This window comes from Chlorogloeopsis sp. ULAP02 (assembly GCF_038404745.2).
Taxonomy (GTDB): domain Bacteria; phylum Cyanobacteriota; class Cyanobacteriia; order Cyanobacteriales; family Nostocaceae; genus Chlorogloeopsis.
Genome location: NZ_JAYKTT020000030.1, coordinates 115,344 through 173,014 on the forward strand (window position 1 = coordinate 115,344; position 57,671 = coordinate 173,014).

The following is a 57,671-nucleotide window of genomic DNA, read 5'->3' on the forward strand; positions in this document are numbered from 1 at the left end:
AATTGCTATAGCTTTATCATAGCTAGCAATTGCTTTTTCATAATCGCCTAAGTAGTAAAATGCCTTGCCGCGATGGCCCCAAACTTCAATTTCTTTATCATTGATTTTTAGTGCTTGATCATAGCTAACAATCGCCTCTTCATAACGACCTAGTTCGCTTAACGATAGCCCCCGATGATACCAAGCCCAGTAGTCACTAGGATTGAATACAATAACTTTGTCATAATTCCTAATAGCCTCTTCATAGCGTCCTAATTTCCGTAACGCTTCACCTTTTTTGTACCAAGCCCAGTAATGATCAGGATTAAGGATAATAACTTTGTCATAACTGGCAATTGCTTCTTCATATCTTCGTAAATTAAACAGCGCATCTCCTTGGTTGTACCAAGCTTCATGGTAATCAGGCTTAATTTTAACTGCTTCATTATAGGAGGCGATCGCTTCTTCGTAATCTTGTGCAGCCAAATGCAAATTTCCCAGTTCAACTAGTAAGACTGCTTTACGGCTGCGTGTTTGATGATCTTCGACAATTAGTTCTTGAATTTCTAGTATTTTTCTAGTTCTCTCTTCTGGAGTTAGGGCAAGATATTTTTCGTAGTCTGCTTCCAGAAGGATACGCGATGACTCTTGCTTTAGAGTTTCTAAATCTATAGGAAATTCAAACACTCCAGAACGCCAGTCAAAAAAATCTGGAGCACGTTGAATAAAATACTTAATTGCAAATTGAGGCAGTAGAAAAACAAAGCAAATATTAAAGTTATCTCTAAATCTTTCCCGCTGTTGGTTGAGGTTAATTAAAACAGGCGGTACACCCTTCCAACTATAAGAATAAATATCTTTACTATTCCAATCTGCAAATCTCTTACACTCTTCGTATTCATAAAAATAATGCTCTAGACCAGTGATAAATAAAATATTGATTTGCTCTTTGTTCTCTAAATTATTAATTAGTTCGTATAAATTATTAACAGGTCTCTCTAATCGCAAAACAGCAATATTTTTATAGGGAACATCTTCCTTAACTTTGGCAATCAACTTTTCACCACCAGCCGGAGAACAGCGGACGAACAGTAAGCCAAAGCCTTCTGTCAGCTTAATGATGCGGATAAAAGCTTGATATTCTTCATCTATTTCCAGTGGTAAATCTCGATCCCAATCAGTTAGTTCCAGGTTCATAAGGGCTACATTTGTTGCATACCTTTTCTACAAATACCTGGCGACTAGAAGTCGCGGCTACACAAACAAAGCCTGCCTCCGCAGGCTAATTGTAAACTAGTCCGCGTAGGCGGACTTAGTTCTTGTAGCCCCAGACTTCCAGTCTGAGGGTGCGCCAGGTTCATGATGGGTAAAGTTGAAGGCATCCTGAAATTCTTGAATTCCTTTAATTAAGGGATGAATATCGTACCAAACTTGGCTTTCTCCTTCCGGATTTAAATAACGATATTCCAAAATACAGCGATTAAATAATAAGCCCCGATACAGTTGATCGTTTTCTTTTTGTTTAGAATAATAAACTTTTGCTAGTGCTTGCCATTCATTGGCAAAAACGGTATTTCGATAAGTATTTCGCAACTCGCTCACTGAGCGTTGCAAGGCTCTGGTAGGAATGGGTAGGGTGTCAGTGTATTTAATTGCTTCCTTCATTAATAATAATAAATTCCGCACATGACCCCCACTCATCAAACACAATCTCTCTAACGCCTCACGCGTCTCAAACATATCTACTATAGATTGATTAGAGTCTATTAAATTTAGGCGTTTTTGCAGCAGTTCTGTAAATTTATTAATTCCATGTTGGTAGAGTTGGTTCTGCGGAGTTTGCACCATAATCATTGGCAATACCTGAGCATTTCCATAGTTGTTTGCTACATCTATCGCCCGATTAGAATACAGCAAGGAAATTGGCACTGTGTAAACTAGATGGCAATCTAAAGCTTTGAGTTGTTCGCTGCGATCAAGAAAAATTTGGTCGTGATTGGTGCGCCCATCTTCCTGAGTTACAGGTACAATTCGATCCAGATTGTCAGCAATGAAAACCAGTTGAGAATATCCATTAGGCAAGTGCTTTTTGGCATCATTAATAAACTGATTTAACGCCTCAATCAAAGTGATTGTGTGGGGGTTAACTCTTTCACGAATTTTTTGGCGTTGACCGGGTTCGGTTCTCAAATTTGCTGTGATTTTGGCGAATTGGGAAATTTGCGCCTCTACGCTTAAGCCTTCTAGAGATACCTCAGTCAGTGCCAAATCTTTTAACTCTTGCCAGCGGTCTTTTAACCAGTTCAACAAACTGCTAGGAGAAGCACTATCTTTTAATGCTTCTAGTAAATGTCGGGTACAAGCTAGGAGAATATCTGTATATTGAGCATCTTCTGGTTCAATATCTTCCTCATCTGCGGCAAAATAAACAACAAAGCAGCCTTGCTCATTTAAATGTTTCTGTAGACGCAGCAGTTCTGTTGATTTTCCTGCACCGCGATGACCTGCATAAAGTTGACAAGTCATCCTGTCAGAAAACAAAATCTCTCTACCTATTTCTACCAGGATGTCACCGTCTCCCCGCACTTCCCGACAGTCAACATAAGCTGGATCTCCTGCGGGTAAGGGTCGAAATGGGTCAAAAACATTATATAAGCGTCTTAAAAGCGCAAATTATTGCGTCATAATTCAAAATTCCGCAAATATAGCGCTATAGTAACCCAGCTCCTCAACTCCAGCATCTCTGCTTATAAAGCATCTTCTAATATTAATTGACGGAGTTCAAAGACTCGCCGATGAGGTTCAAATACTAGCCGACGAGGTTCAAAGACTCGCTGATGAGTTTCAAAGACTCGCTGACGAGTGTCAAAGACTCACTGACGAGATCCAAACACTCGCTGACGAGATCCAAACACTCGCCGATGAGGTTCAAACACTCACTGATGAGTTTCAAACATTCACTGATGAGGTTCAAACACTCGCTGACGAGATCCAAACACTCGCCGATGAGGTTCAAATACTCGCTGACGAGTTTCAAACACTCGCTGACGAGTTTCAGAGACTCGCTGATGAGGTTCAAAGGTTTATAACCCTCTCCCCATCACCCTATCCCCCTATCTCCCTATTTGGTAAATGGGAAAATTGAAAGCCTAACAGCTTACTACTCCCCTCTCCTTGGTAAGGAGAGGGGCTGGGGATGAGGTTTTCGCCACCGCATCACTGCTATTTGTAACTCTTCCGACAACCAACTATCAAATTGCGGATACACTGGCAGCCTTGGCACTAACTCCCACCCCACAGGCTGTAAAATTTCTCTCAATTCCAGCTCCTGAAGATGAGGATAATCGGGATTCACTTCATCTTTTGGCCCGATTCCGCCTAAGTCTGTTGCCCCTGCTTCTACACAAGCAATTAACCAGCACTCATCTTTGACTAAGTTTGGCGGTATTTGAATAGTAATATCTGGCGGTAAAATTTGACGTGCCTTAAAAATTATTTCTGGCAGTTGATGGGGATCGAAGGGTGGCGCTTCAAATCTTTGCTGACTTCCAGGGCTATGGGGTTGGAGGATAACTTCTTGGATGTGATGGTAACGGTGATGGAGATTGGCGATCGCTACTAATGTCTCCCACCAATCAGCTTCAGTTTCTCCAATTCCCAACAATAAACCAGTTGTAAACGGGATCTGTAATTCTCCCGCCCATTCTAATTGTTGCAGCCTGAGTTCTGGTTTTTTACTCGGTGCGTATTTATGCACGGTTTTCAGTAGTTCTGGGGTTAACTGTTCTAACATCAACCCCATCGAAACGTTAACATTTTTGAGCTTTTGCATTTCCGCAAAACTCAACGGCCCCGCATTTGTATGCGGTAAAAAACCAAGTGATAGTGCTAATTGACACAGTTCGTAAATCCGCTTCAACCACGCTTGGCGCTGCGATGAATGGGGATGTACTTCACCACTAAGTATTAAAATTTCACAGATATTTTGATGTTGAAGTGGTTTCAGAATACTTTCTGCTGCTGCTATTGTCATCCAAGGACTTTGACCCGGTTCCCTGCGAAAGTTACAATAGGTACAGCGGTTAAAGCATTCGTAAGTAGGAACGATTGTGTAAGCAGGACTATAAGTAACTAGGCGGGAATGGGAATTTGGCATGGAACTAGTACTGCTAACCAACGGAAAGCGCTCAATAATAATTATTTCTGACTTGTTTGTAGCGAGTAATCAGATAAAATCTTTTTGATTTTCAAATCGCTAATTTTTGCGATCGCCTCTACTAATTCTTTCTGTTCTCCCTGCAATTCTAACTTTGCTAAAGCTTGAGCAAAATTATCACCAGTCCGTAGATTTTGATTGAGTTGATTAATTTGGGAAGAATCTAAAACTTTCATAATTTCCCTGTTTCTGCGCTGACGTACAGCCTGTAGCCGTTGGCGCATTTGGGGAGTCAGCTCCATCTGTGGGGATGAGTTGGCTATCTGGGCAACAATAACAGTTGAATTAGTATTAAATTTCGCTATTTCTGCCCAAGCAATTTCTGGCAAGAAAAAGAAATGGACAAGAATAATAGCTACAGACAGTAGTTTTGTAAGTTTGATAGCCATATTTATCTCAAGAAGAAGGCAGAGGGCAGGAGGAAGAAATAGGGACTAGGAAAGAAGCACCAGGGACAGAGGGGAAGAATTCTTCTCCTTGTCTCCGTGTTTCCTTGTCCCCCAATCCTCTTTCTTTGTTTCCTCTTCACCCGTTCCCTTTTAATCCGACCTTTGAATTTTATTAATTTCTCTTTGCAGTTCTTCAATTTTTTTCCGTAAATTTTCTACTTCTTGATTTTGATTAGTTTGTGCTGTCACATCTACTGCTCCGGATGCAGGCGATCGCTGATAATTTCCTCTCTTGATTTGTTGATATTCTTCTGATTCTGCCCACTGTTGTAGATAATGTAATCGTTCCACAGCAAAGGGATGACTGAGCATCATTCCTTGAGCACCGTTGTAAATTAAAAATTTATATATTTGATTGAGTCCATCTTCATCTAAAGTCTGATAATTTTCTGATTGACGGATAAACTCTTGTAAGCTGCATTCATTAGCATATTTTATACTGCCACCTGAAATTTTCATCATCGAGGACATGACAGTATTTAAGTCATCGATTACTAACATAGCAGCGCGATCTGCTGTTAGCTCTGCTTTACGTCGCCATTCAAAAAAAGCATAAATCAAAGCACTACTGACGAAATTACCGATCCCAAAGGTTAATTCACCTAAGGCAGAAGCAGCGCTCATCGCCCACATGGCCATTTGAATTAAAATAGTATGACCACATTTAATATGCCCCAGTTCATGGGCTAACACCGCCCTAATTTCGGCTTCGTCAAGTAAGTCTAAAATCCCTGTATTTATGACTATATAAGGATGCTCTTGCCCCAACGCATAACTATTTGCAAGGGGATTTTGCGATACAAACAGTGTTGGTTCTGGGTAAATATCCAAATCCCGCACGCATTCCCGAAACATCTGGTAAATAGTGGAATATTGACGAGGCCCGACTTGAATGGTGTTGCCCATAAGATAAACTAACTGGGGTCGTTCGTAAACAAATTCCACAAATTTACGGGCAATTAAATCAAAACCGGGGAAACTGCGTAGGGCTTGTTCGGCTTGCCGATCTAAAGGATGCCTGAAAGCTTCGCTGGAAATTCCTGTATAGGTTGGCATAATTCAGGATAATTGGTGATCGCTCATTAGTTATGGGTCATTGGTAACAACAAATTGCTAATGACTAATGACTAATGACAACATACATAATGGTAATGGGGCTGTTACAGGTAAAATCACTTTGTATGGGATGAAAAGCGTGTGATTGAGGCAGAAGTTCATTTATCATTACATAACTTCCTGCGATCGCAGGCGGGTTTCCCTTCGTGGCCCCATCATTTGACGATGGCACGGTTGGTAGCACGCGCCTTGCGCTTGGAACGTAGCGCCCTAATTCAAGTTGGCGCAGTGTGTGGCTATCAAGGACGTTATCGTACAAGCTTCGTAGCTTCGGCATTGATGTGGCCTGGCCCTGTGATTATAGTTGCCCCGGAAGACGTGCAGCAACGCCTGACAAAAGTAGAAATTCCCCGCCTTCAACAGTGGCTACAAGTCAGTAAGGCAATTAGAACAGGTGACGCTTGGCCTGGTGGTGAGTTCCAAGGACTGTTGTTGCTTTCTCCTCAAGCTTGGTTAAAAGCACAACTGGCAGAAAAAGAAGAATTTCCTAGTGGCATTCCTACAATTATTGATGGTGTAGACGATTTAGAAGATTGGGTGCGCGATCAACTCACCGTGACTTTGGAAAGCAGCGATTGGGATCAACTCATGCTGGCTTGCCCTAATCAAGCTGAGGCAATTCGTTCTGCACGGGTACAACTGACACATGAATTATTCCAACATCCTGCTAATCCCTACGAGTGTTATTTGATTTCTCAACAAGAAGTAGAAATTCTTAGCCACCTTTATTCAGTGTTGGAAATAACAGACTTACCGGATGCTTGGCAAAAGTTTTGGCAGCAATTTCAAAAAGTAAATGCAAAGCTTGCTTCTTCCTCTCCCCTGTTGTGGGCGACAATTGCTCGCCGACAAGGTTTATTTTCTTTGCATTGTGTTCCTATTGAAATCGCGGAAATACTTTCACCGATTTGGCAACGACAACCAGTAGTGTTGATTGGTAATACTTTAGAACCGGAGACAGAAGCTCCGATTTTCCGTCAGCGCTTTGGATTAGGCGAGTTGACTTGTCTAAAGTTCTCGGATAGCCAAACAGAAGCAATTCAACTGTATGTACCATACCAATTACCTTTGCCTAATACGCCGGAATTTCAAGCTGCTTTTATTCACAAAGTCCGTACCCTCGTTTGTTTAAGTGCCACATCGCCAGGCTTGACAGTTGTACTGGTGGGAGATGTGCCACTCAAAGCTCAGGTAGGGACAATTTTGGCTTCGGAGTTTGGTTCGCGGGTGCAAGTGGAAAAAACTTGTTTAGATGAAAATGGCATTTTAGTGACTGGTTGGGAATTTTGGCGAGAGCATCAAGCATATTTGCCTGCACCCCAATTGATCGTCATTGCTACCTTACCCTTGCCATCCCTAGAAAATCCTCTCGTAGCTGGTAGAGTAGCTTACTACAAGCGATCGCATCAAGACTGGTTCCGTTTATATTTGCTGCCAACAGCCCTGAACGAATTGCAACGAGCGATCGCTCCAGCTAGAGAAAACCAAGGAATTGTGGCTTTACTTGATAGCCGTGTAGTTAACCGTAGTTATGGCGCTCAAGTTTTAGCTGCCCTTAGCCCCCTAGCACGCATTAACTACCTTGATCCCAGCCTATTTTCCCAATCTAGTCAGGATAATTCTCCATAGTTAACTAGATGTTTCACTTGCCCGTCTCGGTCGGGCAGGCATCTTGTCCAACTCATGAAAAAATATAAATGTGATCGTATTAAAGCTAAATAGAGCGTCAATAATTTTAACTATGTAAGCGTTATTATCAGCCTTAGAAATGATTTGATGTTTGAATATAGGTTAAGCAAATGGGTGAAGCAAAGCGTCGTAAAACCACACTGGGAGAAAATTACGGGAAGGATCAAGATCCTCGGATTATGCCTTGGGTTCCAATTACTAAATCCCAAGCAGAACTATTTATGAAATGGACAACTCGCGGTGCCTGGATTGGTATTGGTGGTTTAGTTGTAGCTTGGGTAACAATCCGTTTTATTGGCCCTGCTTTTGGTTGGTGGCAAGTAATCTGAATTAAGAGATTTCAAGATTTTGTAAAAAAGACAGCTCGTTTACCCAAGCTGTCTTTTGCGTTTGATTTTATATCCTTGCGGAATATTTATATTAATTATCAAGCACTCAGCAATATTACTGTTATTGAATAAATTTATACTAGCAATATATCTATTTTTATTTGAATTTACTTTATTTAATAAGTAATTTACAACTCTTCTTCTTATCAAAGAATAGTATAATTAGTTACACTTTTATAATGGTTTAAACAAAAATACTGCCTAAATGGCAACACCCTTAAAGAAGGTTTAGTTATTGTCAGGGATAAGTCAAACGATTTGGGTTTTACATTTGAGATTGTAGATTAAGTAAAATCACTGTACAGCTAACCACTGTAAAATTGTTACTAGATTACTGCAAATCTCAGATTGCCAAGGTTATCTACCAAACTCTATCCAGGATACAATGGGTATCTGAACCACAAATTGAGTAATTTCTAATCGCGCAATCATATAAAGCACATATTAACTACGGATGCAAATCACTCATAAAATGAAGCGAAATAGTGTAAAACTAGACTATCATCCGAGTTTTGGCTGTAAATTGCCAATGAAGACGCGATATGTGATTTTTCTGTTGTTGACTTGTGCTAATTATGAGTTACTCTTATAGCGGGTTGTTTTATGCAACCATCTACCCTGATAGAAGTGTATAAAGATAATATTAGGCTTGGTAGTTCTGTCTAATATTTTGTTTTTGCAAATTGAATATTTTGATACGGCACCTCTAGCCGCAATAAACTACCTTAAGCTAGGTAGCTATTTATCAACTTTATCTATGCCTGGGAATTGTAATGAATAGTTTACAATACCAGTTAATGAGAAAATCTAAAGAAAATATAAAAGGGATCACGTGACCGTGGTGGTAGGAGGAAACTAGTGTTTCTAAGATTAGCGCAACAACATCGACAATTCGTCCAAGACTTAGTAATGAACCTGCAAGCCTTGGCTATTGTACTTGAGCGGCGTGGTTATCCTGCGTCTTGCTATACCTGTGGCGACCAAATGAATAGTGCTTCGTTTATGGTGAGTTTGGGAGAAAATCACCTGATTAGGTTTTTGGTTTCTGATTACGGAATTACCTGGACAGAAATGCGAGACGATCGCGAATTAATGAAATTAGAGGGTGCAGAAGCAGTAAATCAGCTACAAGAACTAGCAAATATTGTCAAGTACCCAACTCAACCTCCGCTCGCTAACAAAACCCTCGCCAAGCGCTGCTAATTAAACTGCGAACTTTGAGGATGGCGCGAAAAAGTGATAGTTGAGGTGGAAGATCGGAAATTGGAATTGTCTTTACAGTCTATAGCCGACTCCATAATTTAAGTCTGTTGACTATTTGACTGTGTAGTTCATCCTACTCTCCAATCAATAACCAGTATCCTTTATGTTGTTGAAATAGCAGTAAGGTGGCTTTCGTCAACTACTAAGATTAATTTCAGAGTATTTCTATTTTTTGTTTTGTTAAGCTTTGGCATAATCGCTATTGCTTGGCTAGGAAAAGTCACAATCCATTTCCAATTAAAATAAAGGGCGCCCAGTAGTAGGGATGGCTAAGATTAGCCTCGATTGCTGATGCTAATTTATTATTTCTACTTTGTTGAGGATTAGCAGATAGCTTTGCAGTGATCAAAGCAATTTGTGCTTGTCGTAAAGCTTCGACTTTTGTTAATTTTCCTGAAGGTAAGAGTGTATAAAATACACTCATCAAAGCTTGGGTACCACCATCATCGACAGTCCATAAGGAAGCAATTGCCGACTTCGCACCAGTTTTTTGAATCTGGTAACCAAAGCCCAAAATTTCTTCTCCGTTACCCAACTTGCCTCCTAAGCCAGTTTCGCAAGCACTTAATACTACCAAATCTACGCGGGGTAAAGACCAAGTTGCGACATCTCTAAGGGTGGCGCGATCGCCATTCCCAAATAAAATAAAGGAATCTTCTGGCTTACCAGCAATAAAAGCTGCATGAGTTGCCAGATGAACAATTGTGTAATCATCCATCTGAGGCACTGTCGTATCAAGGCTAAAGGCATCATCTAAAATTTTCTTGGTATCGGGTACCGTCGCTGCTAAACTTTCCACTTCTCTGGCAGCAAAGGGTAATCCGGAAAAGGTAAGTTGTCGGTTCGCCACTTTCACTTGGTAACTGCCTTTGGTGAATGCAGCTGCTAAAACGCGTATTGCTGTTGGCGGTGGGCTGTTAAAGTTAGTTAAACTAGCTGCGGTAATATGATTGATACTAAAGCGCTGGATGAGCCATTGCTTGCCATCATATAAAGCGGCTAAAGGGATATAGCGCAGCTGTCCATCTGGTGCGTAGACAATTGTTTTGACATTTGCCTGTTTGAAGTCGTTTTCAATTGGTTTGATCAGCCAGTCATATAGCTGACGTGCAGGTGTTTTGGCATCCAAACTGGGATTTTCTAAACCTTTACGAAAAGCTAGTATAGTCTGGTTGAGCTTGTCTTGCCCAACAGCAACGCTACGGCGGATTGGTGGGGAGTCAGGAGTTACCAATACCAGTTCCAAGCTATCTTTTAAAACTAGAGGATAAACAAGTACAGATTTTTCCGGTAATTGCGATAAATTATCCCGAACTTGATTGAGGCTCTCTAAGTCCAAATTTTGCCGCCTTGCTGTGCGATTAATTTGTTCTACTTGGGCTTTCACATCTGGACTGTTGATGAAGTTGTTAAATTCCTCTAAGATTTGCTGCTGATTTTCTACCAATTGTTGAATTTGCTGTTTTTGTTGGGGCGATCGCTGCTCTGGAGGAATTTCTCGTAGCTTTGTCAGTTCTTTGCCCAGTACGATAGCGCTATCTAGAGTTTTATCTAACTTTTGTTTTATAGGTTTTTCTGCTGCTGCCAACTCAATGCCTTTGGCAGTGCGTTGATTGCCTTGGACATTATTAAGATATTCCTCTAGTTCTTCAACTTTGATTAAATCCATGATCCGTTGCCCTTCCTCGATGCGATCGCCTTTGATTAACTTTTCACCCAAAGCGCGGTATGTCTGAGCAACTGTTAAAGTATAGGCATCTAATTTTCGTCCAGAAAAAGCTGCTGGATTGAGGCGGACTTTTTCACGATTGTTGACGCAGTGCTTGTAAAAGAAAATTGCTAATTCTGGTTGATTTTGGGTTGAGAGTAGGTACCCTAAATTACTATAAGTTTTGCCAAAAGCAATGTGAGCCAGCCCAGGAGTTTTTTCATTCAGGCTCAGTTCTTTGTTTATAACTAACGCTTGCAGATAGGATTTGAATGCTTGCGAATTCTGACCTTGTTGTTGATAGACTCTGCCAATATTGTTAAATGTTGCGGCTTCCAGAGGCAAATCGCCAATTTTTCTGCTTATAGATAAGGCAGTTTGTAATTTCTGTTGCGCCTGTTGAAATTTACTTTGTCGAGATAGGGCGATCGCCTCTTGATGCAGTCGCACTACATTTTGAACAGATATTGAATCTTTTGTATTTACCGCATTTTGGTTTTGAATATTTGTATTTTTAGCAACAGAAGGTAACGTTGAAACTACCACCTCTGCTCCTAATAAAATCAGTATGGTGGCAGTAACAATATTGCAATAAAATTTTCGAGGGTACATACAAAACCCCCTATATGGTTTGCTGACGGCTAGAGAAACTAGTTGCACAAGGCGACTATTTTTTATGCTATTTCAGTTGTGGAACATCTTTAATAGTTGCTACGAAGATTTAAGATGTCTGAAGAAAAACAAAACAATAACCAATTACCCACAAGTGCTATTGCTAATCCATCTAGTCGTACACCTGAGTACTGGTTTGAATATCCAGTCAGAGTACAACCTCACCATACCGACTATTTAGGCGTAGTTTGGCACGGCACTTATATAGCTTGGATGGAGGAAGCGCGAGTAGAATGCTTGCGCTCGATAGGTATTGAATACGCTGATTTAGTGGTTTTAGGTTGCGATCTACCTGTTGTGGAACTCTCGCTACGCTATCATCGTTCTATTCAATTAGGTATGGTGGCGGTAGTAAAAACACGCATGGCAGAAGTGACAGGCGTCCGTATCAATTGGGATTATGTGATTGAATCGCCCAATCGTCAGGAATTGTATGTTACTGGTACAGTTGCATTGGTGGCATTAGATCGTGAAAGAGGAAAAGTTATGCGTCAGTTACCTGCAAGTGTCAAGGATGCATTGGCAAAAATTTCGACATCCTTAAATAAGTAACAAAGAAATTAAGTATCAGAAAATAAGTGGTCGTGCAAAATAAAAAGGAACTCTTAACTCTTAATTTTTCATTACCATATTCTGCATGGTAATGAAAACTGGAGGCTCTGCCTCAATGAATGCTTTCCCAGGCTCCAACCTGGGAAAGAGAAAAAACAGGTGATAGGAAAATAATGTGTGTAATTAATTCTGTCTGAGTACTTAAAAAGTATATTCTGGATTTTGATTTAGAAAAACACTTTGCGGACAGACACTGAACAATAAGATCCCCGACTTTTTAGAGAAGTCGGGGATCTGTGTCTTTTAATTTTTCACACATCAAAGAGGACTACTATTATTATCGCGCTAAGGTTTGAGTCAACTTCACTATCTGATTCCAAATATCTTGAGGGCCAATGCCATAACCAACCTGTAACAAAACAATAACAGCAGCAATTATCAATGCATTTTTTACAGTTGTTTTGATGACTTTAATTAAGATTGTAAATACAATCCAAGCTATAATTAGTGCAACTAGCATAGTTATCAGTTCCTAAAGAATCGCCCTGATTTCAGAACTATTTCTGGGAAAAAGGCGAATTTATTTTTGTTAAGATTTTTTACTATTGATACTTTTTAATTAAGATATTTAAGCTCGCCGACACTAATCAATATTTTTGACTTGCAGTTACCGATTTGTAGTTAATGCAAAAAGACAATAACTTGCCACATCAACACTTTTGTTGTGATGTTTACTTATCCACTATTACTGAGAATATTGCTCTGAATATTTGGTGTAATTTTTAGCTATTAATAAATGGAAGATAGCACAATTGTATATATTTTGAGTAGATTTTTTAAGAGTTATTTTAAATAATTCTTATCATAATTTGTTTTTCTATATGTAAAAATTATAATTAGTCAGTAATAATTTTTTGTTTAAAACCCTGATTTAACCCAGAAATCACTGAAAATTTCGATCAGTGACTACTAAAATCAGCGTGTTATACCGTATAAATTTAGTGTGAGGTGTGGTGTGATTTATAGGAGTTTAGTTCTAACGCTGTTCTCTGTTTTTGCACCATTATCGGTTGTTTTCTCCGCATCAGCGCAACAGTCGCGTACTAATAACTCATGGCTTGAGCGTCCGCTAGTGAACTGGAACCGACAGGGAACTGATTTTCCACAACTGCCAAGTCCATCCAAAACGGCAGGTGAACCAGCGTCAGTCAGTCGGTGTCGAGAGCAGGTGCGTCAACCAACGAGTGCGGCAGAAAAAGCTGTCGTCAAAAAGGGCTGGACTTTATACGGTTCGGCGCATAGCTTTGGAACAACAACGGTTTTTACAGCAATGGCGGGCGTCGATGGAATGTGCCGACCTTTGGGATATCAAGCTTTTGTGTATTCTGAAGGTAGATATGCCGGAACACTTTCGCCTGTGCCAATGGACTCGCGTACAGACTCTTCGCTAACTAACATTCGCCTGCTCAATGCAAGGCGTATTGCTGGGGAGTTCGCACGCTATAGTGAGTCTGATCCGCTCTGCTGTCCGTCAAAAATAAGCACCGTGCAGTACAGTGTCAGAAATGACGAAGTTCCAGATCTTACACCTGTCAATGTGAATACCTTAGCAACGTGTCAAACGAAAGAGACAGTGGAAGGTGGCAATAATAACAATGCAACTTCGCTTTTTGGTAAGCGATGGATTTTAACCGAAATTGGAGAACAAAAATTGAGCGCTAACAAGCTCTACATCGAATTTGACAATAAGCAAAGCAGAGTCGCTGGCGACACCGGATGCAATCGCTTTTTCGGTGGATTTGAAATCAATGGTACATCGCTGAAGTTTTCACCTTTAGCCAGCACAAAGCGGGCGTGTCTGACGCCAGAGGCAAATCGCCTGGAAACAAATTTTTTGCGATCGCTACAAGAAACTACACGCTTCGATGTTCAGGGAAAAACATTACGCCTTTATGCAGGTGAACGTCAGGTGATTGTTTTTACGAGCCAGTGAAGCATGGAAATGTTTGATTGGATAGTATGTCGTGATCGCAATATGGATGCAGATTACACTACACATATCGGGAAAAAGGCAGCGTTCAGTGGAGATCTGAACGCCGATCTATTTAAGCTTTTTATCGTAAAGAAATGATCCGCGAGCGAGAACCTATATTTTCAGAGGCTAGCAAGACTTCTTGTCTAGCCCATCGATCAGCACTCAAAATGTCATCTAAAGAAGGATTGGAACGGTTATCGGACGAAAAGCGATCACACACCCATTCGATACACCGGGCAATATCTAAATAACCAATTTTTTCATCTAAAAACAAAGCTACGGCTTGTTCATTGGCAGCATTTAAGACAGCGGGCATGGAACCGCCAGATCTACCAGCTGCATAAGCCAACTGCATACAAGGATACTTTTGGTGATCTGGTTCTCGGAATGTAAGATTGGCAACTTTGACTAAATCTAGTCGTTCCCAATCAGTGTAGATGCGATCAGGCCAAGACAGAGCATACAGTAATGGTAAGCGCATATCAGGCCAGCCCAATTGAGCTAATACCGATGTATCTTGTAGTTCAATTAGGGAATGAATGATGCTCTGAGGATGAATAACAATTTCAATATTGTCGTAATCCAACCCAAACAGAAAATGAGCTTCTATTACTTCCAGTCCCTTGTTCATCAAAGTAGCAGAGTCTACAGTAATTTTCCGTCCCATCGACCAATTTGGATGTTTGAGAGCGTCGGCTACAGTTACCTCTGCTAGTTTTTCTGTTGCCCAATCCCGGAAAGCACCTCCTGAGGCAGTGAGTAAAATTTTTCGCAATCCACCATTTGGTACGCCTTGCAAACACTGGAAAATCGCAGAATGTTCGGAGTCAGCTGGTAGCAACTTTATTCCATGCTTCTCTATCAAGGGTAGAACAACAGGGCCTCCAGCAATTAGAGTTTCTTTATTAGCTAGGGCAATATCTTTACCGGCTTCGATAGCAGCGATCGTGGGTAATAAACCTGCGCAGCCAACAATACCCGTAACTACAGTTTGAGCATCACCGTACCGAGCAACTTCTATGACTCCTGCTTCGCCAGCGAGTAATATAGGTTGGGGATCGACGTCGGCAATCAATTCGCGCAGTACTGGCAATTTCTCTTCTAAGCAAATTGCTGCTATAGTCGGTCGAAATTGCCGAATTTGCGAAGCCAACAATTCTACATTGTTTCCAGTCGCTAATCCCACTATCCGGAACTGATCTGGGTACTGAGCAACTATATCTAAAGTTTGAGTACCGATTGATCCAGTAGAACCAAGAAGAGTAATCGCTTTCACATTCACAATTATTTAAGGATTGACAGACAACTCCACTATAAATTGCTTAGGACTCCCAAATAACAGCAATTCAATTACATTCTTATAAGTGATTATCTACGCAATTATCAATCTAACAACAACTAATCTTTCTCAAACCACCAGTTTATGGTTCCAAAACAGTTAGTTTTCAAAAAAGATTTGTTGAAAGAGGATTCAGTATTTCCAGGCGTAATGTGGCTTGCCAGCAGAATGGTAATTTGGAGTGCCATGTTATTGATTGCTACTCTTTTGGCTGCACCACCAGGAGGCAAGGCTGCTACATTTGGCTGGGAAGTATTTGATGCTTGGGATAGCATACACTACCGCAGTATTGCTACTTCTGGGTATGAATACATCGCTGACGGCAAAGGACATAATATTGCTTTTTTTCCTCTGTTTCCCTTAATTGTTAGGGGTGTTATGAGCCTTGGCTTCCCGTTTGAGGTGGCAGGAATACTGGTAAATAACATAGCATTTCTTGCAGCTCTTTATTGCGTATATTTTTGGGTAAAAGAATCTTACAGCATACAATCTGCACGTTGGGTAACAGCAGTTTTAGCTTGGTGTCCACCATCATTATTTACAGCTGTTATTTATACCGAGGGTCTGTACCTGCTTTTGAGTACAATGGCTTTGCGTACATTTGAAGAACATCAGTATAGCTGGGCTGCCCTTTGTGGTGCGATGGCAACAGCAACACGCCCAACAGGAATAGTACTGATTCCAACGTTTTTGATTACTGCCTGGAAAGAGAGGCGATCGCCTATTGCCTATTCGTCTGCTTTAGCGACTTCAACGGGGCTGCTGCTATTTAGCGTATATTGCGCCCTAGAATTTGACGATCCTTTCGCATTTATTCATGCACAACGGGGATGGCGAGAAACTTTGGGATTTGATTGGCTGGGTTGGTTGAAAATGCTCATGCAAATTACAGTTGGCACAACCAATTGGAATTACGGTTATCTTAAAAATCCTCTGCATCCTTTATTATTTGCCATTATTGTCGCCTTGGGGTATTTGCTATGGCTCTACCGTCAACGATTGGGTGCTGTGAAAGTAGATTATGGCTTTGCAATTTTATTTTTATTTTTATGGATACTGGCGGGCGATCCTTTAATTAATACTGTTTCGGTTTTAGGTGGTGCTTACTTGTTATGGCACTTACGCAAACAATTGAGTTTGGTAACAGTGATTTATGGTTTTTGCGGCTTGGGGTTAATTCTTGCTTCTGGTGGAACTTGGTCACTAAATCGTATTGCCTACGGAATTGTATCATTGAGCATCGCTTTAGGTATATTGTTATCTCGCCAGCCTCGTTGGGGATATTTAACTATGTTCTTCTTCGCAATTTTACTTGCCAGTTTTTCTGTCAGATTTGCTCAAGAACTCTGGGTAGGGTAGGCAAGTTAAAACTAGGGAACAGGAAACAGTATAGAGAATGTGTAAGTAATTTTCTTTACTCATATCTTTGGATCTGTACTCTTGTTAGCCAAGAAATTTATTTCTTGGCTAAAAGCTAAAGTCTGATAAAGCAGACTAGGTAAGATTTTCAGTCAGTTTTAACTGACTTGAGCTATGCAGCCTAGAATTTCAGTTCTAGGCGTTTTAGGGACGAGGTACTTAAAAATTAAAACTCAAAAGAAGATTGTTGCTTGTAACCGAGGGTGAAAAAACAACTAGTTAAGCTTGGCAATATGGGCTGGATGATTAGCTTGAGTGCCTTACTTCTATTAGGATGCAGCAGTTTGCGGCACGAACTGTTTCAATCATCTGCTTGGGATCTAGGAATTTTCGATCAGGCGATCTACTTAATTAGCCAAGGAAAGTCTCCAGTTTCTTCGTTGTTAGGGTTTCATATTCTTGGAGATCATGCTGCAATTGTTCTGTATCCACTGGCTTTGCTTTATAAAATTTACCCTACAGTCTATTGGTTATTGACTGTACAGGCTATTGCTTTAACATTAGGTGCGCTGTTTATATATAATCTTTCCCGTCAGGCTGGATTAAGCACGCGGCAAGCAACAACAATCGCAGCAGCTTACTTGTTATATCCATTGATATTTAACATTAATCTGTATGATTTTCACCCAGAAGTCATAGCTCTACCTGCACTGTTAGGAGCAATTTTAGCTGCTCGTCTGAAAAAATTTAGCTGGTTTTGTTTCAGTATTATTTTGGTGTTGGGATGCAAAGCGGTGTTATCGCTGACGGTGGCAGCAATGGGATTATGGCTACTGATATTTGAGAAAAGGCGATTATTTGGTGCGATCGCTCTTTTGAGTGGGATCGCTTGGTTTTTAATCGCAACTAAAGTAATCATCCCATTTTTTGGTGGCGAAGCCGCTTCAGTAGCACGTCATTTATCACGCTACAGCCATTTCGGCAACTCTTTCATTGACATCGCTCAAAATCTACTCTTCCAACCCAATTTGGTACTGGGAAAAATCTTTTCCCTCGCGACTCTAGAATATTTGGCTTTGCTGATTGCGCCAGTCTTGTGGGGAATCTCACCTAGATGTCTTTTGCCTTTAGTAGGCGCTATTCCCACATTGACTTTAAATATTCTCGCTAATGCCACTCAGCAGAGAAATTTAGTCCATCAATATTCTCTGCCAATCCTACCTTTTCTCTTCGTTGCTGTAATTCAAGCCTTTGCTAATCAGTATGCTTGGATACAAAAATCACGGACAATTCTCCTTTATTGTTTAGTAGCTTTTTTAGCTTTGGCTAAATACGGCTACTTCTGGACAATTTATCTGGATTCTTTGGATACTTGGCAAGCTACACGGGAAGCGATCGCTCTGGTTCAAACTAAAGGAGGTGTTTATACAACTGCTGAAATCGCACCTCATTTAACTCATCGCCCATTACTCAAATTTACAGATGCCAATTCACCACCAGCAGATTTAACAAAATTTGAATACATCCTCTTAAACGTTCGTCATCCAGGCTGGCTGAGTAATCGAGATTTTGCAACCAATTTAGTTAATCAACTTCAAAACACAGAATTATTTCAACTCAGCTACCAGCATGATGACGTTTATTTATTTGTCAAAAACTCTTCTGGTGAAAAGAGTAAAAAATTACTTTAAAACTCTCTACCTCTCCCTATTTTTCCTGAAAACAGAAGATGCGAAGATATGGAGGTACTCATAATGATTGTTACAGCTAAGGGTGATAAAACAATTTTTTAAGCTTGGCATTGTCGGTTGGATGATTGCCATTAGTGCCTTATTGTTGTTTGTGTGCAGCAGTACGCGCCATATATTATTTCAGTCGGGAGCTCTCGATCTAGGGATCTACGATCAGGTAGTCTATTTAATCAGCCAAGGAAAGCCACATATCTCTTCTTTTTTAGGCTTTCACCATCTAGGCAACCATGCAGCCTGGGCAGTCTATCCTCTAGCTCTACTCTATAAGATTTACCCAAGTGCTTACTGGTTATTAGCTGTACAAGCTATTTCTCTCGCATTGGGTGCTTTACCTACCTATTATCTTGCCCTACAAGCAGGATTAAAGGAAAGCCAAGCAATCGCAATGGCAGGTGTTTACCTGTTATATCCGTTAGTTTTCAACGTCAATTTGTTTGAGTTTCACCCAGAAGTGATGGCAATCCCTGTTTTTTTGGGGGTAGTTTTGGCAGCACGGCTAAATAAAGTAGTTTGGTTTTGTGTAGGCATTATCTTCATTTTGGGTTGTAAAGCTGTGTTATCACTAACTGTGGCGGCAATGGGTTTGTGGCTGTTAGTGTTTGAAAAAAAGCGTTTTTATGGAATATTTGCCATCATTGCTGGAATCAGCTGGTTTTTGCTAGCAAGCCAAGTTATTATTCCCTTTTTCAGTAATAATGAGGCAGCAGCCGTAGCACGTTACAGCTATTTGGGCGATTCTGTTTTAGAGATTGCTATAAATCTAATTATTAAACCAGAGCTAATTTTAGGGAGGGTATTTTCAGTTAAAACACTTGAATATCTGGCGCTTTTAGTTACACCACTAATTTGGGGACTGACACCGCAACATCTAACTCCGTTAGTGGGTGCGATGCCGGCACTGGTATTAAATATTCTTTCTGACAAGCCAGAACAACGCGATTTAATTCACCAGTATTCTCTGCCAATACTGCCTTTTTTAATTATCGCTGTAATTGCTAGTCTAGCTGATGGTAAGGCATGGTTGCGTACTAAACGGGCAATAATTTTATGGGCGCTGATAGGTTTTATTGTCCTAGCAAAGTATGGCTATTTTTGGTCGCGATATTTAAGAAGTGTTGATAACTGGCAAGCAACACGGCAAGCGATCGCCCTAGTTCAATCCTCAGGTGCGGTTTTAACTACCCATAGCATTGCCCCTCATTTAAGTCACCGTCAGACAATCCATTTTGTGGATGATATTAGTGGTTTACCTGAGGACATTAATCAATACGACTATATATTGCTCAATGTACGTCACCCAGATGGCACTCGTAATCCGGCGTTTGCCGCTAATTTCGTCAATCAGCTTCAAAATAATCAATTATTTCAACTACGCTACCAACACGAGCAAGTGTATTTATTTATAAAAAACCCTTTAATCAACTATATTTATTCTGTAATAAATTCTTTTACTTCTGGTTAACTAAAAAACTGAAAACTTACTATCTACAATCTGCATAAGTACCACTATGACCAGATTGAAAAACTTCATCCATCAACTTATTATTATACTTCTCTTTGTTGGCTTTGTTCTCGCTATTAGATTTCAACCGATTTCGCAAACTTTTGAATTTGATTATGATGAGGGTTTTAATTTAATTAAAGCCCTTCTCTACTCACAGGGCTTTTCTCTCTATACGCAAATTTGGAACGATCAACCGCCTCTTTTTACTGTTTTATTATCATATTGGCTAAACTTATTTGGCTACTCAATCTTTGCTGCTCGTTTATTAATACTTTTATTCTCAGCACTATTAATATATTGCTTTTATAAGCTCATCAGTAGTGAAGTAGGAAAATTACCAGCATTAATAGCCACAATCTTATTATTTACGTCCTGGCTATATATTCGCCTTAGTATTTCTGTAATGATTGGGCTTCCTTCATTATCGTTGGCTATGTTGTCTATTTATTTATTACATCTTTACAGACAAAATCATCGCAAATTTTATATTATTTTATCTGGAATTACTTTTGCACTCTCTTTGCAAACTAAGTTATTTACTATTTTGCTTCTACCTTTAATGTTTTTTTATATTGTTGATTTTAATATTAAAACTGTTGTAAATAACAAATTATCAAAAACAATACTAATTAATGCAGCTTTATGGTTAATACCCTTGGGATTAATTTATATTTTAATCGGCGTATTTTTTCAACAATTTTGGAATCACGATCAACTAATTACTACTCATCTCAATCAACCTCAAAATTTAAAACTAGAGAATTTTAATAATCGAGAATATCTTCTTTATATTATTAGTCAAGACTATGATTATATATTTTTAGCGTTTATTGGAATTGGGGTAATTTTTTTAAGAAAATATATAAATGGAATATTTCCTATCGCTTGGCTAATAACAGCGGTACTGATTTTACTCAATCATCAACCACTTTGGTATCACTACTATCCTTTACTTGCTATTCCTATCTGTTGGCTAGCTGCTTATGGAGTAGCATTCTTGGGTGATTCATTTTTCAAAAAAAAGTTAATTAACACTAAACAACTTATTATTCCTTTCTTGTTAATTGTAATCCTGATTGGCTTAGTCATCGCAACTCCTCCTAATCCAAAAGGAAGCGTCCCCAAAAATATGGAGTTGATGCAACTAGTGTTGAGATATAAAGATTCTACGAATTGGATTTTTACTGATCGCCCTATATATGCTTTTTATGCTAGATTATGCGTTCCCCCTGAAATTGCTGTGATGTCATATAAAAGGCTTAACTCTGGAGAACTAACATCTCAAGAAATACTTTCGGTTTTACAAAAGTATCGTCCTGAGCAAATTGTTCTAAGCAGGTGGACTTCTCAACTGAAGAGTGATAGTAAATTTCTGGCTTATATCAACACAAATTACTCAAAAACTTATACAAATGCAATAGGTAGTGAGGAACATTATATTTTGAAGTGAGTCTTTTATTTAAGAGGTACAGACAATTAATAAGCTTACATATAAATATGAGTAATAGTAATATTTACAATTATTTTTATCCCTGATTAAATTGTGTATAAAAACACTATTTAATGAGTGGAAAATATCTATAATCATATTAATAAAAATTTAAAGTTTAACTACTGAACTGTTCAGCTTATTTCAGCTAGTTACTTGTTGGGGTGAGGGGTAAGATGCATAAATCATTACAAATAATGTCGTAGCCATAGGTACAAGAATGCATTAAAAGGTGAGAAAAATACTCAAGCTTATGGCTCAAGCGCATATATTGATCAAAAAAGTTTTATGGAAAGATGATTTCCTATTTCCAGTAGTAATCTGGCTGATTAGCAGAATATTTATCTGGGCTACCATGCTGCTGGTTGCACCACATCTGCCCCAACCTCCACAGGGGATTGTACCCAGCTTTGGATGGGGAGTATTTGATGCTTGGGATAGCATACGTTATCGCAGTATTGTGACTTCCGGTTATGAATTCGTTAATAATGGGCAGCAATATAATATTGCCTTTTTTCCCCTATTTCCTTTAGTAATTCGGGGTTTGATGAACTTAGGCTTGCCATTTGCTGTTGCAGGAGTGCTGGTAAATAACTTGGCGTTTTTGGCAGCGCTTTACTGCCTATACTTTTGGGTTCTAGAGCAACTTGGTACAAACGAGGCAAGGTGGGTAATTGCTGTGCTAGCTTGGTGTCCTCTGTCCTTATTCGGAACTGTAATTTACACCGAAGGATTGTACTTATTGTCGAGTACGGCAGCTTTGTATGCCTTTGATCGTAAGCAATATGTTTGGACTACTTTTTGGGGTGCCTTAGCAACGGCAACACGCCCGACGGGGATAGCAATGAGCCCGGCTTTTTTAATAGCAGCTTGGAGAGAACAGCGATCGCCAATTGCATATCTTGCTGCTTGTGCTAGTGCGATCGGTGTGCTTTTGTTCAGTCTCTATTGTGCAATTAATTTTGCCGATCCGATCGCATTTATTCATGCCCAGAGAGGATGGCGTCCTTCATTTGGATTTGATTGGCGTGGTTGGTTAGATATGCTGCTACAGCTAGCAGCAGGTACATCAAATTGGCACAATCTTCGGCTCAAAAACCTACTACATCTGTTGCTGTTTGGCAGCATTATTGCCAGTAGTTGTACTTTATGGCACAAACACAAACAAGTGCCACATACCAAAATAGTTTACTGCTTGTATGCAGTAGTCACATTTTCATTAATATTGGCTGACAGACAATTTATCAATAACTTACTTAATGTGACTATGGTTTTGGGAGGTAGCTATTTTTTGTGGCACTCACGCAAAGATTTAACCTCTGTCAAAATCAGTTACGGCTTTTGCGGTATAGCTTTGCTGTTAGCCTCTGGTGGTACTATATCCCTGAGTCGTTTAGCTTACGGTATTGTACCTCTGAGTTTAGCTGCGGGTATAGGATTGGGACGTTATCCCCGTCTAGGCTTTCTCATGTTGGGCTTGTTTTCCATATTACTTGCGAGGCTAGCCATTAGCTTTGCTCAAAATCTCTGGGTAGGGTAGAGAAAATATCTATCCTAAGAATAGGGGCGCTTAGTCTAGAAGTCAGAAGCTAGGCAAAAGGGGTCTACAAAACATATTTTGTAGATAAATTAATTTAAATATGTGAATCAAATATTAAAATTACTTCAATAAAAATTCTAAACTATGTATATAGTGTTACTTTTAAACTATTAGTCAAATGCTTGAATAAAATAACAGCCAAACTATACTTGAATTGTTAGTTGTCGATTAATAATGAAGCTCAAAAATTAAGTATAAATACTTAGGTTTTTTGTATTAAAATTGCATATAAATTATGTAGAAGACTATAGTTTACTCGAACTTAAGAGTTTTCTTTGGGACTTAAGGTAATTTCAACTATTCTGTATATACTCACATGAATCGCCGAAAACTCAGTGGAAAAGTACGACTTCATCAATACTGCTCTGTTGCATAAATCGAGAGGGGTAAATGCGCGTAGTGAATAACTTTAGTTCTCAAATATTCAAGCACTAAAGTACTAACTGCAAACAAAACCTATTAAAACTTTCACAATCAACAGCTAGACTGAGAAAACAGAGCTATGAATGGAGTTACTTTGAGTAGTTTGTTCAAGAGCATATAGTATAGTTAAATTTTGCGCATTTTGAAGAAACTATTTTGATTGATAAGCGTCTAGCAGCTTCAGGCAGACTTAGTTGCAAAAGTCAGCTGTAAACTTAACATTTTTTTCCAGGTAGCGATCTGGTTACGCAGTAGAATATAATTTGTTGGACTAGGAGAGTTATATTTCATAATTAAAAAGCATAGTAATTATAAGCATAAATATTTACTTTGTGCATCTATAATCTGACTAACTCTTACTAATAGTTATCTTCACCAAGCAAGATAATCTGATCTGCTACAAACGCTGTAATTTTTATCTTTACTGATAGTCAAATTTCTGTGAATCTGTATTGTAATTTCCGAGATTAACAGAAGTGGTTTGTATTTATATCTAAATACTATCTGAATAAATCTTCTCAAAAACTGTGCTGGTAGTTTTGTCAGCAAAGTGACTAACGCTTCAATATGCCAAGGAGCTAGGATGTGGAAAATAATAAGTCGTTTGTCTGGCCGCAAGGAATATTACTTGCACTTATAGCTTTAAGTGGCAGCTTGAGCCTTGGCTTAATTGTGCCTATGAGTCTAAAAAGTTTTTATGTTGATACAACCAATGCAGTAGATTTGAAGGATATAGAAATTAAAGGAGGAGCTCAAGAGCGACTCAATCAACTCAAGTTGGCAATGTTAACAAGTTGGCAACAACAAGCTAGAGTAAAAGGTTTATCCTATAGTATACCAGCACGCTTTCAAGGAGTGATAGTTAACCGAGTAAAACTTGCTCCAAATCAAAAAGTAATTGCTCTTACCTTTGATGATGGCCCTTGGCCTGAGTACACTGCAAAAATACTAAATATACTCAGAGAAAATAATATTCAGTCCACATTTTTTGTTGTCGGACAAATGCTAAATAATCATCCCGAATTAGGCAAACAAATTGTGGCAGAAGGGCATGTTATCGGTAATCACACTTGGCATCACTGGTATCACTTTTTTAATCAACAAGCTGCTGCTTTTGAAATTGACCGTACATCGGACTTAATTTATGAATTAACAGGAGTAAGAACAAATCTGTTTCGGCCTCCTGGTGGAATGCTGCATAATGGTTTGGCTGCCTATGCTAGAGGTAAAAAGTATACAGTAGTAATGTGGTCAGCTGACTCGGTAGACTATAGAAGCCCTTCTGCATCTGTATTAACTAGTAGAGTGCTAAAACAGGGATCACCTGGTGGTATTGTGTTAATGCATGATGGTGGCGGTAATCGTTCCCATACTGTGGCAGCTTTGCCACAAATTATTAGTAAATTTAAGCAGCAAGGCTATAGGTTTGTTACTATTCCAGAACTGTTTGAATTACAAGAAAAAGACGAAAAGATGATTGCAAATACAAAGAAATAGAAATTAACTAAACAAGCTCCCCGACTTCTTTGAGAAGTTGGGGAGTTGTGGGTTTAAGTATTCAGAAAAGATACGAAGCAAAATCCAGAAGAAAACACTTCTGGATTTTGCATTTTCCCTCACAATTAAACAGGGCTTAATTGCTTTTCTTGGTGAGAATTGGCTTCTGGACTATCAGCTTCGGAAGGTGGAACCAATTGCCAGAACTTGGGTAAGAACTCTTGCCAGTTTTCTAGAATCATCTTTGCTTTTGCCGAACCAGTTCGCTGTGTGTGGGCTGCAATTAAATCTTTAAGTTGCTTTTCGCCAGCAGCTGTAACTACTCGCTGAATCGTGACAATTTCCCGATTAACCAAATCAGGGAAATTACCGTCTTCATCTAAGAAGTAACCAATTCCACCAGTCATGCCAGCGCCAACATTGCGTCCGACTTTGCCGAGAACAACAATTACACCACCAGTCATGTACTCACAGCAATGATCGCCTGCTCCTTCAATTACCGCCGTACCTTTAGAGTTACGCACGGCAAAGCGTTCTCCGGCTAAACCGTTGGCAAAGAACACGCCACCAGTTGCACCATAAAGACAGGTATTGCCAATAATCACATTTTGTGCTGGATCGTAGTTAGCATCTACAGGAGGCTTAATAATGATTTCACCACCGTTCATACCCTTACCTACGTAATCGTTTGCTTCTCCTTCTAAGGTAAGAATCATGCTAGGTAGGTTGAAAGCTCCAAAGCTTTGTCCAACACTACCTTTAAAGTTCAGGTTAATTTGCCCTTCAAAGCCATTGTCACCATATTGAGAAGCGATCGCTCCTGCTATACGTGCGCCAATTGTTCTGTCAGTGTTTACAACCTCTACCGTCTTAGTTACGGCTGACTGATTTGCGATCGCAGCTTTAATGTCAGGATCTGCAAGCAGCTGATCATCCAAAACAAAGCCGTTGCTGTGAACTTCTTCATGCGTCAACCAACTGCGGTTTTCTCTAGCATCTGGCAGCTGAAGTATGCAGTTGAGATTCAATGATTGGGTTTTGGTAAGCCTTGCCTCTGCTCGTGTTGTCAATAAATCCGCACGTCCCACTACTTCTGATAGCGAACGGTAACCCAAGTGTGCCAACAGACTGCGTACTTCTTCGGCAACAAAATAGAAGAAATTAACAACGTGTTCCGGCATACCCGTGAACCGCTTACGTAAGTCTTCCCTTTGAGAAGCAACACCAACTGGGCAGTTATTAGTGTGACAGATCCGCGCCATGATACAACCTTCCGCAATCATGGCAATCGAGCCAAAGCCAAATTCTTCTGCTCCCATCAATGCGCCCATCAGCACATCCCAACCACTCTTGATGCCGCCATCGACGCGCAAAACGACGCGATCGCGCAGGCTGTTTTCCATCAAGACGCGATGTACTTCAGTTAAACCGAGTTCCCACGGTGAACCTGCATGCTTAATCGAACTCAGAGGGGAGGCACCCGTACCGCCATCATGTCCAGAAATTTGGATAATATCGGCATTGGCTTTTGCCACACCCGCCGCGATCGTACCGATGCCGATTTCAGCAACTAACTTTACTGACACCTGTGCTTTCGGGTTAATTTGGTGCAAGTCAAAAATTAACTGTGCTAAGTCTTCAATCGAATAGATATCGTGATGAGGTGGTGGTGAAATCAAGGTAACACCGGGTTTTGAACGCCGCAACATGGCAATATAAGGACTAACCTTTTTACCTGGTAGTTGCCCCCCTTCTCCTGGTTTTGCACCTTGAGCAATTTTAATTTCAATTTGCTTGGCACTCATCAGATACTCTGGTGTTACACCAAAGCGTCCCGATGCTACTTGCTTGATAGCGCTAGAAGCAGTATCGCCGTTTCGCAATCCATTCAGATGGGCAAGGGTAGGCGAGTGTCCAGTTTCATCTACATCATCCAAGATGGTAAAACGTACCGGATCTTCTCCACCTTCGCCAGAGTTGGATTTACCACCAATGCGGTTCATGGCGATAGCTAGGGTTTCATGAGCTTCCCGCGACAAGGCACCCAAAGACATACCGCCAGTGCAGAAGCGCTTGACAATCTCGCTGACTGATTCGACTTCTTCAATTGGGATGCTGGGGCGATCGCTTTGGAAGTCCAACAAATCTCGCAGCGCAGTTATCGGTCTATCTTGCAAGTACTTCTTGTAAACTGCGTAGTGATCGTACTTCTTGCCATCAACTGCCTTATGCAGTGCTTTTGCCAGTTCGGGGTTGTTCATGTGGTATTCACCACCGGGGCGATACTGCACAAAGCCCAGGTTTTCTAGCTTTTTCAGGTTTAATTCTGGGAAAGCCTTGCTGTGGATACACAATACTTCTTGTGCCAACTCGCTCACACTCAAACCGCCAACACGAGATGTTGTGCCAAAAAACCCCAATTCTAACAAATCTTTACCAATGCCGATCGCTTCAAAAATTTGCGCGGCTTGATAGCTGGAGAGTAGCGAAATTCCCATCTTAGAGAGAATTTTTAGCAAACCACCCTCTACTGCCTGACGATAGTTGCCGATCGCTTGCTCTAGGGTGAGGGTATTAATTTTACCCCGTTCCATAAATTGTTGCGTCTTTGGATCTGTCCACCAATCACGCACCGTCTCTAAAGCCATATACGGGCAAACGGCAGCAGCCCCGTAACCAATCAAACAAGCAAAGTGATGGGTACTCCAACATTGAGCTGTATCAACCACCAAAGATGCTTTTGTCCGCAACCCTTGGCGAATTAGGTAATGATGTACCGCACCTACCGCCAACAGGGGAGGAATGTAGCTGTTTTCTGTACTGATGCCTGCACCAGCGCGATCGCTAAGAATTAAAATTTTTGCACCCGCCCGTACTGATTCGGCAGCCTGTGCTTGCAATCTCTGGACTGCGGCTTGCAAACCTTCCGGCCCAGATGCTATTTCAAATAGTGTTGGCAATTCAGCTGTTGTAAAGCCAGATGTCTTAATGGCTTCTAATTCCGCTTCCGTTAGCACTGGCGAATCTAGTTTTAGCCTGCGAGCATAATCTGGCTTGACATCTAGTAAGTTACCTTTTTCACCCAGTTCTACTTTCAAAGACATCACCAATTTTTCCCGCAAGGGATCAATTGCTGGATTTGTGACTTGAGCAAAGCGCTGTTTGAAATAGTCGTAAAGTAGGTGGGGTTTTTCGGACAGGATTGCTAAGGGAATATCATCACCCATGCAAAAAGTCGCCTCTTTGCCTTCTATAGCCATTGGCTGAATTACCATTTCCACATCTTCTGTGGTGTAGCCAAAGGCTACCTGCTGGCGTAGTAGAGTTTGTCTATCAATGCTGTTGGTTGTCTGAAGTCCGTTACCGTTGTCATTGCTTATTAATCCATTGTCATTAGCCATTCGTCCTTTACCATTTGCTAATGACGAATTATTAATGACTGAGGACTTAATTTCTTGGCGGTACTGTTGCAACCACTCCCCATATGGATGCTTTTTCGCGATGCGCTGCTTAATCTCCCAATTTTTCAGCACCTCATGAGTTTCTAAATCCACGGCAATCATTTGCCCTGGCCCTAGTCTGCCTTTTTCAATAATATTGGCTTCTGGCAATTGCACTACACCCGCTTCCGAAGCCACAATGATGTAATCATCCTTTGTAATACAGTAGCGAGCCGGTCTTAAACCATTGCGATCTAGGGTTGCTCCAACCTTTAACCCATCACCAAATACCAAAAGTGCTGGGCCATCCCAAGCTTCTTGCAGACCGCTATAGTATTCGTAGAAGTCGATAATTTCAGGGTAGTTACGCAATTCCGGTTGGTTTTGGTAAGCCTCTGGAACCATAATCATTAAGGCTTCCAAGGGGCTGCGTCCGGAACGTACCAGTAACTCTAGTACATTATCTAAAGTAGCGGAATCACTATTTTCAATATGGACAAAAGGCTTGAGTTCTTGGATGCGATCGCCCCAGACTGGATGTTCTAAACTTGCTTCTCGTGCCGTCATCCAGTTAATATTACCCAACAAGGTATCGATTTCACCGTTATGACCTAATAATCGCATTGGCTGTGCTAAAGGCCATTTGGGCATGGTGTTAGTACTAAAGCGGCGATGATATACAGCAAAAGCACTTTTATAAGCTGGATTTTGTAAATCGCGATAAAACTCTCCCAAGACTGCTGATCGCACCATGCCTTTATAAACAATTGTGCGGCTAGACAGAGAGCAAATATATACTTCTTCTGACCAATCTTGATTTAAAGCGCAGATTGCTTTAAAGATTCTACGGCGGGTAATATACAGTTGCCGTTCGAGTTCGTCACCGCTTTTAGCTTGTGAAGCAACGAAAACTTGTTCAATTTGAGGCTGATTTTCTCTAGCTTGTACTCCCAATAAATTTGGCTGTACAGGCACTACCCGCCAACCTAATACATTCAATTTTTCCTCAGCCGCTACTTGTTCAATCGTTGCTTTTGCTGTTTGCGCTGCTTGTGGACTTTGTGGTAAGAAAATCATTCCTACAGCAATGTTGCTGTTCCCAGAAAGTTGTATTCCTCGTGCAGCAAAATCTTGTTGAAACAACTCCCACGGAATTGCGGTTAAAATTCCTGCACCATCACCAGAGTCGCGATCAGCACTACAACCACCCCGGTGTTCCAAACATGTCAAAGCTGAAAGGGCTTTGGTAACTATTTCATGGCTGGCATGATTTTGACGATGAGCAATAAAACCTACACCACAGGCATCTCTTTCTTCTACTAGCCACCTTGGCCCTGGGTAAATACAATTTGAGGAATTATCTGCAAGTCTTATGTTCTGGTCTTGATGCATCGGTTTTTTATTCATACACTATCCCTGTCATCTTGAGTAAAGAATTTTGTCACTAAGTAGCGAGAAAATTTCTAAATGGACAAATGGAAAGCACGCAATAACGGAAATTTTAGGGAAAAAAAATTTTAACTTCGGTTTTTGGTTAATACCGTGTTAAAATTATCGATTTATTTTTATGTATTTATCCTGACTTCTGTTCGCGCTTGTTCCAAGAGTGTTTTATTTATATCTTGAAGCTATGTACTTTCTCAATTTTCTTTTTCAAAAGCCAAATTAAATTCCAGGTATGATGATTTTTGCTTTACCTGAAACAAAAATCCTGTTTGGGACTTCTGTATATTCTAGAAAACTAAAATTATTCCGAACCCACGCAAAAATCAGCGTATTACACTATATGCCCATTTGACAATTCCTAAAAATTTCTCTTGTTACTCTCTAGATTATTACTGTCTAGTTTTTGTCACCTTTGTTGCTATCAGTTAAACTTCATCTAGGTAGCAAACATCAGGTAACATATGACTTGTCGGAACTCAGCGTGATTTTTATGTTGAAATTGCTGCCATAGTTGATTTAACGCTAGTGTGATTTAACACACTTAATAGCAGTTTTAATCCTGGTATCATTATCTGTTTGGTTCAACCAGATACAAAAAGCCAATATATACATTATCACGTTAGTGTTCACAACTCTGGTCATTATTTTTTGACATTTAGCAAACTTGTTAGTTTGTGCAATAGTTGAGAGTTATAAAAAATACTTAGCTACTTATGGTAAAAATGTCGAGTTTTTGCCGACAATACCGCAGTGCTATTGAAGAAAAGAGCAATAGCAGATTTATCAAGGTTTTGGTGTCGCCAGTAATTTTTTCAGTACTGTGTTTAACAGCTACTCATGATTATGCGATCGCCCGTACCAGTCTTAACCGCATCATCCCCAACACATCCCTAGTTCCTAAAGAACAGAAATTAGAAGTTAGGGTGGCACAATCCTCAACTGGTGTAAAGCAAATATCAGGATCGAGTCCAAGACCGCCTGCACCTCCTGTAAAGACAGGGGTAATATCCTATGGTAATCAAATTTCTCTCAATGGTCGAATCTCATCAGGAGGATGGTTGCAGCAACGCACCTCGAAAGGTCAAATCAGCACTCTTGTTAGTGATGGCGCACTCAGGCAATTGATTGGGGTAGATTTATTAGATACCAGCCAGCCAGCCAGACAACCAATCCAATGGTACTCCTCTAATGCAAAGCCGCAGATTTTAAGCAGCTTGTTGGCGGGCGGATACCGTTATTTAGACATTAGCCGTTTTGCCAACACCTTTGGTTGGCAGATGCAAGTCCAGGGTAAAACCTTGGTACTTTCCACGCCCAGCGCAAAAATTACAAATATTAACCAAGGAAAGCATGAGTTTGGCGATCGCATCGTTCTCAACTTAGATAGTCCTACTCCTTGGCAAATTGCTCAAGGTTTACCAGTCAAGACAAATCAACCTCTATCCGACGATCCGAATAGCCCAGTTGTTACACCTTCCTCTCCAACCACCAGAGAGTGGACAATTACTCTAGATGGTATTGCCGCTCCAGATTTAATTCAGCGCCATACACCATCTCTACCTCCTCCCTTCTCATCTCCAGAAAACCAATTAAAACAACAGGTGCCGGGGATTGAGCAACAACCGTCTCAGCCACCAGCACCCCCTCCACTGATCAAGCAAGTAGAGGTAGTCAAAAATCAAACGATTGTTCGTCTGGAAGTTCCCCTGGGTTTAGCTCCTTTGGTTAGTACTTTACCTAATCCCAATCGTCTAGTCATTGATATTCGACCAGATGCACTTTTACAACGTTCAATTAATTGGGCTTCAGGATTGCGCTGGCAACAGCAATTTGTGAACTTAGGTCAAGAACGCTTTCCTGTTGTCTGGTTAGATGTTAATCCTCGCACCGTTGGGTTAAAACTCAAACCAATTGTGACAAACCCCGATACCCTTGTCGGTACTGCTCCTTTAATTCAAACAGCACAAAAGTATGTAGCAGTAGCAGCAATTAACGGTGGTTATTTTAACCGCAATAATAAATTACCTTTGGGTGCAATTCGTCGGGATAATCAGTGGTTGTCTAGCCCAATTTTGAACCGAGGAGCGATCGCCTGGAATGATTCTGGACAATTTTATCTAGGTCGTCTCGTTCTACAAGAATCTTTAATCGGCTTAAATAATCTAAAATTACCGATTGTGACTCTCAATAGTGGCTACGTCCAAACTGGCATTGCCCGTTACACTCCTACTTGGGGAGCAAATTATACTCCTCTAACAGACAACGAAATTATCATCATTGTTCAAAAAAACCAAGTTACAGCTCAGTTACCAAGCCTCAAAGCAGGACAAACTGCTATTCCTATCCCTCAAGATGGATATCTGCTTACTTTACGCGGCAGTAGTGTCGGTAATGCCTCAGTTTTACCGATTGGCTTTTCAGTGCGGATAGAAAGTTCTACTTCTCCTGCTGAATTTAGCCGTTATCCTTATATTCTGGGAGCAGGGCCGCTACTACTCCAAAATCGCCAAATAGTACTAGATGCCAAAGGCGAAAATTTTAGCAATGCCTTTATTGCCCAAAAAGCTGTTCGTAGTGCTATCTGTACAACTGCAACAGGCAATCTCATTATTGCTGCTGTGCATAATCGTGTCGGTGGTGCTGGCCCTACTTTGGCAGAACACGCACAACTTATGCAGCAAATGGGATGTGTTAATGCATTAAATTTAGACGGTGGTAGTTCTACCAGCCTTTATTTAGGAGGACAACTTCTTGACCGTTTTCCTAACACAGCTGCTCGTGTCCACAATGGCATAGGAATTTTCTTGCAACCCCGTCCATAAGGAGGACACGGGGACACGGGGAGGGGAGACAAGGGGAATAATAAACAATCAACCACTAACCACTGTACGGGCGGGTTTAGAAGATAAATTCCCGATTTAAAAGGCAAGATGATCAGCAAAACCCGCCCCTACTAACCACTAACTCTTGACTAACCCCTCTTTTTTAAAGCCGGTAAAAGGTTTGATTTTCCTTAATTAAAGACTTGATATAGATACACTAATTCAATCAGTTATATATGACACCTTCACCTGTGATTTTGCTATCTTGGCATAGGATGTATGACTGAATTTTTAAGTTTGCAACATCGCGCCATTCATCAATATTTATTAAGAGCACCAAAAGTTTTTATGTCTCAGGAAGTTACTATGACTCAATATCAAGACACAACGCACGCTAATGCACTGACACTGCCTCCAAGCGTCACTCCTAGAGGTGTTGCTGCAACCGAATTGCGTCCTTGGGGTTCTTTTACAGTTTTGGAAGAAGGGCGCGGATACAAAATCAAGCGTATCGAAGTTAAACCTGGACATCGTCTCAGCCTCCAGATGCACCACCATCGCAGCGAACATTGGATAGTAGTATCAGGTACAGCTAGAGTCATTTGCGGTGAGCAAGAAGTACTTTTGAGCAACAATCAGTCTACATATGTACCCCAGTGTACGCCTCATCGCTTAGAAAATCCTGGCGTCATACCTTTAGTTTTGATTGAAGTACAAAACGGAGAATATTTAGGAGAAGATGATATTATCCGTTTCCAAGACGACTATGCTCGTACTGTATAGTTAGGCCGTGCAATACAATTGCTGCTAGTCATAGCCGCTAGAATACAAGAAGATAAATACATTTAAATCAGAAGTTTCATATATTGACCTTAGCCTGTAAGATTTGAGGATGAGGTCTTTAATTGTTGTCTAGTAAATTTGATGATTAGTTTGACTCAAGCAGCCAGCAGCGAAATAAAAAGATTGCAGTCTAAGCAAAAGTCAAATCTTTTATTTAGATTGGCAGTTAAACACGGTGGTTGTTCCGGTTGGTACTATGATATGTCCTTTGATGAAACAGTAAGACAAGGCGATCGCACCTTTGAGTGTAGCGGTATTCCAATTATCATAGATGCCGAAAGCTGTAATTATTTAAATGGTTCAACCTTAGATTATTCAGAGGATTTGATGGGCGGTGGCTTTCGCTTCTACAACCCCCAAGCAAGTGCTAGCTGTGGCTGTGGTAATTCTTTTTCGATTAGTCAAGAGTTAGTAGTTAGTGGTTAGTGGTTAGTAGAGGCGGGTTTTGTTGATAATTTTGCCGTTCAAACGGATAATTTATCTTCTAAACCCGCCCGTACAGTAGTTAGTAGCCCTTGCTGAACTGCGTACAAAAGAGGACAAGGAGAGGAGCCAGTGCGGTGGTGAGCCAGCGCTCTGGCACGGCGCTCTGAGTTCTCTGTGCCATCTGCTCTCTGCCTTTTTCAAGTCAGTCAATCATGTTGAGAAATTACACAACGAGGGAATGAAAATATTTCTTTTTCCCAACCCTGTTTCCTGTTCCCTATTTTCAAGCTAGTTAATAACTATTTATCAACTACCAAAACAAAATAATTGACACAAAACCACTAAAAAAGATATAATCAGGATTTGTTGTTAAAACTTAGACTAAAAGCAGCTTCAGGTGCTGTAACTCATGCCAACTATACAGCAGCTAATACGTAACGAACGCGAAAAAGCGCGTCAGAAAACCAAGTCTCCAGCTCTGAAGCAATGCCCGCAACGTCGGGGAGTTTGCACCAGAGTATACACGACCACACCCAAAAAACCTAACTCGGCTCTGCGTAAAGTAGCGAGAGTCAGACTAACTTCTGGATTTGAAGTAACAGCTTACATTCCGGGAATTGGTCACAACTTACAAGAACATTCTGTCGTGATGATTCGTGGCGGTCGGGTTAAGGACTTGCCAGGCGTGAGATACCACATTATTCGTGGCACATTAGATACAGCCGGAGTTAAAGACCGCAAACAAGGTCGTTCCAAATATGGAACAAAGCGTCCCAAACAATAGAACTAACGCGATTAATCGTACTGATTTGATTAATCGCGTTGGTACTTAACTTAAACTATCAGCTTTAGTCTGAAAAAAGCAATATTCGCAGTTCAAGCGCTTGATTGCAAAAATAAAGATAAAGCTTAGTGCTCTTACAAACAAGTATGAGTTTAATGACTCGAAAAAGTCGGTGATAGAATTTTAGTTAAGTGCCTTCAAGCATAATGTTAGATTCGCGCTTGAGAATCTTGATCAAGTCCATAAGTCTTTCGTAAAGATAAGACTGGACATATCAGAATATAAAACCTGAATGAAAGCAATTACTTGCGGGTGGTTTGAGAATCTCACTCCTTTCAGGTATGAGATTGTCTAAAAAATCAAGTTAAATTAGTTAAAGCCTCAACTTATACCTATGCATTTGCTATGAGTGTAAGAAGTTTTTAGAATGCAGTTAGCGACAGCAGCATTTTAAATTAACTATTAAGGTATATAATATTGTCGCCTTGTATGTTCTAGTTGAGGGCAGCAAGTAAATGGGTCAGCATCGCTGCAATTGTAGTGTAAAAGCTGTCCAGACACATAATTCATCTAGTAGCTAAATTCCAATTAAGGTTGAAGTATGTCTCGTCGTGGTGTTGTTCAAAAGCGCCCTGTTCCGCCTGACTCAGTTTATAACAGTCGTTTAGTTAGCATGATGATCCGTCGTATTATGCGTCATGGTAAAAAATCACTTGCCGCACGGATTGTCTATGATGCTATGAAAAGTATTGAGGAACGCACTGGTAACGATCCATTAGAAACCTTTGAAAGAGCTGTGCGTAACGCAACGCCCTTGGTAGAAGTAAAAGCTCGGCGGGTTGGCGGTGCTACCTACCAAGTACCGATGGAAGTGCGTTCTGAGAGGGGTACAACTTTGGCACTGCGTTGGCTGGTACAGTTTTCTCGGCAACGCTCAGGTCGGACAATGGCTGGCAAATTGGCTCAAGAATTGATGGATGCTGCCAACGAGACTGGGAACGCTATTCGCAAGCGTGAAGAGACGCATCGGATGGCAGAAGCAAATAAGGCCTTTGCACACTATCGTTACTAAAATTAAGCCGCTATGTATCGCCTCTTCCCAAAGGCGGTATGAACTATCATCGTGTATTTACAAAAAAAATGACGGTTTACCGAAAAGGATAGAATCTTAACAAAGTGTAATATACAAGATATCATGAGGCGAAAAGTATAGGAGGCAGCTGTGGCACGTACGATCCCGCTAGAGAGAGTACGCAATATTGGTATTGCGGCGCATATAGATGCGGGCAAGACAACAACAACAGAGAGAATATTATTTTACTCTGGCATTATTCACAAAATAGGTGAAGTTCACGAAGGAACCGCTGTCACGGACTGGATGGAACAGGAGCGGGAGCGGGGTATTACGATTACTGCTGCTGCAATTAGCACCAGTTGGAAAGATCATCAAATAAACATTATTGATACTCCTGGACACGTAGACTTCACAATCGAAGTAGAACGTTCCATGCGGGTTTTGGATGGTGTAATCACAGTTTTGTGTTCTGTAGGTGGTGTACAGCCGCAAACAGAAACGGTATGGCGTCAGGCAGACCGTTACAAAGTTCCGCGCATTGTTTTTGTAAATAAAATGGATCGCACCGGCGCAAACTTCTATAAAGTTTACGAACAGGTACGCGATCGCCTGCGGGCTAATGCGATTCCCATCCAGCTGCCTATTGGTAGTGAAAGCGAATTTAGAGGTCTTGTGGACTTGGTGAAGATGCGAGCCTTCATCTACAACAACGACCAAGGAACCGATATTCAAGAAGCTGATATTCCCGCAGAAGTACAGGATCTAGCCCAGGAGTACCGTACCAAGCTAATTGAAGCGGTAGCTGAAACCGATGATGACTTGATGACCAAGTACTTCGAGGGTGAAGAACTTACTGAGAACGAAATCCAGACTGCTCTCCGTAAAGGTACGATTGCAGGTACGATTGTGCCATTGCTTTGTGGCTCCGCCTTTAAAAATAAAGGTGTACAGAAGTTGTTAGATGCAGTCGTAACATACCTGCCAGCGCCAATTGATGTACCCGCAATTCAAGGTACGCTACCAAATGGCGATACTGTTGAGCGTCACGCCAGCGATGAAGAACCATTGTCAGCTCTGGCATTCAAGATTATGGCTGACCCTTACGGTCGTCTCACCTTCATCCGCGTATATTCTGGCATACTCAAGAAAGGCAGCTACGTTCTTAATGCGACTAAGAACAAGAAAGAACGTATTTCTCGTCTGGTTGTTTTGAGAGCAGATGACAGAATTGATGTCGATGAACTCAGAGCGGGTGATCTAGGAGCCGCTGTGGGGTTAAAGGAAACTTTAACAGGTGACACCCTCTGTAATGAAGACTCACCAGTGATTCTGGAATCTCTGTACATTCCAGAGCCTGTAATTTCGGTGGCAGTAGAACCGAAAACTAAGAACGATATGGACAAACTGTCCAAAGCTCTGCAAGCTCTCTCGGAAGAAGACCCGACTTTCCGTGTCAGCGTCAATCCGGAGACAAATCAAACCGTAATTGCAGGGATGGGAGAGCTACACCTAGAAATTCTTGTAGACCGGATGTTACGAGAATTTAAGGTAGAAGCGAACGTTGGTGCGCCGCAAGTAGCTTATCGCGAAACCGTTCGCAAGAACGTTAACAAAATAGAAGGTAAATTTATTCGCCAAAGTGGTGGTAAAGGTCAATACGGTCATGTTGTGATTGACTTGGAGCCAGGAGAACCGGGAAGCGGCTTTGAATTCGTCTCTAAAATTGTTGGCGGTGCGGTACCTAAAGAGTACATCCCGCCCGTAGAGCAGGGAATGAAAGAAACCTGTGAATCCGGTATTTTAGCTGGATATCCGTTGATTGATATCAAAGCCACGCTGGTTGATGGCTCTTACCACGATGTAGACTCTTCGGAAATGGCTTTCAAGATTGCTGGCTCGATGGCAATTAAAGAAGCAGCAATGAAAGCAAGTCCCGTTCTGTTAGAGCCTATGATGAAAGTTGAGGTTGAAGTTCCCGAAAACTTCCTTGGGGATGTAATGGGTGATCTCAATTCCCGTCGTGGGCAAATTGAGGGGATGGGTTCCGAGCAGGGCATTGCCAAAGTGACTGCTAAAGTCCCATTGGCAGAAATGTTTGGCTACGCTACTGATATTCGGTCGAAGACCCAAGGTCGTGGTATCTTCTCAATGGAGTTTAGCCACTATGAAGAAGTGCCTCGCAACGTGGCTGAGGCAATCATAGCTAAAAGCAAAGGGAACGCATAACTAGTAAAGGAAACGATCATTCATGGCACGCGCAAAGTTTGAAAGGAAAAAACCCCACGTTAATATCGGTACTATTGGCCACGTTGACCACGGTAAAACCACACTCACAGCCGCTATCACTATGACCTTGGCGGCTTTGGGTCAGGCTCAAGCTAGAAAGTACGACGAAATCGATGCCGCTCCAGAAGAAAAGGCACGGGGTATTACAATTAACACAGCTCACGTTGAGTATGAAACCGAAAAACGTCACTATGCTCACGTAGACTGTCCTGGACACGCTGACTATGTGAAGAACATGATCACAGGCGCAGCCCAAATGGATGGTGCTATCCTCGTGGTATCTGCGGCTGATGGCCCCATGCCCCAAACCCGCGAACACATCCTGTTGGCACGGCAGGTAGGTGTTCCTAGCCTAGTAGTCTTCTTGAACAAAGAAGACATGGTGGACGACGAAGAATTGCTAGAACTAGTGGAATTGGAAGTCCGGGAATTGCTTTCTAGCTATGATTTTCCTGGTGATGATATTCCGATTACAGCAGGTTCTGCTTTGCAAGCGCTGGAAAAAATGACCAGTAATCCCAAAACTCAACGGGGTGAAGATAAGTGGGTAGATAAGATCTACGCGCTGATGGATTCTGTAGACTCTTACATCCCTACTCCAGAGCGTGATGTTGATAAGCCTTTCTTGATGGCTGTAGAAGATGTATTCTCCATCACAGGTCGCGGTACTGTAGCAACCGGACGGATTGAGCGGGGTAAAGTTAAAATCGGCGATAACGTGGAATTGGTAGGCATTAAGCCTACTCGTTCTACTACCGTTACTGGGATTGAGATGTTCAAGAAGAGTCTCGATGAAGGTATGGCTGGTGATAACGCTGGTATACTTTTGCGCGGTATCCAGAAGACTGACATCGAACGAGGTATGGTACTCGCCAAGCCTGGTTCTATCACTCCACACACTCAATTTGAAGGTGAAGTTTACGTTTTAACCGAAAAAGAAGGTGGTCGGAAAACACCGTTCTTTGCTGGTTACCGTCCTCAGTTCTATGTGCGGACAACAGATGTGACCGGCACGATTAAGACTTTCACCTCTGATGATGGTACTGAAGCGGAAATGGTAATGCCCGGAGACCGCATCAAGGTGACTGTAGAACTGATCAACCCGATCGCTATTGAGCAAGGAATGCGCTTTGCTATTCGTGAAGGTGGTCGCACCATTGGTGCTGGCGTTGTTTCCAAGATTGTAAAGTAGCATCTCTTGAGCTTAATTAAGAAGGAGCAGAGATGGTATAATACCTCTCTGCTTTTTTAACTTCCCTCTATTAAGAGGAACTAAACACTAGGGATTAGGGATAAAAGTTTTAGCTCGAAAGTATTGCTAACACTAAATCCCCATTTTAAATACCCTTTTAGTCCTAAGCGACTATCATCGCGGCTTTCTGTCAAAGTCTGTCTACCTTCAAGAAAGCCGCGCTACTATGTGCGTCTATGCTGAGTGTGAAATCAGGTGATTGACAAGCAGATTTGATTGAATCACTCACTAATAACTAGTTTGTAAGTCTTTTACCCCTAACCCCTTGTAAACATTAATCAGAACCAGGAAAATTAAAAATGGCAACCTTACAGCAGCAGAAAATTAGAATTCGCTTACAGGCTTTTGACCGCCGCTTGCTAGATACATCTTGCGAGAAGATTGTAGATACAGCAAACCGTACCAATGCTACAGCGATCGGCCCAATTCCCTTACCGACAAAGCGCCGGATTTACTGCGTGTTGCGATCGCCCCATGTAGATAAAGATTCGCGTGAACACTTTGAAACCCGTACTCATCGCCGCATTATCGATATTTATCAGCCTTCTTCTAAAACCATTGATGCTTTGATGAAACTGGATTTACCTTCTGGTGTAGATATTGAAGTAAAGCTTTAAATGGTCATAGCTAATAGCACTGCTTAGTGTGAATATTTACTTGCCCCGGAAGAGATATCTTTCAGGGCTTTTTATTTAGCTGTAAAAACAAATGTTAGAATGTAGACAAAGCACGGCAAAGACAAAGAATAATAAAAAATTATAAATATTATCAAAGGTTAAATTTATACCAAGGTAAAAATGACGTCTTCTTCTAAAATTGCCGTTCGTGAACTACCTCTGTTCCCATTATCAGAAGTAGTTTTATTCCCTACAAGACCATTACCCTTGCATATCTTTGAATTCCGATATCGGATCATGATGAATACGATTTTGGAGAGTGATCGTAGATTTGGGGTTTTAATGGTCGATCCGGCTAAAGGTACAGTTGCCAATGTCGGTTGCTGTGCAGAAATCATTCATTATCAACGGTTACCAGATGACCGGATGAAAATGTTGACTCTGGGGCAGCAAAGGTTTCGTGTTTTAGAATACGTTCGCGAAAAACCTTACTATGTCGGTTTGGTTGAGTGGATTGAAGATAACCCACCTGCTAAGGATTTACGTCCTCTAGCTGCTGAGGTAGAACAACTACTACAAGATGTTGTACGTCTATCTGCCAAGCTGACAGAACAAAATATTGAACTACCAGAAGATTTACCCGATCTGCCTTTAGAGTTGTCTTATTGGGTAGCAAGCAACCTATATGGTGTTGCTTCTGAGCAACAGACATTATTAGAAATGCAAGACACAGTTGCTCGTCTAGAACGAGAAGCGGAAATTTTGACTTCCACGCGCAATCATTTAGCAGCTCGTACCGTTCTGAAAGACACTTTTAATCAGAAGTTATAAAATTAGTTAGTAGTTATTAGTTAGTAGTTAGTGGGTAAACAACTAAATTCTGTACGGGCGGGTTTTAACGATAATCTCTCTAAAATAACAGAATATCTCAATAAACTCGCCCCTACTATCCACTAACTTCTTGATCAAGAGTGTTGACTGGTAAAACATTGTAGCTGCCAAAAATTTTTAATATTTCTGTATAGGCATTTAGTTGTTGTAGTGCAGATTGCATTTGAGCTTCACGAGCATCTGCTTCTACATCAATAAAAAATAAATATTCTCCTAGCGATCGCTTTGTCGGGCGAGATTCAATCCGACTAAGATTAATACCTAGCCGAGCAAAAATTTGTAGTGGTTTGACTAATGCTCCTGGTACATTCGCAGGTACACTGAATGCGAGCGAAGTGTGACTGTTTCTTATGGCAGATGATTGATTGGTGATTGACACATTAGCCTGACTTACTACCCAAAAGCGAGTACAATTTTCAGGATAATCATTAGTGCCATCAACTAGTATTGGTAAATTATAGAGTTGTGCAGCTCTTTGAGATGAAATTACCGCTGCTGTTGTTTCTTGCTCTAGTTTTTGCAATGGTTCTGTCGTGGAATTAGTAGGAATTAGCTGTACAGACGGGAGAAATCTTTCTAACCATCCTTGACATTGTGCCAAAGCTTGCGGATGGGAATAAACAGTTTTAATGCTTTCTAAGCTTTGAGCGTAGGAAATTAATGTATGAACTATTGGCATAACTAAAGCTAACTGAATTTGTAAAGTATCTAGTTGCCACAGTGTATCTATAGTCATACTTACACTACCTTCAATGGAATTTTCCACTGGTACAACAGCTAACTGAGCTGCTCCCTGAGCAACTGCTCGCAGTGTTTGAGCGATGCTGGGATAAGGGCATAAGATAGTTTCTAATCCCTTTATCTTTTGTAACCAATTGACATACAAAAGAGCTGCTTGCTCTGCGTAAGTGCCGGGAGGCCCTAAATGTGCGATCAATAGAGTCATGGAGTTGATTGTTTAGCTGTTAGTTTTAATCAAAGGTTGCATTAATAAGATTCTCGCAATACTCTACACCATGTAATTTATATTTATTTGAATGATACTAGCTGTTATTTACAAATAATGGATAACTATAAATTAATATAGTTTTGCAAGTAAATAGTAAATTTAGCTCATTCAATTTTAATTTTGTGCGACAAAATTCCATAAATTAAAAAATAATAGAATTATAAAACAATTATTTTTATTAACGCATGGCTATTCAGTTTACTGCCTCTCAATCGGTAGAAATTACTGTCCCGCAACAGCCTATTCCCATTCAGCACTATTTGCGTCAACCTCAACGCCTTGTTTATGCGTTGGTTGATTCTAGTCGCATCCAGCAGCTGGCAGAAGAAATTTTTCGTTTGAAAATGCGTCCTCTCTCTTTCATGTCACTGAGTATTCAACCCACTGTAGATATGAAAGTTTGGATAGAATCAAATGACACAATTTATTTGCGATCGCTAGGTTGTGAAATCCTTGGTGTTGAGTATATCAACCAGCGCTTTGATCTGAATTTAAAAGGATATTTAGCACTATCTCAATTCAGTACTGGTTATCGTTTACGAGGCAGAGCCGATTTAGAAGTACAAGTGGAATTACCACCACCATTTTGCTTTACCCCTAAACCCATTTTAGAGGCGACTGGTAATGGTTTACTGAAGAGCGTACTGTTAACTATCAAGCAACGATTGTTACATCAATTATTAGCAGATTATCGTCGTTGGGTAATTTCACAACTTCAAGAAGACAGACTAGTTAATAATGATGGAATCACAGAATTACCAATCTTAAATCCTGAGTAATTAGCTCTAAGTAATTGTAAATAATCATCCCAGTATTTCAACAAAATATAGATATACGCAGACAAATACAGTTAGTTAACTAATCTGTGTTTGTTTGCGTGCATCTGATGATTAATGCTTAAATTATCTGCTGATTATTTTCCCTAGCAATTATTTACAAAACTCCTCATTATTCTTAATAAAAGCATACTTGGATGAATTTAATATTATTTCGGAATGCTTGACTCAGGATTAACAATATTAATTTGGCAAGGGCGAAAGGACTGGCGATGTAGGGGTGAAGGCCCATATTTTTGCAGTGCTAGTAGATGCTTTTTACTTCCATAACCCTTGTTGCGTTCTAAGTCGTACATAGGATATTTAGAAGCAAAGCGTATTACTAGTTCATCTCGCCAGACTTTAGCCAAAATACTCGCGGCAGCAATACACAGCGATCGCTCATCACCTTTCACTATTGTTTGCTGCGGCAGTGCTAAATCTTGAATCAATTGATTGCCATCTATTAAGCAAAGTGCAGGTTGTACTTTCAGCTTCAGAACAGCTCGTTTCATCGCTAAAAGTGTTGCCTGTAAAATATTGATTCGGTCAATTTCGGCCACAGAGGCAAAGCCAATTCTCCAATCTATTGCCATAGCTCGGATTTGTTGAGCTAGCTTGTGCCTGCGAGAACTAGACAACTTTTTACTGTCTTTTATTTCCGCTGCCACCAGTACCGATAAAGCGCTCTTTGGCAAAATCACAGCTGCTGCTACTACAGGGCCGAACAAACATCCTCTTCCAACTTCATCCACACCTGCTATCAATCCAGCAATGTCAGAAAAGTTGGAAAATTCTAGCCAAATTGCTTCTTTGAAGGATTCTGGTAAATCCCCAAAAGCAATAGATGGCTCTGTTGACGCCATATAAATTTAAGTTTCTGAGGTGGACGTGTCTACCTCGGCAGCACGCGAACGACGACGACGACGACGATTATCTGTGCTATTTGCTTCAGTTTCATCTGCCATCACAGCAACCGTTGATGCCTCTGTTACAGTTTGAGGCAATGGTTCTGCTTCTTCTGAGGTATCTACTGTCTTGGTTACTGTTGTAGTAGTTACCTCTGGAGTTGGTTCGGTGGAAGTAACAGCTTGCCCAGGTAATGTGACATTAATGATCACGGACTTGGGATTTTTCACTTCCCGGTTTAACTTCACCAAAGGAGAAACTCCCATCAAAGCATAAACATCCTGTTCCGGTGGTGTCATTTCTACAGACACAATTTCTGGTGGTTCTACTACCGGCTTAACTAGTTCGACTCTAGAAACTTTTGCACGCTCGCTTCTCTCACCCCAAGTTGACTTACTAAGATTGGCTGGAGATATGTCTGAAACTTCTACAATTTCCCCTTCCGCATCAATATCCATGTCTGACTCGTTCACTAAAGCCAGTTGGTTGCCATGAATGCGTGGTTCGTCTTTGCCGTTACCTCCGTTCAATCCCAGGCGACGACGACGACGTCTTTTAGCATCTCCAATCTCTTGATAGCTGGGATGATTAACTAAATTAATCGCAGTCAAGTCGCTGTCATGCTCGTATCCCTCCGTTGAAAATCCATCGTAAGTTTCCCGTGGTTCGATTTGTCGGGTAGATGGCAAACGTGGTTCTTTGATGGGCAGAGGTGTGGGTGGAAAGCGTTCTGGTAATTCTACTGGTGGAGTTGGTGCAAGCGATCGCCCTTCAGTTTCTCCAGGCAGATGGACAATATGCCCTAAGCCACCACAGGTAGGACAAGTTTCGCTAAACAATTCGTAAATATTTTGGCCTTGACGCTTACGGGTTAGCTCTACCAAACCTAATTCGGTTAATTGGGCAATTTGAGGACGAGCTTTGTCTGCTTTCAAAGCTTTATTGAAATGTTCGAGAACGTGCAGTTGATCGCGCCGCGATTCCATATCAATGAAATCAACAACTATGACGCCAGCAATATTTCGCAAACGCAATTGGCGGGCAATTTCTGTTGCTGCTTCGCAGTTTGTCCACAACACTGTTTCTCTCGCTGTTGCTGATCGCGTAAACGAACCAGAGTTGACATCTATGACTGTTAATGCTTCGGTAGGCTGAATGATGATGTAGCCACCAGAGGGTAAATCTACTCTGGGCTTGAGCGCTTCTTTAATCGCAGCATTGATCCGGAAGTATTCTAGAATTGCTGTGCGATCGCGGTGATGATCGATTAACAACCCTTGCGGTACCTGTCCACCACTCCAGTTTTGCAAATACAACTTTACCCGCTTTAAGCCGGTACTGGAATCTACAACAATTCGGTTCACATCCGCGCCGTACATATCTCGCAGTACACGCTGGATAAAATCATCATCTCGATTTAGCAGTGCTGGCGCACGAGTTGATTGCGCTTCCTGCTGAATGAGTTCCCATTGTTTTTGTAGGGATTCTAAATCTTCAATGATTGCTTCTTCTGGCTTACCTTCAGCTTCGGTGCGCACCAACAAACCCATTCCGGCTGGTTTGATCAAAATTGCCAATGCTCGCAGGCGATTGCGTTCATTTTCATTTTTGATCCGACGGGATAAATTTACACCCCGTCCATAGGGCATCAATACTACGTAACGTCCGGGTAAAGTAATATTACCAGTGAGCCTTGGCCCTTTTGTACCTGTCGGCTCTTTCATTACCTGCACCAAGACTTTTTGCTGTGGTGCTAGCAATTCTGTAATTGCTGCTGCTGTACGTCTTAGTCGCAAAGGCCCTAAGTCAGTAACATGAATAAAACCGTTACGCTCTGGATCACCAATATTTACAAAAGCTGCGTCTATACCAGGTAATACATTTTCTACTACTCCTAAATAGATATCACCAATTTGGTGATGTCCCGTAGCAACAACAAGTTCTTGTATTTGATCTTCAGAAAAGACTGCAGCTATTTGATGCTGCTCCGCGATAATAATTTGTTTTGGCATTCAATTTCCTCAAAAATCGGCAGCACAAAAAGACTTGGGGGATGATTGTTCCTGTTACCCCTGCAAGCCCAAAAAGGCGCTGCTGGTAATAAAAATTGCGAACCTAAGCCCAAACTTAAAGAGCTATTAAGACCGTAATTGCGTGTACACGCCCGATTATTCCACAACGGCTGCATATTATTTAAGCAATTTAATCACCCGTCCGTGGTGAATTTCTGATACAACGCCTTCATCCTCTAGGAATTGGGCATTCAGCATTGTTTTAAAAATCATAAAGTTTAGAGAAGCCGACGGAGCCTGTTATTAGTTACTGATTCACAAGGTAGTTTAGCTATCAAGAGAGAGTGTTCTTGAATTTGCCTTTGCTGGTCTGGGATGAAATCCTAGATCTTACTCTCTAAATCTTTGCTTTCAAACCCTGATTACCAGGGTTGTGAATCAGATAACTCAATGCAGCGCCAGAAAAATTCTCTTCATCTCATTCTAACGCAACCTTGTCAAAAATCAATTCCTATTATGTAGAACCAGAGGGTAATTAACGTAGCAAATTACCCCCAGGGTATTAATTCCGCAAAACAAGACGATTGCGGTGAATATGTAGCAGTTGGAATTCTAAACCTGCTACCTGCTCTAGCATAAACAGAATTTGTTCAGGACGCAATAGTATGCCGTCATGACGACAACTTCCCAGATAACGCAATATTGCTACTGACTCTAAGGAATTGGAAGTGGTTTGCATCAATTCGAGTTCAAATAGACGATCGCGCAGATTTATAAGTTGGGTTTTGCCTGACTTTGTTGTTTGTTCTGACCAAATCTCGTTTTTCTGCTCAATTGTATCAATCCAGTCTTGCCATTGTGAGGATGTTGCTGGTGTTTGAGGAGCTACAGTGAGCAAATATTCGGCAGCGTCTAACACTTGGGTGGCAGCAGGAGCTTTTAAATCTAACTGTGCCACCTCATAAATAGGAATATCATTGGGTAGTGCTTGTGCTAATGTTTGTCGGAAAGTATTAACATCAAGAGATTGAGTTAGCTCAAAATCAACTATTTCGCCACTACTGGTAGCTCCTAACGGCAAAGCCCAAGCTACAGAAATGCGGGGTGTGGGGTGATATCCGCCAGTAAAAGCAATAGGCAATCCAACCCGTCGAATCGCACGGTCAAATAGACGCATTAAATCGAGGTGGCTAAGTAAGGCCATATCACCCAGTTTGCCAAACCATACTCGTAGTCTCTGAGCCTTTGTAGTATTCGGTACGAAATGTCCAGTAAATTCCGGTATGGGAAGTGGTGGAATCACAATATTGTGACCAAAGTCAGTACTACAAACACCACAGTGAGAACAACCATCAAAAGAGCAGTCTGGTACAGTAGCAGCTTCGAGAGCACGTTTTAAGTCTTCTTTGAGCCATTTTTTATCGATACCAGTGTCTAGATGATCCCAAGGAAGAGGTTTGTCGAGGGAGTATTGAGTGGGTGATGGGGTTTCATTAGACGCGGAGATGATGAGATGCTCTGACGCGGAGAAATTATTAAAAATATTCCCCACCTCTCCGTGTCCCCACCTCTCCGTGTCCCCACCTCCCCGTGTCTCCCCATCCTCTTTCTGGAACAAATTCCACTCGCCGTTTTCAACTTGGCGGTATTTCCAAGTTAATCCTGCTTCAGCGATCGCATTTCCCCAAGCATTGTATGCTTTTTCAATGTTGTCAAACCAAGAATCCATGCCTGCTCCAAGCTCCCAGGCACGACGTAAGACTTGAGCAAGAGTGCGATCGCCTCTACCGATAAAATCTTCCATTGCCGAGATGCGAACATCGGTGAAATTTACTTTCACTCCCTTAAGGCGGCGAAATTCTTGCCGTAGTAATTGCTGCTTGCGTTTAAACTCGGCGGTGGAAACCGAGTGCCATTGAAAGGGTGTATGGGGTTTGGGTGTAAAGTTGGAAATTGTCAAGTTAAATGATAGAGATTTCCTACCTTTTGAGCGACACTCGCGTTGTAGCCAGCTCACAGTTTCTACAATTCCCAGTACATCGGCATCTGTTTCACCAGGTAAGCCGATCATGAAATATAACTTTATTTTATCCCAACCTTGTTGCCAAGCTGTTTTGACACCCCGCAGTAATTCTTCGTTTGTCAAGCCTTTATTAACTATGTCTCGCATTCGCTGGGTACCAGCTTCAGGAGCGAAAGTTAAACCACCTTGGCGGATACCACCAAGGATATTGGCGATATTCTCGTCAAATCTGTCTACGCGTTGACTGGGTAGAGACAGAGTAATGTTTTCATTTTTTAGGCGATTTTTAATTTCTACCCCAACTGCCGGCAGGGATAAATAGTCAGAACAACTCAGGGATAACAAAGAAAACTCATTGTATCCGGTTTCTCGCATTCCTTGTTCAATTGCTGCCACCACTTGTTCTGGTTCTACATCACGCGCTGGGCGTGTTAACATTCCTGGTTGGCAGAAGCGGCAGCCACGAGTGCATCCACGCCGAATTTCAATTGTCAGGCGATCATGTACTGTTTGAACGTGGGGAACTAGCCCAATCGAGTAGGCTGGCATTGGGGTAGCAACTCGGCGGAGAATACGTTTGGGTACATTTGGACAGTTGGGATGTACCGAACCGTCTGCCGCCATGTCGTAAAACTGAGGGACATATACACCTGGTACTTGGCCTAAGTCCAACAATAGCTCCTGACGGCTTAATCCGGCTTGTTTACCTTCTTCTAAAACTAAACCAATTTCCGCTAAGAGTTCTTCGCCATCACCCAAGGCAAAAAAGTCGAAGAAATCGGCGTAGGGTTCAGGATTGGATGTCGCTGTTTGTCCTCCTGCAAAAATTAGAGGATAATTTCCCACCATTCGTTCTCGCCACGTCAGGGGAATACCAGCTAAATCCAGCATTTCTAGGATGTTGGTGGCACCAAGCTCATAGCTGAGGCTAAAGCCTAAAATATCAAATTCTATGAGCGATCGCTTTGATTCTACGGCAAATAATGGTGTTTTAGTTGCTCGTAGTTTTGCTGCTAGGTCTTGTCCTGGTAGATAAGCGCGATCACATAACTGGCGCGGTTGGGCATTCAAAATATTATAGAGAATGATATGCCCCAAGTTAGAAGCACCTACTTCGTATACTTCTGGGTAAGTTAACACCCAGCGGATTACTGCTGTATGCCACGGCTTGTGTACTGCCAAAAGCTCGTTACCCAAGTAACGAGCTGGCTTGAGTATGTCTGATGTAATTAATTTTTCTACTGCAACAGCCACTGTGCTATTCTTCTAGCGATTTTAAATTACTGCTATTCACCTCCAACCTTAGCATTTATTATGGCTTGCGAGAGCGCTGATTGCTTTGTGCTAAAGTCTTTGAAGCGAACAAACTTAACATTTAGCCTCTAAGCAATCTTTTGCTACTCTCACAAAGTAAGCGGCTTATAAAGCCGCTTGACTTTCCAATATTTCAAATACTCTATCAAGCTGAGTAAGTTCAAAAATAATTTTAATGGATGGGGAAACAGAGCAAAGACTGAAGCGTTGCCCTAAATTTTGAGCTAGTTTGAGTGTCGACACTAATGCCATTAAGCCTGCACTATCTAGTGACTCTACTTGTTCTAAATCAACTAGCAAGAAACTATTGTCATTTTGTGTCAATGCTGCTGTTAGATTTCGCTCAAATTCCAAAGCGTTAGCAGCGTTTAAACTTCCTTGGGGACGAATAACTGTTATTTTTGGATTTTTAAGTACTGCTTGCATCGTGACATCCTATGAAAATTTCTAGATTGTGAAGATAGATGTATTTGAACATAAACTCTTTATTCCCACATCGACCATTCGTATTAAGTCTCTTAGTCGAATCTTTATTCCTTTGAGGTCTCTGTTTAAAGATTGTCACAATTACTCAAAAAACTGTAGTCAAATATACTTTTTATTAAAAATTTGGCTCAATAATAGTTTGCTATGCCTATGATTCCTACATAAGTTATTACTCAAACTTGTGCATAACGACAGGAAAGTGAGATTAAATCTCTTGACTTTGGTTTTTAGTATTGGTAAAAGTCTTAAGCATTTATGACTAAAATCACCTACTAACTGTGATTTAGATCACCCAAAACTAAGTGTGTAATCACAATTTATACTGAGGTACAGCTGAGATAATAACTATACAATTTAATTGGTTTATTACTTATGAAAACAAAGTACGTTATTCGTCAATTAGTAGAAAAAGCCCTTTTTATCAAAAAACTAACTCCTGAAATAGAAAATGAAATTAACTCAGAACTAACGGCAATGGGTTACATTTCTGATGTTGATTATGAAGCTCTAGAATTATTGATGGCAGAAATGGATGCTGGTAGAATTCAGTTGATCCCTAGTATTTGACGGTAGTTTGCTGGTGATGTTTTTCCTAAGGTTGTAAGTAAATTGCAACAGCAATTACCTGGATTTAATTGAAAAATAGGCAATATAGCTTCTACAAAAATGACACGGCAGCATGAGCGTCTTATAGATACAACTGCTGATATTTTTTTGAGAACACTGATGTATAAAACAATTTAGTGCATCAAGGATAGCGGCGGAATAACTGATCAAAGGATGAAAGATGAAGTATTATGTTGAGCCATTATCCTTTTTGTATGCGTGCCAAACTTGATAAATAAATTGATTGAGTTGTTGTTTAGTAATTGTGTCTATTCCGGGTTTGGCTTCTTTAGCTAAAACTTCACTCAATATAGAAATTATTTCTGTATCTAAGGCTGGCTGAAACAAACTTAAAGGCCAAAGTAGATCTGATGCTGCTCGCAGATCGGTTGTTAAGGGGGGTTCCCAAGAGTAAACTACTAGTAGCAAAGGACGTACCCAGCACGATTGACGAGAAAGCACAACTTGAATTACTTCTGCATAGAGCCTGCGATCGCCATGCTCTAGATAAACTATTTGTCCTGGTTGAAAGTCTGAGACAATCTCCATAATCAATCGTAGGGCTGTCTTTAGTGGTAAACACTGTTAGTTGCTACTTTTTTATTTTAAAAGCTAAATATAATCAACTTGTAGTGACAATAGATTGACTGACGCTCAAAGGTAGCAAAACGAAAATATAAGTACACCATAGCCAAGCGATCATATAGTTGGAGCGATTCAACTAGCAATTGTAGTCATTGTCCTACTCCAATATTCAATCTTGGTGCTATACAATAAGTTAAGCAACTATACAAATAACCTCTGAACAAAAACTTTTGTTGTAGTAAATAACACAAGAGAGCAAAGAGCCGTGTCACTAGAAACCCTAGAGAAGCGTTCAACATCCCGTAAATTAGCGCCTCAGTATCGCGTTTTGCTCCATAACGATGACTACAACTCTATGGAGTATGTGGTGCAGGTTTTATTGACTACAGTGCCAAGCCTTACTCAACCTCAGGCTGTCAGTATTATGATGGAAGCTCATACTAATGGCATCGCTTTAGTCATTACCTGCGCTCAAGAACACGCGGAATTTTATTGTGAAACCTTGAAAAATCATGGTTTGACTAGCACTATCGAACCAGAAGAATAAATATTGCTTGCTAGTTAGTAAATTGCTATTTGCTAATGGTATGACTACGATTAGCGAGTAGTTGATTATTGCATGAAAACAAACCTTGCCTCTGTAGCCCAATATTCTTTCCCCATCCGACTGGGTATCTTTATTTTGACATTGGTGCTGTTGTGGTTGCCCATAGCAGCGCCTATATATTTACTGGCAAAAGATCCTAATTTAGTTACTATCTTCACAATGGTGCCATTAGCCATTGAATTTTTGATTTTGCTTCCCTTTTGGGGTAAATATGTCCATCAACAACCACAGATATTCCAGCACTATGGGTTAGAGGTAACACGCAAGAATGGAGTAGAACTGCTCAGAGGATTAGCAATTGGATTAATTAGCATTTTGATTTTATTTGTTTTAGAAGGATTGCTGGGTTGGTTAGTGTGGCAACAAAGTAGTTCTTTTCTATTGAGATTTGTTTTAGAAGGGATAGTTACTGCTTTGGGTACAGCTTTTGCCGAAGAGTTATTTTTCCGAGGCTGGATGTATGATGAACTGCAACGTGATTATAGTTCCTCGGTGGTACTGTGGGCAACTGCGACGATTTTCGCTGTCGCTCACTTTATTAAACCCCTCTCAGAAGTAATTCCCACATCACCTCAATTTCTTGGGTTATTACTTTTGGGGTTAGTACTGGTATGGGCAAAGCGCCGTCGTCGGGGAAGATTGGGCTTACCAATTGGTATACATGCAGGGTTAATTTGGGGCTGGTATATTATCAACGTCGGGCAGTTAGTGAAATATTCTGGGCGAGTTCCCGATTGGGTAACGGGTATGAATAATAATCCTTTAGCTGGGGTGATGGGGTTGGTATTTTTGGGAGTTTTGGTATTGTGGATGCGGGGGAAAGGCGAGCGATCGCTTTAAGATTCTCTAGCTTTTATTGAAAACCCCAAAAGAAGTGGCAGCAGAAGAATTATTAAAAGTAATCAGACGATTCAGAATTAAAAAGAACTATATACAAGGGAGTGAGTCCTGATAAACTTACTCCTAATTACTTCCTAAACCCTAATACTTTATTTCTCTGCTAGTGTGCCAATTAAGCACGCTTTTTCTAAATTTACTCCATTTAAATTCGCACCTTCTAACTCTGCACAGAGTAAATTAGCACCCGTCAAATTCGCCCCTGCCAAATTAGCTCCCCGCAGATCAACTTCTTCTAAATTAGCTTCGCTCAACAAAGCACCTTGTAAATCTGCGCGACTCAAGTCTGCGCCTTTGAGATTTGCTCCAGCCAAGTTTGCACCACGTAAATCAGCACCTCGAAAGTCAACACCTTGCAAATTGACATTCATCAAATTCGCACCACTCAAGAAAGCACCAGTCAGTGATACTTGACTCAAGATTGCTCCCATGAAGTTAGCGCCGCGCAAGTTACTACCTCGCAAGTCAGCACCTGTTAAATCTGCTTGCATTAGGTTTGCTCCCATCAAATTAGCCCGTAAGTCGGTGGCTTGAAGATTTGCCCCCATCAAATTTGCGCCTTCTAAATGCCCTCCTTCAAGTTTGGAACCAGCAAAGTTGGTACCAACAAGAGTAGCACCTGCAAGATTGATGCGGTTTAAATCAAGATTTGATAAATCCTCGTCTTCTAAATCTGTACCTGGTAAGTGTTTGAGATTTCCTGATTTAATAGCTTCTATATTCATAAAAACTGATAAAAATCCTCTTTACATTCTTTGTATAACTTGGGTTCGTTAAAAATTTATTTAACCATGTAGATGTCCATAGAACAGCTTCCCTTAGAGTAAGCACAAAGAACGCAAATAAGATAAATACAAGAATAATTATCTTATACGCAAGTTTTGATTCATATCTAAATTAGTCTTGCTTTCAGTATCTAATCTATGATCGAGCAACCACATCCCAGTGCTAACTTTAGGGGTGATTTGAGGCAATTCCAGCCCCTGCTGAAAACCCATCACTAACAACGTCAGGGTATCTACAAGCTTAGGATCAAAGCGATGCGATTGCTGTTTTATGCATTCTTCTAAAGCTTGAGAAAATATTTCTTGTTGGCTTAATTGAGAATTTTTTTTCTGATTGACTCGCCACTGAAAATCAGCAGCTAATGATAAAATTCTTGATTCGAGAGGAATTTCATCTCCAGCTAATCCTGCTGGTTCGCCAGTACCATCCCACCATTCGTTTTGGTGAGTGATAATTTGCGCTACCGCCCGCAATCTTGGCATTGTTCGCAGTACTTGCGCTCCTGATATTAAAGGGCAAGTCAAAGGACAACTGGGTGCATCTTCACGGTAGTGAGTAGATGTTGTGGGAGTTAGTATAATTTCTGCCCTTTGTAATGGATCTATACGGTGTAACAAGCTGGCAAGGCGCAATCTTTTAATTCGCCATGCAGGAAGATCTAAAAGCTGCCCTATCGTTTCTGAGAGTACCACAACTTCTGCTGCTGCCATTGGATTTGCAATATCAGCGGCATCAATTATTTGTGCCATCCTTAAAAATGCTTGGATTTCGTTGGAAATTAAGTTACGATCCAAGGCTTGATGACGTGCTGTTGTGGGGACAGATATATTCAACTGCCCAGATTGGAGGTAATCTACTACACGAGAAACTACTGTACCTAAGAATTCTGGTGTAGCAAGATTTGGCTGGATAGCTTTTTGAGTAGTGGTAAGTTGTGCTGCCAGTTGGGGATTGTAGCGCCGGATGTGAGCGATCGCCAATTGGGCTGTCTCTTGAACTAGCTCTGGCTCAAATGTCCACAAGCCATAAAATTTCCGTTCTAAATCCGATGCAGGTATTCCAGAAGCCCCATAATCAGCTTCTGATAATTCTTGACAAATTACCATAGCTGTGTATTGAGGTGACAGAATAATTAAGTGCCATTCCTGTGCAACTGGATCGGCAGGATCTAGTGCAATTAAGTTGACATTGGGTAGCTGGCTGGTAGAGTGCTCTGCCCAAACACTATCAGGTGATGCCATGATAGCTATTTGGCGGGATTTTTTAGCAATATCTGCATATCTTTCTGCTTCTTGGAGATACCATTTCCCTTGTTGAAAGGCAGTTATCATTAAGGGAGATGTGACATCTTGCAATATTTGGTCTTCTAGAGCATGACACAGAGCGACCAGAGTATTTTTGTAGTATACACCGAATCGAATTGGTCTTTTGGTATTGCGATGGGCAAGTTCCAGCTGTTGGAGTAGAGAGCCTTGTAACATGGGTTTGGTTAAACGAACCACAAAGGATGCAAAGTACGCAAAGAGAAGAAAGAATTTTAAATTTTTGCTTATGACTCTTTAGTTTACTGTTTGAGTGATTAATTACGCTATTTAATCAATACGCCTTCAGCTAATCAGTGAGAAGTGAGTGCTAAAGTTTGTAGTCATAATTCACATAGCAAAGGATGGGCGATCGCGCGGTTAATTCATGGCATAAATCATCCCAATGACGCGATCGCTTTGTGTGCATCCATTAAGAAATAGTTGCTAACTGCTTGTGTTGAACCTCAATCGGTGCCGATAGCGCTGCTTCTAAATCGGCACTACCCAGCCTTTCTTCTAGGATGTTCATGACTTCACGTCCGAAGTCATTAGGATTTTGTTGCCAAGCTTGCAAGCATACCTCTCCAAAGAAGGAACCAAGAGGTTCTGGGTTCCACAGCATTTTTTGGACAGTCCAGGGTGTAATATTCATTGGATCGTACCCTGGTTTGAGAATACCTTCTTTGAGTGCGTATTCTTCTAAATGGGTGTGGGGTTGCAGCCCGATAAAGAAGATGGCAGGTTCAACTTTATCGGCACCAAAAATACGTTCGAGTTCACGGTGGTAGGCAATTGTTTGGCGAATAGTTTCTGGGCGCTCGTCAATGACGTTAAAGGAGTAGTTGACAGAAACTAAGTCATTAAAACCAGCTGCTTTTAAATCCCGACAGTTTTGCAAGACAGTGCGGAGATTGTATCCCATCCGCATTTTCCTCACTAGTTCTTGCGAACCGCTGGTAATACCGATTTCAAAATAGTTCATGCCGGTTTTCACCATCAACTCACACAATTGGGGCGTGAGGTTATCTGCCCGAATGTATGCTGCCCAGTGAATATCTTTCATTCCAGAATCGACGATTTTTTGTAAGAGTTCAACGGCATCATCGATAAATCTCCGAGCTGGAATAAATTGGGCATCGGTAAACCAGAAATTGCGAACACCGCGATCATATAGTTGTCGCATTTCCGCAACGACTTCATCGGCTGGGTTAATACGCACCTGTTTACCTTCTACTACAGTGTAAACGCAATAGCAGCAATTATGGGGACAACCACGTTTGGTTTGTACGCCAATATAAAAGTCTCCATCTTGGAGGTAATACTTGAACTCCGGCCAGATAGTTTCGATATAGTCGTAGTTACAGGCAGTTTTTTCTAATGGTGCAGGTTGTTCGTGAATGAGGCGATCACGTGGTTTATCTTCTCCAACGACATAACACCTTTCATCTCGAAATTCTTGCCCACTAAGTAGTTTTGTCAGCAGGGTTTCTCCTTCACCAACAGAAACAATTGTGCCTTTAGGTAAGCTTTTACTCAACTGTTCGTAAAAAACGCTAACAGCACCACCACCAACAATAATCCGAGCAGCAGAGTGATAGCGTTTAGCACGTTTGATACCGCGCTTCAATAAACCCAGATTCCGCCACAATTCACCGTAGTATACGGACGCAATTCGCAGCAAGCCAATAGCGCCCCTTAGCTTAAGAAATGGATTGCGGGAGTAGAAAAATTCAAAGGTATACTGCAATGGATTTCCACCACGCCCCCCGACTGGAGCATAGATTTGGATATCCCGCCAAGAAAACACTAGTAGTGTCGGCTTAAATTCATCAATACAGCGATCCAGAGCTTGAGCATAGTCCAAGGGTGGGACTGTTCCTAAATCAAATATACGCTGTTCAATATGAGGAAAAAGTTTGTGAACGTGATCGCTAAGATAGACAACCCCAATAGGAAAGATAGGGTTACACGGAAGGCGAACATAGAGAATTCGATTTTCCATTAAGGATGCTTTAGCTTCCATCTTGCCGTTACTTAGGGGAAATCTGGTTTAAAAATTTAGTTTTGATGTTGTGCTCTATCACAATCGTACTTGACATTCAAAACGATTATGGAACTAACTACTTTATGCTGTAGATGACAGTAAAAATGGCTAAATTTGCTCTGCACTGTAAATGCATAGCATTAATCAGATTTTATGAAACTTAGTAGGCTTATACTTTTACCATAACATTGACCTTATTCCTAAAGGGATCGTCATTATCAATTAGGCCATGAGATGGAAGAACAAAAAATAGATCCCCAAAATCGGACAACAGCTATTAGGATGGCAATGTTCTCTGACTTCTACTTACTTGCAAGCAATTGTTAGTATTGGCGCTGATCTGCAAGTCTGAACAAACTTTTTTCTCTCTAATGTATAATTGCAGAAAAGGCATAAATTTTTACAAAAATTTCATAACTTGACCCTATCTAAAGATAGAAATAATCTAGAAAATTTCAGTTGGTAGTCGGGGTTACAGCAGGTGGGGATCAGCCGGTGCTAGCTTGGCTTATGTAAGATAAAATTGTGGCGTAAAGCTCCTCAGCAGTTATGGCTCAAATATTAGATCCCTTACCACCGGAGCAATCGAGAAAGATTCTCTGCTGCTACGTTAATGCCACGAGTAAAATCCAGGTGGCTCGCATCTCAAATATCCCTAACTGGTACTTTGAAAGGGTTGTCTTTCCCGGACAAAGACTAGTGTTTGAAGCACCAGGCGAAGCTCAACTTGAGATTCATACAGGCATGATGGCAAGTGCAATTTTGTCGGATAAAATTCCGTGCGATCGCCTTGCTGTTAATGAAATTAGCAGTTACGAATTAGAAACAGACTCTGAAAAACTAGAAGACCCTATCAATAAAAAATCGATTGTACACTCAATTAAGACAAAAACTGGAGATACAACAAAACCCTTAACAACTGTTGGTTTTGCATCCATTGATTAGAAAAAAAATTGCTGAATTTTAGGGTTGCATCAGATAGCAACCCTTTTTTATTTAGTACAAAGTTTAGTACAAATTTGAGTTTAGTTACGATACTGAAAAATCCCCACACAGCCAGAGGTATTATTTCTCTACACAGAAATAAACTTAAGCCTAAGATATAAGCGTATATTTAGGTTAGTTATCTTGAATCTACCCTCATTTTTGTGGTTGTGGAGAATAGCAGCGTGGTCGATGGGTTTATCGCTACTAGCCTATGTGCTACTAGCGATAATGGGTATATGGATGTTTCGTGCTAGAAATTTACAACAAGCTGAACCTCACTGGCTGCGCTCCCTCCACTACATCATCGGCATTTGCATGGTTAGTTTAGTGCTGCTTCTGCTACTTATTGGTATTATCGGTACTTATGGTCACTTT

45 protein-coding genes (2 of these 45 cut by a window edge) are annotated in these 57,671 nt (G+C 41.0%); 26 read left to right on the top strand and 19 right to left on the bottom strand.

The genetic code is table 11. From position 1 onward, the window contains the following. The 6 genes from U2718_RS13700 to U2718_RS13725 form a co-directional block, all read right to left on the bottom strand. Positions 1-1,176 carry the 5' portion of a tetratricopeptide repeat protein gene (locus U2718_RS13700; RefSeq protein WP_342000417.1) on the bottom strand. 198 nt of this gene lie to the left of the window's left edge, so 1,176 of the gene's 1,374 nt are visible here — the first part of the coding sequence; its start codon is at positions 1,174-1,176; its stop codon lies off the left edge, out of view. 96 nt (positions 1,177-1,272) lie between these two features. Then, on the bottom strand, positions 1,273-2,505 hold the full coding sequence (locus U2718_RS13705; protein WP_342000419.1) for an ATP-binding protein: 1,233 nt from the start codon (positions 2,503-2,505) through the stop codon (positions 1,273-1,275). Positions 2,506-2,788: 283 nt separating this feature from the next. After that, on the bottom strand, positions 2,789-3,058 hold the full coding sequence (locus U2718_RS13710) for a hypothetical protein (protein WP_342000421.1): 270 nt from the start codon (positions 3,056-3,058) through the stop codon (positions 2,789-2,791). Positions 3,059-3,139: 81 nt separating this feature from the next. Then, positions 3,140-4,135 carry a 7,8-didemethyl-8-hydroxy-5-deazariboflavin synthase subunit CofG gene (cofG, locus tag U2718_RS13715; protein WP_342000423.1) on the bottom strand — a complete coding sequence of 332 codons (996 nt, stop codon included), beginning with the start codon at positions 4,133-4,135 and terminating at the stop codon, positions 3,140-3,142. A gap of 41 nt (positions 4,136-4,176) precedes the next feature. Then, positions 4,177-4,584 carry a hypothetical protein gene (locus U2718_RS13720; RefSeq protein ID WP_342000425.1) on the bottom strand — a complete coding sequence of 136 codons (408 nt, stop codon included), beginning with the start codon at positions 4,582-4,584 and terminating at the stop codon, positions 4,177-4,179. A gap of 150 nt (positions 4,585-4,734) precedes the next feature. Beyond that, entirely contained in the window at positions 4,735-5,700 is a 966-nt protein-coding gene (locus U2718_RS13725) for a M48 family metallopeptidase (RefSeq protein ID WP_342000427.1), read from the bottom strand. Positions 5,701-5,841: 141 nt separating this feature from the next. On the opposite strand from U2718_RS13725, the gene U2718_RS13730 reads away from it, so the two are divergent. The 3 genes from U2718_RS13730 (at position 5,842) to U2718_RS13740 (ending at position 9,041) form a co-directional block, all read left to right on the top strand. Next, complete coding sequence (locus U2718_RS13730; protein WP_342000428.1) at positions 5,842-7,389, top strand: ATP-dependent DNA helicase; 1,548 nt, start codon at positions 5,842-5,844, stop codon at positions 7,387-7,389. 170 nt (positions 7,390-7,559) lie between these two features. After that, positions 7,560-7,778, top strand: coding sequence for a DUF2839 domain-containing protein (locus U2718_RS13735; RefSeq protein WP_342000429.1), 219 nt, complete (start codon positions 7,560-7,562; stop codon positions 7,776-7,778). A 918-nt stretch (positions 7,779-8,696) separates the two neighbouring features. Next, positions 8,697-9,041, top strand: coding sequence for a DUF1815 family protein (locus U2718_RS13740; RefSeq protein WP_289789206.1), 345 nt, complete (start codon positions 8,697-8,699; stop codon positions 9,039-9,041). Between the two features lie 280 nt (positions 9,042-9,321). Here U2718_RS13740 and U2718_RS13745 read toward each other — a convergent pair whose 3' ends face one another. Further along, complete coding sequence (locus tag U2718_RS13745; protein WP_342000431.1) at positions 9,322-11,421, bottom strand: CHAT domain-containing protein; 2,100 nt, start codon at positions 11,419-11,421, stop codon at positions 9,322-9,324. Positions 11,422-11,535: 114 nt separating this feature from the next. On the opposite strand from U2718_RS13745, the gene U2718_RS13750 reads away from it, so the two are divergent. Beyond that, a complete protein-coding gene (locus U2718_RS13750) occupies positions 11,536-12,033 on the top strand; it encodes a thioesterase family protein (RefSeq protein ID WP_342000433.1) in 498 nt (165 codons plus the stop codon). A 337-nt stretch (positions 12,034-12,370) separates the two neighbouring features. On the opposite strand, the gene U2718_RS13755 is transcribed toward U2718_RS13750, so the two are convergent. Then, positions 12,371-12,553: a hypothetical protein gene (locus tag U2718_RS13755; protein ID WP_342000435.1), complete on the bottom strand. Its 183-nt coding sequence runs from the start codon at positions 12,551-12,553 to the stop codon at positions 12,371-12,373. A gap of 495 nt (positions 12,554-13,048) precedes the next feature. Between U2718_RS13755 and U2718_RS13760 the strand changes: the two genes are divergently transcribed. Then, on the top strand, positions 13,049-14,026 hold the full coding sequence (locus U2718_RS13760; protein WP_342000437.1) for an META domain-containing protein: 978 nt from the start codon (positions 13,049-13,051) through the stop codon (positions 14,024-14,026). Positions 14,027-14,147: 121 nt separating this feature from the next. Here the strand turns inward: U2718_RS13760 and dxr are convergent, their stop codons facing one another. Then, positions 14,148-15,344 carry a 1-deoxy-D-xylulose-5-phosphate reductoisomerase gene (gene dxr / locus U2718_RS13765; protein ID WP_342000542.1) on the bottom strand — a complete coding sequence of 399 codons (1,197 nt, stop codon included), beginning with the start codon at positions 15,342-15,344 and terminating at the stop codon, positions 14,148-14,150. Between the two features lie 147 nt (positions 15,345-15,491). On the opposite strand from dxr, the gene U2718_RS13770 reads away from it, so the two are divergent. The 6 genes from U2718_RS13770 (at position 15,492) to U2718_RS13795 (ending at position 25,030) form a co-directional block, all read left to right on the top strand. Further along, positions 15,492-16,766 carry a mannosyltransferase family protein gene (locus tag U2718_RS13770; RefSeq protein WP_342000438.1) on the top strand — a complete coding sequence of 425 codons (1,275 nt, stop codon included), beginning with the start codon at positions 15,492-15,494 and terminating at the stop codon, positions 16,764-16,766. Positions 16,767-17,068: 302 nt separating this feature from the next. Next, positions 17,069-18,457: a DUF2079 domain-containing protein gene (locus tag U2718_RS13775; RefSeq protein WP_342000544.1), complete on the top strand. Its 1,389-nt coding sequence runs from the start codon at positions 17,069-17,071 to the stop codon at positions 18,455-18,457. Positions 18,458-18,578: 121 nt separating this feature from the next. Further along, entirely contained in the window at positions 18,579-19,979 is a 1,401-nt protein-coding gene (locus U2718_RS13780; RefSeq protein ID WP_411813281.1) for a DUF2079 domain-containing protein, read from the top strand. Positions 19,980-20,025: 46 nt separating this feature from the next. Continuing rightward, positions 20,026-21,471, top strand: coding sequence for an ArnT family glycosyltransferase (locus U2718_RS13785; protein WP_342000440.1), 1,446 nt, complete (start codon positions 20,026-20,028; stop codon positions 21,469-21,471). 292 nt (positions 21,472-21,763) lie between these two features. Next, positions 21,764-23,050, top strand: a complete 1,287-nt coding sequence (locus U2718_RS13790) for a mannosyltransferase family protein (RefSeq protein WP_342000441.1) — start codon at positions 21,764-21,766, stop codon at positions 23,048-23,050. 1,068 nt (positions 23,051-24,118) lie between these two features. Beyond that, positions 24,119-25,030, top strand: coding sequence for a polysaccharide deacetylase family protein (locus U2718_RS13795; protein ID WP_342000443.1), 912 nt, complete (start codon positions 24,119-24,121; stop codon positions 25,028-25,030). 125 nt (positions 25,031-25,155) lie between these two features. On the opposite strand, the gene U2718_RS13800 is transcribed toward U2718_RS13795, so the two are convergent. Beyond that, on the bottom strand, positions 25,156-29,877 hold the full coding sequence (locus U2718_RS13800; protein ID WP_342000445.1) for a glutamate synthase-related protein: 4,722 nt from the start codon (positions 29,875-29,877) through the stop codon (positions 25,156-25,158). Positions 29,878-30,629: 752 nt separating this feature from the next. Here U2718_RS13800 and U2718_RS13805 point away from each other — a divergent pair. The 9 genes from U2718_RS13805 to U2718_RS13845 all read left to right on the top strand — a co-directional run bounded on the left by U2718_RS13805 (position 30,630) and on the right by U2718_RS13845 (position 40,852). Next, entirely contained in the window at positions 30,630-32,738 is a 2,109-nt protein-coding gene (locus U2718_RS13805) for a phosphodiester glycosidase family protein (RefSeq protein ID WP_342000446.1), read from the top strand. Positions 32,739-33,104: 366 nt separating this feature from the next. Further along, positions 33,105-33,521, top strand: a complete 417-nt coding sequence (locus tag U2718_RS13810) for a phosphomannose isomerase type II C-terminal cupin domain (protein ID WP_342000546.1) — start codon at positions 33,105-33,107, stop codon at positions 33,519-33,521. A gap of 141 nt (positions 33,522-33,662) precedes the next feature. Beyond that, the gene (locus tag U2718_RS13815) at positions 33,663-34,007 is read left to right on the top strand and encodes an iron-sulfur cluster assembly accessory protein (protein ID WP_342000450.1); all 345 of its coding nucleotides are present in this window, start codon (positions 33,663-33,665) and stop codon (positions 34,005-34,007) included. Between the two features lie 409 nt (positions 34,008-34,416). Next, positions 34,417-34,791, top strand: coding sequence for a 30S ribosomal protein S12 (gene rpsL / locus U2718_RS13820; RefSeq protein WP_009456043.1), 375 nt, complete (start codon positions 34,417-34,419; stop codon positions 34,789-34,791). 601 nt (positions 34,792-35,392) lie between these two features. Continuing rightward, on the top strand, positions 35,393-35,863 hold the full coding sequence (rpsG, locus tag U2718_RS13825; RefSeq protein WP_342000461.1) for a 30S ribosomal protein S7: 471 nt from the start codon (positions 35,393-35,395) through the stop codon (positions 35,861-35,863). 150 nt (positions 35,864-36,013) lie between these two features. Next, entirely contained in the window at positions 36,014-38,092 is a 2,079-nt protein-coding gene (gene fusA / locus U2718_RS13830) for an elongation factor G (RefSeq protein ID WP_289789222.1), read from the top strand. 22 nt (positions 38,093-38,114) lie between these two features. Further along, entirely contained in the window at positions 38,115-39,344 is a 1,230-nt protein-coding gene (gene tuf, locus U2718_RS13835; protein WP_342000464.1) for an elongation factor Tu, read from the top strand. Positions 39,345-39,703: 359 nt separating this feature from the next. Next, a complete protein-coding gene (rpsJ, locus tag U2718_RS13840; RefSeq protein WP_008232935.1) occupies positions 39,704-40,021 on the top strand; it encodes a 30S ribosomal protein S10 in 318 nt (105 codons plus the stop codon). Positions 40,022-40,201: 180 nt separating this feature from the next. Next, positions 40,202-40,852, top strand: coding sequence for an LON peptidase substrate-binding domain-containing protein (locus tag U2718_RS13845; RefSeq protein ID WP_289789224.1), 651 nt, complete (start codon positions 40,202-40,204; stop codon positions 40,850-40,852). 115 nt (positions 40,853-40,967) lie between these two features. Here the strand turns inward: U2718_RS13845 and pheA are convergent, their stop codons facing one another. Next, the gene (gene pheA / locus U2718_RS13850; RefSeq protein WP_342000477.1) at positions 40,968-41,858 is read right to left on the bottom strand and encodes a prephenate dehydratase; all 891 of its coding nucleotides are present in this window, start codon (positions 41,856-41,858) and stop codon (positions 40,968-40,970) included. Positions 41,859-42,106: 248 nt separating this feature from the next. On the opposite strand from pheA, the gene U2718_RS13855 reads away from it, so the two are divergent. Then, positions 42,107-42,700: a DUF1997 domain-containing protein gene (locus U2718_RS13855; RefSeq protein ID WP_342000479.1), complete on the top strand. Its 594-nt coding sequence runs from the start codon at positions 42,107-42,109 to the stop codon at positions 42,698-42,700. A 206-nt stretch (positions 42,701-42,906) separates the two neighbouring features. On the opposite strand, the gene U2718_RS13860 is transcribed toward U2718_RS13855, so the two are convergent. From U2718_RS13860 to U2718_RS13875, 4 genes are all read right to left on the bottom strand, one after another. After that, positions 42,907-43,602 (bottom strand): ribonuclease HII, encoded by a 696-nt coding sequence (locus U2718_RS13860; RefSeq protein ID WP_342000481.1) that lies wholly within the window; start codon positions 43,600-43,602, stop codon positions 42,907-42,909. A gap of 6 nt (positions 43,603-43,608) precedes the next feature. Then, positions 43,609-45,657 (bottom strand): Rne/Rng family ribonuclease, encoded by a 2,049-nt coding sequence (locus tag U2718_RS13865; protein ID WP_342000483.1) that lies wholly within the window; start codon positions 45,655-45,657, stop codon positions 43,609-43,611. A 562-nt stretch (positions 45,658-46,219) separates the two neighbouring features. After that, positions 46,220-48,934, bottom strand: coding sequence for a TIGR03960 family B12-binding radical SAM protein (locus tag U2718_RS13870; RefSeq protein WP_342000485.1), 2,715 nt, complete (start codon positions 48,932-48,934; stop codon positions 46,220-46,222). A gap of 165 nt (positions 48,935-49,099) precedes the next feature. Beyond that, complete coding sequence (locus tag U2718_RS13875; protein ID WP_342000487.1) at positions 49,100-49,420, bottom strand: STAS domain-containing protein; 321 nt, start codon at positions 49,418-49,420, stop codon at positions 49,100-49,102. A 432-nt stretch (positions 49,421-49,852) separates the two neighbouring features. On the opposite strand from U2718_RS13875, the gene U2718_RS13880 reads away from it, so the two are divergent. Next, positions 49,853-50,047 (top strand): hypothetical protein, encoded by a 195-nt coding sequence (locus U2718_RS13880; protein ID WP_342000489.1) that lies wholly within the window; start codon positions 49,853-49,855, stop codon positions 50,045-50,047. A gap of 228 nt (positions 50,048-50,275) precedes the next feature. On the opposite strand, the gene U2718_RS13885 is transcribed toward U2718_RS13880, so the two are convergent. Further along, positions 50,276-50,635, bottom strand: coding sequence for a hypothetical protein (locus U2718_RS13885; RefSeq protein WP_342000491.1), 360 nt, complete (start codon positions 50,633-50,635; stop codon positions 50,276-50,278). Between the two features lie 301 nt (positions 50,636-50,936). On the opposite strand from U2718_RS13885, the gene clpS reads away from it, so the two are divergent. Next, positions 50,937-51,218, top strand: a complete 282-nt coding sequence (gene clpS / locus U2718_RS13890) for an ATP-dependent Clp protease adapter ClpS (protein WP_289789234.1) — start codon at positions 50,937-50,939, stop codon at positions 51,216-51,218. A gap of 72 nt (positions 51,219-51,290) precedes the next feature. Further along, the gene (locus tag U2718_RS13895) at positions 51,291-52,118 is read left to right on the top strand and encodes a type II CAAX endopeptidase family protein (protein ID WP_342000494.1); all 828 of its coding nucleotides are present in this window, start codon (positions 51,291-51,293) and stop codon (positions 52,116-52,118) included. A gap of 149 nt (positions 52,119-52,267) precedes the next feature. On the opposite strand, the gene U2718_RS13900 is transcribed toward U2718_RS13895, so the two are convergent. The 3 genes from U2718_RS13900 to U2718_RS13910 all read right to left on the bottom strand — a co-directional run bounded on the left by U2718_RS13900 (position 52,268) and on the right by U2718_RS13910 (position 56,288). Continuing rightward, the gene (locus U2718_RS13900; RefSeq protein ID WP_342000496.1) at positions 52,268-52,900 is read right to left on the bottom strand and encodes a pentapeptide repeat-containing protein; all 633 of its coding nucleotides are present in this window, start codon (positions 52,898-52,900) and stop codon (positions 52,268-52,270) included. Between the two features lie 138 nt (positions 52,901-53,038). Further along, on the bottom strand, positions 53,039-54,442 hold the full coding sequence (locus tag U2718_RS13905; protein ID WP_342000547.1) for a DICT sensory domain-containing protein: 1,404 nt from the start codon (positions 54,440-54,442) through the stop codon (positions 53,039-53,041). A 253-nt stretch (positions 54,443-54,695) separates the two neighbouring features. Beyond that, entirely contained in the window at positions 54,696-56,288 is a 1,593-nt protein-coding gene (locus U2718_RS13910) for a photosystem II high light acclimation radical SAM protein (protein WP_342000497.1), read from the bottom strand. 570 nt (positions 56,289-56,858) lie between these two features. Between U2718_RS13910 and U2718_RS13915 the strand changes: the two genes are divergently transcribed. Continuing rightward, entirely contained in the window at positions 56,859-57,254 is a 396-nt protein-coding gene (locus U2718_RS13915) for a DUF1830 domain-containing protein (protein WP_342000499.1), read from the top strand. A 183-nt stretch (positions 57,255-57,437) separates the two neighbouring features. Continuing rightward, positions 57,438-57,671: the 5' portion of a DUF4079 domain-containing protein gene (locus U2718_RS13920; protein ID WP_342000501.1), read on the top strand. 204 nt of this gene lie beyond the right edge of the window; 234 of the gene's 438 nt are visible here — the first part of the coding sequence; it begins with the start codon at positions 57,438-57,440; its stop codon lies off the right edge, out of view.

What these genes read in the sequence shown, in the direction of transcription:
- U2718_RS13705 (WP_342000419.1), bottom strand. Translation starts at nt 2,505, where the DNA reads ATGACTTGTCAACTTTATGCAGGTCATCGCGGTGCAGGAAAATCAACA.
- cofG (WP_342000423.1), bottom strand. Translation starts at nt 4,135, where the DNA reads ATGCCAAATTCCCATTCCCGCCTAGTTACTTATAGTCCTGCTTACACA.
- U2718_RS13720 (WP_342000425.1), bottom strand. Translation starts at nt 4,584, where the DNA reads ATGGCTATCAAACTTACAAAACTACTGTCTGTAGCTATTATTCTTGTC.
- U2718_RS13725 (WP_342000427.1), bottom strand. Translation starts at nt 5,700, where the DNA reads ATGCCAACCTATACAGGAATTTCCAGCGAAGCTTTCAGGCATCCTTTA.
- U2718_RS13735 (WP_342000429.1), top strand. Translation starts at nt 7,560, where the DNA reads ATGGGTGAAGCAAAGCGTCGTAAAACCACACTGGGAGAAAATTACGGG.
- U2718_RS13745 (WP_342000431.1), bottom strand. Translation starts at nt 11,421, where the DNA reads ATGTACCCTCGAAAATTTTATTGCAATATTGTTACTGCCACCATACTG.
- U2718_RS13750 (WP_342000433.1), top strand. Translation starts at nt 11,536, where the DNA reads ATGTCTGAAGAAAAACAAAACAATAACCAATTACCCACAAGTGCTATT.
- U2718_RS13755 (WP_342000435.1), bottom strand. Translation starts at nt 12,553, where the DNA reads ATGCTAGTTGCACTAATTATAGCTTGGATTGTATTTACAATCTTAATT.
- U2718_RS13770 (WP_342000438.1), top strand. Translation starts at nt 15,492, where the DNA reads ATGGTTCCAAAACAGTTAGTTTTCAAAAAAGATTTGTTGAAAGAGGAT.
- U2718_RS13775 (WP_342000544.1), top strand. Translation starts at nt 17,069, where the DNA reads ATGATTAGCTTGAGTGCCTTACTTCTATTAGGATGCAGCAGTTTGCGG.
- U2718_RS13780 (WP_411813281.1), top strand. Translation starts at nt 18,579, where the DNA reads ATGATTGCCATTAGTGCCTTATTGTTGTTTGTGTGCAGCAGTACGCGC.
- U2718_RS13785 (WP_342000440.1), top strand. Translation starts at nt 20,026, where the DNA reads ATGACCAGATTGAAAAACTTCATCCATCAACTTATTATTATACTTCTC.
- U2718_RS13790 (WP_342000441.1), top strand. Translation starts at nt 21,764, where the DNA reads ATGGCTCAAGCGCATATATTGATCAAAAAAGTTTTATGGAAAGATGAT.
- U2718_RS13800 (WP_342000445.1), bottom strand. Translation starts at nt 29,877, where the DNA reads ATGAATAAAAAACCGATGCATCAAGACCAGAACATAAGACTTGCAGAT.
- U2718_RS13805 (WP_342000446.1), top strand. Translation starts at nt 30,630, where the DNA reads ATGGTAAAAATGTCGAGTTTTTGCCGACAATACCGCAGTGCTATTGAA.
- U2718_RS13810 (WP_342000546.1), top strand. Translation starts at nt 33,105, where the DNA reads ATGACTCAATATCAAGACACAACGCACGCTAATGCACTGACACTGCCT.
- U2718_RS13815 (WP_342000450.1), top strand. Translation starts at nt 33,663, where the DNA reads ATGATTAGTTTGACTCAAGCAGCCAGCAGCGAAATAAAAAGATTGCAG.
- rpsL (WP_009456043.1), top strand. Translation starts at nt 34,417, where the DNA reads ATGCCAACTATACAGCAGCTAATACGTAACGAACGCGAAAAAGCGCGT.
- rpsG (WP_342000461.1), top strand. Translation starts at nt 35,393, where the DNA reads ATGTCTCGTCGTGGTGTTGTTCAAAAGCGCCCTGTTCCGCCTGACTCA.
- tuf (WP_342000464.1), top strand. Translation starts at nt 38,115, where the DNA reads ATGGCACGCGCAAAGTTTGAAAGGAAAAAACCCCACGTTAATATCGGT.
- rpsJ (WP_008232935.1), top strand. Translation starts at nt 39,704, where the DNA reads ATGGCAACCTTACAGCAGCAGAAAATTAGAATTCGCTTACAGGCTTTT.
- U2718_RS13845 (WP_289789224.1), top strand. Translation starts at nt 40,202, where the DNA reads ATGACGTCTTCTTCTAAAATTGCCGTTCGTGAACTACCTCTGTTCCCA.
- pheA (WP_342000477.1), bottom strand. Translation starts at nt 41,858, where the DNA reads ATGACTCTATTGATCGCACATTTAGGGCCTCCCGGCACTTACGCAGAG.
- U2718_RS13855 (WP_342000479.1), top strand. Translation starts at nt 42,107, where the DNA reads ATGGCTATTCAGTTTACTGCCTCTCAATCGGTAGAAATTACTGTCCCG.
- U2718_RS13860 (WP_342000481.1), bottom strand. Translation starts at nt 43,602, where the DNA reads ATGGCGTCAACAGAGCCATCTATTGCTTTTGGGGATTTACCAGAATCC.
- U2718_RS13865 (WP_342000483.1), bottom strand. Translation starts at nt 45,657, where the DNA reads ATGCCAAAACAAATTATTATCGCGGAGCAGCATCAAATAGCTGCAGTC.
- U2718_RS13875 (WP_342000487.1), bottom strand. Translation starts at nt 49,420, where the DNA reads ATGCAAGCAGTACTTAAAAATCCAAAAATAACAGTTATTCGTCCCCAA.
- U2718_RS13880 (WP_342000489.1), top strand. Translation starts at nt 49,853, where the DNA reads ATGAAAACAAAGTACGTTATTCGTCAATTAGTAGAAAAAGCCCTTTTT.
- U2718_RS13885 (WP_342000491.1), bottom strand. Translation starts at nt 50,635, where the DNA reads ATGGAGATTGTCTCAGACTTTCAACCAGGACAAATAGTTTATCTAGAG.
- U2718_RS13895 (WP_342000494.1), top strand. Translation starts at nt 51,291, where the DNA reads ATGAAAACAAACCTTGCCTCTGTAGCCCAATATTCTTTCCCCATCCGA.
- U2718_RS13900 (WP_342000496.1), bottom strand. Translation starts at nt 52,900, where the DNA reads ATGAATATAGAAGCTATTAAATCAGGAAATCTCAAACACTTACCAGGT.
- U2718_RS13905 (WP_342000547.1), bottom strand. Translation starts at nt 54,442, where the DNA reads ATGTTACAAGGCTCTCTACTCCAACAGCTGGAACTTGCCCATCGCAAT.
- U2718_RS13910 (WP_342000497.1), bottom strand. Translation starts at nt 56,288, where the DNA reads ATGGAAGCTAAAGCATCCTTAATGGAAAATCGAATTCTCTATGTTCGC.
- U2718_RS13915 (WP_342000499.1), top strand. Translation starts at nt 56,859, where the DNA reads ATGGCTCAAATATTAGATCCCTTACCACCGGAGCAATCGAGAAAGATT.